General features: G+C 32.9%; 70 protein-coding genes and 1 tRNA gene (1 of these 71 only partly in view). 66 read left to right on the top strand and 5 right to left on the bottom strand.

What is annotated here, in order from left to right; translation table 11 throughout:
• From rpl3p to UIB65_RS01930, 61 genes are all read left to right on the top strand, one after another.
• On the top strand, positions 1–850 hold the 3' portion of the coding sequence (gene rpl3p, locus UIB65_RS02230; RefSeq protein ID WP_292740363.1) for a 50S ribosomal protein L3. 161 nt of this gene lie to the left of the window's left edge; the window shows 850 of its 1,011 coding nt (coding positions 162–1,011); its start codon lies off the left edge, out of view; it ends in the stop codon at positions 848–850.
• Positions 851–852: 2 nt separating this feature from the next.
• The gene (gene rpl4p / locus UIB65_RS02225; protein WP_330039504.1) at positions 853–1,617 is read left to right on the top strand and encodes a 50S ribosomal protein L4; all 765 of its coding nucleotides are present in this window, start codon (positions 853–855) and stop codon (positions 1,615–1,617) included.
• Positions 1,618–1,639: 22 nt separating this feature from the next.
• On the top strand, positions 1,640–1,900 hold the full coding sequence (locus UIB65_RS02220; RefSeq protein WP_330039503.1) for a 50S ribosomal protein L23: 261 nt from the start codon (positions 1,640–1,642) through the stop codon (positions 1,898–1,900).
• 12 nt (positions 1,901–1,912) lie between these two features.
• Positions 1,913–2,638, top strand: a complete 726-nt coding sequence (locus UIB65_RS02215) for a 50S ribosomal protein L2 (protein WP_116591338.1) — start codon at positions 1,913–1,915, stop codon at positions 2,636–2,638.
• Positions 2,639–2,653: 15 nt separating this feature from the next.
• Complete coding sequence (rpsS, locus tag UIB65_RS02210; protein ID WP_330039502.1) at positions 2,654–3,064, top strand: 30S ribosomal protein S19; 411 nt, start codon at positions 2,654–2,656, stop codon at positions 3,062–3,064.
• 12 nt (positions 3,065–3,076) lie between these two features.
• Positions 3,077–3,541, top strand: coding sequence for a 50S ribosomal protein L22 (locus tag UIB65_RS02205; protein WP_330039501.1), 465 nt, complete (start codon positions 3,077–3,079; stop codon positions 3,539–3,541).
• Positions 3,541–4,296 (top strand): 30S ribosomal protein S3, encoded by a 756-nt coding sequence (locus UIB65_RS02200; RefSeq protein ID WP_296895285.1) that lies wholly within the window; start codon positions 3,541–3,543, stop codon positions 4,294–4,296. The genes UIB65_RS02205 and UIB65_RS02200 overlap by 1 nt, the downstream gene beginning before the upstream one ends.
• A 35-nt stretch (positions 4,297–4,331) precedes the next feature.
• Positions 4,332–4,538, top strand: a complete 207-nt coding sequence (rpmC, locus tag UIB65_RS02195; protein ID WP_116591334.1) for a 50S ribosomal protein L29 — start codon at positions 4,332–4,334, stop codon at positions 4,536–4,538.
• Positions 4,539–4,877 carry a stress response translation initiation inhibitor YciH gene (gene yciH, locus UIB65_RS02190; RefSeq protein WP_292608534.1) on the top strand — a complete coding sequence of 113 codons (339 nt, stop codon included), beginning with the start codon at positions 4,539–4,541 and terminating at the stop codon, positions 4,875–4,877.
• Positions 4,878–4,961: 84 nt separating this feature from the next.
• Complete coding sequence (locus UIB65_RS02185) at positions 4,962–5,240, top strand: ribonuclease P protein subunit (RefSeq protein WP_330039500.1); 279 nt, start codon at positions 4,962–4,964, stop codon at positions 5,238–5,240.
• Positions 5,241–5,251: 11 nt separating this feature from the next.
• The gene (locus tag UIB65_RS02180) at positions 5,252–5,569 is read left to right on the top strand and encodes a 30S ribosomal protein S17 (protein WP_292608539.1); all 318 of its coding nucleotides are present in this window, start codon (positions 5,252–5,254) and stop codon (positions 5,567–5,569) included.
• 5 nt (positions 5,570–5,574) lie between these two features.
• Positions 5,575–5,973, top strand: a complete 399-nt coding sequence (locus tag UIB65_RS02175) for a 50S ribosomal protein L14 (RefSeq protein WP_292608541.1) — start codon at positions 5,575–5,577, stop codon at positions 5,971–5,973.
• A 9-nt stretch (positions 5,974–5,982) separates the two neighbouring features.
• Positions 5,983–6,333, top strand: a complete 351-nt coding sequence (gene rplX / locus UIB65_RS02170) for a 50S ribosomal protein L24 (RefSeq protein WP_330039499.1) — start codon at positions 5,983–5,985, stop codon at positions 6,331–6,333.
• Between the two features lies 1 nt (position 6,334).
• Entirely contained in the window at positions 6,335–7,063 is a 729-nt protein-coding gene (locus UIB65_RS02165) for a 30S ribosomal protein S4e (RefSeq protein WP_330039498.1), read from the top strand.
• Positions 7,060–7,572 (top strand): 50S ribosomal protein L5, encoded by a 513-nt coding sequence (locus UIB65_RS02160; RefSeq protein WP_330039497.1) that lies wholly within the window; start codon positions 7,060–7,062, stop codon positions 7,570–7,572. Before UIB65_RS02165 ends, UIB65_RS02160 begins: the two co-directional genes overlap by 4 nt.
• A gap of 9 nt (positions 7,573–7,581) precedes the next feature.
• Complete coding sequence (locus tag UIB65_RS02155; protein ID WP_069574686.1) at positions 7,582–7,725, top strand: 30S ribosomal protein S14; 144 nt, start codon at positions 7,582–7,584, stop codon at positions 7,723–7,725.
• 11 nt (positions 7,726–7,736) lie between these two features.
• Positions 7,737–8,129, top strand: coding sequence for a 30S ribosomal protein S8 (locus tag UIB65_RS02150; RefSeq protein ID WP_296895280.1), 393 nt, complete (start codon positions 7,737–7,739; stop codon positions 8,127–8,129).
• An 8-nt stretch (positions 8,130–8,137) separates the two neighbouring features.
• The gene (locus UIB65_RS02145; RefSeq protein WP_330039496.1) at positions 8,138–8,674 is read left to right on the top strand and encodes a 50S ribosomal protein L6; all 537 of its coding nucleotides are present in this window, start codon (positions 8,138–8,140) and stop codon (positions 8,672–8,674) included.
• A 14-nt stretch (positions 8,675–8,688) separates the two neighbouring features.
• Complete coding sequence (locus UIB65_RS02140; RefSeq protein ID WP_292740325.1) at positions 8,689–9,018, top strand: 50S ribosomal protein L32e; 330 nt, start codon at positions 8,689–8,691, stop codon at positions 9,016–9,018.
• Positions 9,019–9,148: 130 nt separating this feature from the next.
• Positions 9,149–9,604: a 50S ribosomal protein L19e gene (locus UIB65_RS02135; protein WP_330039495.1), complete on the top strand. Its 456-nt coding sequence runs from the start codon at positions 9,149–9,151 to the stop codon at positions 9,602–9,604.
• Between the two features lie 2 nt (positions 9,605–9,606).
• On the top strand, positions 9,607–10,188 hold the full coding sequence (locus tag UIB65_RS02130; protein ID WP_330039494.1) for a 50S ribosomal protein L18: 582 nt from the start codon (positions 9,607–9,609) through the stop codon (positions 10,186–10,188).
• A 2-nt stretch (positions 10,189–10,190) separates the two neighbouring features.
• Positions 10,191–10,832, top strand: coding sequence for a 30S ribosomal protein S5 (rpsE, locus tag UIB65_RS02125; protein WP_330039493.1), 642 nt, complete (start codon positions 10,191–10,193; stop codon positions 10,830–10,832).
• A 12-nt stretch (positions 10,833–10,844) separates the two neighbouring features.
• Positions 10,845–11,303, top strand: a complete 459-nt coding sequence (locus tag UIB65_RS02120) for a 50S ribosomal protein L30 (RefSeq protein ID WP_330039492.1) — start codon at positions 10,845–10,847, stop codon at positions 11,301–11,303.
• A 14-nt stretch (positions 11,304–11,317) separates the two neighbouring features.
• On the top strand, positions 11,318–11,755 hold the full coding sequence (locus UIB65_RS02115) for an uL15m family ribosomal protein (protein WP_330039491.1): 438 nt from the start codon (positions 11,318–11,320) through the stop codon (positions 11,753–11,755).
• A gap of 28 nt (positions 11,756–11,783) precedes the next feature.
• Positions 11,784–13,145 carry a preprotein translocase subunit SecY gene (gene secY / locus UIB65_RS02110; RefSeq protein ID WP_330039490.1) on the top strand — a complete coding sequence of 454 codons (1,362 nt, stop codon included), beginning with the start codon at positions 11,784–11,786 and terminating at the stop codon, positions 13,143–13,145.
• A gap of 40 nt (positions 13,146–13,185) precedes the next feature.
• Positions 13,186–13,746, top strand: coding sequence for an adenylate kinase (locus UIB65_RS02105; protein ID WP_330039489.1), 561 nt, complete (start codon positions 13,186–13,188; stop codon positions 13,744–13,746).
• Positions 13,747–13,756: 10 nt separating this feature from the next.
• Complete coding sequence (locus UIB65_RS02100; RefSeq protein ID WP_330039488.1) at positions 13,757–14,335, top strand: EMC3/TMCO1 family protein; 579 nt, start codon at positions 13,757–13,759, stop codon at positions 14,333–14,335.
• Positions 14,336–14,451: 116 nt separating this feature from the next.
• Positions 14,452–14,718 (top strand): 50S ribosomal protein L34e, encoded by a 267-nt coding sequence (locus UIB65_RS02095; RefSeq protein WP_330039487.1) that lies wholly within the window; start codon positions 14,452–14,454, stop codon positions 14,716–14,718.
• Positions 14,718–15,239, top strand: a complete 522-nt coding sequence (cmk, locus tag UIB65_RS02090) for a (d)CMP kinase (RefSeq protein WP_330039486.1) — start codon at positions 14,718–14,720, stop codon at positions 15,237–15,239. Before UIB65_RS02095 ends, cmk begins: the two co-directional genes overlap by 1 nt.
• Complete coding sequence (locus UIB65_RS02085) at positions 15,240–15,461, top strand: 50S ribosomal protein L14e (protein ID WP_296805178.1); 222 nt, start codon at positions 15,240–15,242, stop codon at positions 15,459–15,461. It begins immediately after the preceding gene.
• 67 nt (positions 15,462–15,528) lie between these two features.
• A complete protein-coding gene (locus UIB65_RS02080) occupies positions 15,529–16,494 on the top strand; it encodes an RNA-guided pseudouridylation complex pseudouridine synthase subunit Cbf5 (RefSeq protein ID WP_330039485.1) in 966 nt (321 codons plus the stop codon).
• Between the two features lie 148 nt (positions 16,495–16,642).
• Positions 16,643–19,003, top strand: coding sequence for a pectate lyase-like adhesive domain-containing protein (locus UIB65_RS02075; protein ID WP_330039484.1), 2,361 nt, complete (start codon positions 16,643–16,645; stop codon positions 19,001–19,003).
• A gap of 61 nt (positions 19,004–19,064) precedes the next feature.
• The gene (locus UIB65_RS02070) at positions 19,065–19,622 is read left to right on the top strand and encodes a LemA family protein (RefSeq protein WP_330039483.1); all 558 of its coding nucleotides are present in this window, start codon (positions 19,065–19,067) and stop codon (positions 19,620–19,622) included.
• A 13-nt stretch (positions 19,623–19,635) separates the two neighbouring features.
• Positions 19,636–21,426, top strand: a complete 1,791-nt coding sequence (locus UIB65_RS02065) for a DUF2207 domain-containing protein (RefSeq protein WP_330039482.1) — start codon at positions 19,636–19,638, stop codon at positions 21,424–21,426.
• Positions 21,427–21,458: 32 nt separating this feature from the next.
• Positions 21,459–23,234, top strand: a complete 1,776-nt coding sequence (locus UIB65_RS02060; RefSeq protein WP_330039481.1) for a DUF2207 domain-containing protein — start codon at positions 21,459–21,461, stop codon at positions 23,232–23,234.
• 156 nt (positions 23,235–23,390) lie between these two features.
• A tRNA-Ser gene (locus UIB65_RS02055) sits at positions 23,391–23,475 on the top strand.
• Between the two features lie 184 nt (positions 23,476–23,659).
• Positions 23,660–24,109, top strand: a complete 450-nt coding sequence (locus UIB65_RS02050; protein WP_296895354.1) for a 30S ribosomal protein S13 — start codon at positions 23,660–23,662, stop codon at positions 24,107–24,109.
• A gap of 60 nt (positions 24,110–24,169) precedes the next feature.
• Positions 24,170–24,709 carry a 30S ribosomal protein S4 gene (locus UIB65_RS02045; RefSeq protein WP_296895357.1) on the top strand — a complete coding sequence of 180 codons (540 nt, stop codon included), beginning with the start codon at positions 24,170–24,172 and terminating at the stop codon, positions 24,707–24,709.
• An 11-nt stretch (positions 24,710–24,720) separates the two neighbouring features.
• Positions 24,721–25,113 (top strand): 30S ribosomal protein S11, encoded by a 393-nt coding sequence (locus tag UIB65_RS02040; RefSeq protein ID WP_069574667.1) that lies wholly within the window; start codon positions 24,721–24,723, stop codon positions 25,111–25,113.
• 15 nt (positions 25,114–25,128) lie between these two features.
• The gene (locus UIB65_RS02035) at positions 25,129–25,962 is read left to right on the top strand and encodes a DNA-directed RNA polymerase subunit D (RefSeq protein ID WP_330039480.1); all 834 of its coding nucleotides are present in this window, start codon (positions 25,129–25,131) and stop codon (positions 25,960–25,962) included.
• Positions 25,962–26,327 carry a 50S ribosomal protein L18e gene (locus UIB65_RS02030; RefSeq protein WP_296895363.1) on the top strand — a complete coding sequence of 122 codons (366 nt, stop codon included), beginning with the start codon at positions 25,962–25,964 and terminating at the stop codon, positions 26,325–26,327. Before UIB65_RS02035 ends, UIB65_RS02030 begins: the two co-directional genes overlap by 1 nt.
• Positions 26,328–26,340: 13 nt before the next feature.
• Positions 26,341–26,763, top strand: a complete 423-nt coding sequence (locus UIB65_RS02025) for a 50S ribosomal protein L13 (RefSeq protein ID WP_330039479.1) — start codon at positions 26,341–26,343, stop codon at positions 26,761–26,763.
• Positions 26,764–26,781: 18 nt separating this feature from the next.
• The gene (locus UIB65_RS02020; protein ID WP_330039478.1) at positions 26,782–27,183 is read left to right on the top strand and encodes a 30S ribosomal protein S9; all 402 of its coding nucleotides are present in this window, start codon (positions 26,782–26,784) and stop codon (positions 27,181–27,183) included.
• 48 nt (positions 27,184–27,231) lie between these two features.
• Positions 27,232–27,402, top strand: coding sequence for a DNA-directed RNA polymerase subunit N (locus UIB65_RS02015; RefSeq protein ID WP_330039477.1), 171 nt, complete (start codon positions 27,232–27,234; stop codon positions 27,400–27,402).
• Between the two features lie 65 nt (positions 27,403–27,467).
• The gene (locus UIB65_RS02010) at positions 27,468–27,665 is read left to right on the top strand and encodes a DNA-directed RNA polymerase subunit K (RefSeq protein ID WP_292820668.1); all 198 of its coding nucleotides are present in this window, start codon (positions 27,468–27,470) and stop codon (positions 27,663–27,665) included.
• Between the two features lie 136 nt (positions 27,666–27,801).
• Entirely contained in the window at positions 27,802–29,046 is a 1,245-nt protein-coding gene (eno, locus tag UIB65_RS02005) for a phosphopyruvate hydratase (RefSeq protein WP_330039476.1), read from the top strand.
• 21 nt (positions 29,047–29,067) lie between these two features.
• A complete protein-coding gene (locus UIB65_RS02000; protein WP_330039475.1) occupies positions 29,068–29,262 on the top strand; it encodes a 4Fe-4S binding protein in 195 nt (64 codons plus the stop codon).
• A 14-nt stretch (positions 29,263–29,276) separates the two neighbouring features.
• Positions 29,277–29,879 (top strand): 30S ribosomal protein S2, encoded by a 603-nt coding sequence (gene rpsB, locus UIB65_RS01995; RefSeq protein ID WP_296895372.1) that lies wholly within the window; start codon positions 29,277–29,279, stop codon positions 29,877–29,879.
• 8 nt (positions 29,880–29,887) lie between these two features.
• Positions 29,888–30,736, top strand: a complete 849-nt coding sequence (gene amrB, locus UIB65_RS01990) for an AmmeMemoRadiSam system protein B (RefSeq protein ID WP_330039474.1) — start codon at positions 29,888–29,890, stop codon at positions 30,734–30,736.
• Positions 30,737–30,745: 9 nt separating this feature from the next.
• Positions 30,746–31,708 carry a mevalonate kinase gene (mvk, locus tag UIB65_RS01985; protein WP_330039473.1) on the top strand — a complete coding sequence of 321 codons (963 nt, stop codon included), beginning with the start codon at positions 30,746–30,748 and terminating at the stop codon, positions 31,706–31,708.
• A gap of 4 nt (positions 31,709–31,712) precedes the next feature.
• The gene (locus UIB65_RS01980) at positions 31,713–32,513 is read left to right on the top strand and encodes an isopentenyl phosphate kinase (RefSeq protein ID WP_330039472.1); all 801 of its coding nucleotides are present in this window, start codon (positions 31,713–31,715) and stop codon (positions 32,511–32,513) included.
• 3 nt (positions 32,514–32,516) lie between these two features.
• Entirely contained in the window at positions 32,517–33,563 is a 1,047-nt protein-coding gene (gene fni / locus UIB65_RS01975; protein WP_330039471.1) for a type 2 isopentenyl-diphosphate Delta-isomerase, read from the top strand.
• A 3-nt stretch (positions 33,564–33,566) separates the two neighbouring features.
• The gene (locus tag UIB65_RS01970) at positions 33,567–34,910 is read left to right on the top strand and encodes an RNase J family beta-CASP ribonuclease (RefSeq protein WP_330039470.1); all 1,344 of its coding nucleotides are present in this window, start codon (positions 33,567–33,569) and stop codon (positions 34,908–34,910) included.
• A gap of 14 nt (positions 34,911–34,924) precedes the next feature.
• Positions 34,925–35,905, top strand: a complete 981-nt coding sequence (idsA, locus tag UIB65_RS01965) for a short chain isoprenyl diphosphate synthase IdsA (RefSeq protein WP_330039469.1) — start codon at positions 34,925–34,927, stop codon at positions 35,903–35,905.
• A 552-nt stretch (positions 35,906–36,457) separates the two neighbouring features.
• On the top strand, positions 36,458–37,465 hold the full coding sequence (locus UIB65_RS01960) for a molybdopterin-dependent oxidoreductase (protein ID WP_330039468.1): 1,008 nt from the start codon (positions 36,458–36,460) through the stop codon (positions 37,463–37,465).
• A gap of 12 nt (positions 37,466–37,477) precedes the next feature.
• Positions 37,478–38,617 carry a Coenzyme F420 hydrogenase/dehydrogenase, beta subunit C-terminal domain gene (locus tag UIB65_RS01955; protein ID WP_330039467.1) on the top strand — a complete coding sequence of 380 codons (1,140 nt, stop codon included), beginning with the start codon at positions 37,478–37,480 and terminating at the stop codon, positions 38,615–38,617.
• Between the two features lie 9 nt (positions 38,618–38,626).
• Positions 38,627–39,031: a hydrogenase iron-sulfur subunit gene (locus tag UIB65_RS01950; RefSeq protein WP_330039466.1), complete on the top strand. Its 405-nt coding sequence runs from the start codon at positions 38,627–38,629 to the stop codon at positions 39,029–39,031.
• Between the two features lie 471 nt (positions 39,032–39,502).
• On the top strand, positions 39,503–40,324 hold the full coding sequence (locus UIB65_RS01945; RefSeq protein ID WP_330039465.1) for a nicotianamine synthase family protein: 822 nt from the start codon (positions 39,503–39,505) through the stop codon (positions 40,322–40,324).
• Positions 40,325–40,613: 289 nt separating this feature from the next.
• Positions 40,614–41,399 carry an ADP-ribosylglycohydrolase family protein gene (locus UIB65_RS01940; protein WP_330039464.1) on the top strand — a complete coding sequence of 262 codons (786 nt, stop codon included), beginning with the start codon at positions 40,614–40,616 and terminating at the stop codon, positions 41,397–41,399.
• Between the two features lie 112 nt (positions 41,400–41,511).
• Positions 41,512–42,945 carry a DUF6056 family protein gene (locus UIB65_RS01935; protein WP_330039463.1) on the top strand — a complete coding sequence of 478 codons (1,434 nt, stop codon included), beginning with the start codon at positions 41,512–41,514 and terminating at the stop codon, positions 42,943–42,945.
• A gap of 453 nt (positions 42,946–43,398) precedes the next feature.
• Positions 43,399–46,326, top strand: coding sequence for a peptidoglycan-binding protein (locus UIB65_RS01930; protein ID WP_330039462.1), 2,928 nt, complete (start codon positions 43,399–43,401; stop codon positions 46,324–46,326).
• Positions 46,327–46,835: 509 nt separating this feature from the next.
• Here the strand turns inward: UIB65_RS01930 and UIB65_RS01925 are convergent.
• Positions 46,836–47,624 (bottom strand): helix-turn-helix domain-containing protein, encoded by a 789-nt coding sequence (locus UIB65_RS01925; protein WP_330039461.1) that lies wholly within the window; start codon positions 47,622–47,624, stop codon positions 46,836–46,838.
• 120 nt (positions 47,625–47,744) lie between these two features.
• On the opposite strand from UIB65_RS01925, the gene hcp reads away from it, so the two are divergent.
• Genes hcp through UIB65_RS01910 form a run of 3 tightly spaced genes read left to right on the top strand, consistent with a single transcriptional unit; the run spans position 47,745 to position 49,549 of the window.
• Positions 47,745–49,052 (top strand): hydroxylamine reductase, encoded by a 1,308-nt coding sequence (hcp, locus tag UIB65_RS01920; protein WP_292882958.1) that lies wholly within the window; start codon positions 47,745–47,747, stop codon positions 49,050–49,052.
• Between the two features lie 3 nt (positions 49,053–49,055).
• Positions 49,056–49,385, top strand: a complete 330-nt coding sequence (locus UIB65_RS01915; RefSeq protein WP_330039460.1) for a cupin domain-containing protein — start codon at positions 49,056–49,058, stop codon at positions 49,383–49,385.
• A 47-nt stretch (positions 49,386–49,432) separates the two neighbouring features.
• Positions 49,433–49,549 (top strand): rubredoxin-like domain-containing protein, encoded by a 117-nt coding sequence (locus tag UIB65_RS01910; RefSeq protein WP_292609934.1) that lies wholly within the window; start codon positions 49,433–49,435, stop codon positions 49,547–49,549.
• Positions 49,550–49,555: 6 nt separating this feature from the next.
• On the opposite strand, the gene UIB65_RS01905 is transcribed toward UIB65_RS01910, so the two are convergent.
• From UIB65_RS01905 to UIB65_RS01895, 3 genes are read right to left on the bottom strand one after another with little or no spacing between them, the layout of a single operon-like run.
• The gene (locus tag UIB65_RS01905) at positions 49,556–50,371 is read right to left on the bottom strand and encodes a class I SAM-dependent methyltransferase (protein WP_330039459.1); all 816 of its coding nucleotides are present in this window, start codon (positions 50,369–50,371) and stop codon (positions 49,556–49,558) included.
• Between the two features lie 2 nt (positions 50,372–50,373).
• A complete protein-coding gene (locus tag UIB65_RS01900) occupies positions 50,374–51,381 on the bottom strand; it encodes an aldo/keto reductase (protein ID WP_330039458.1) in 1,008 nt (335 codons plus the stop codon).
• 1 nt (position 51,382) lies between these two features.
• Positions 51,383–52,387 carry a tetratricopeptide repeat protein gene (locus UIB65_RS01895; RefSeq protein ID WP_330039457.1) on the bottom strand — a complete coding sequence of 335 codons (1,005 nt, stop codon included), beginning with the start codon at positions 52,385–52,387 and terminating at the stop codon, positions 51,383–51,385.
• Positions 52,388–52,606: 219 nt separating this feature from the next.
• On the opposite strand from UIB65_RS01895, the gene UIB65_RS01890 reads away from it, so the two are divergent.
• Both UIB65_RS01890 and UIB65_RS01885 read left to right on the top strand, forming a co-directional pair.
• Positions 52,607–54,277, top strand: a complete 1,671-nt coding sequence (locus UIB65_RS01890) for a glutamate--tRNA ligase (RefSeq protein WP_330039456.1) — start codon at positions 52,607–52,609, stop codon at positions 54,275–54,277.
• Between the two features lie 8 nt (positions 54,278–54,285).
• Positions 54,286–54,753 carry a hypothetical protein gene (locus tag UIB65_RS01885; protein WP_330039455.1) on the top strand — a complete coding sequence of 156 codons (468 nt, stop codon included), beginning with the start codon at positions 54,286–54,288 and terminating at the stop codon, positions 54,751–54,753.
• A gap of 63 nt (positions 54,754–54,816) precedes the next feature.
• Here UIB65_RS01885 and UIB65_RS01880 read toward each other — a convergent pair whose 3' ends face one another.
• A complete protein-coding gene (locus UIB65_RS01880; RefSeq protein ID WP_330039454.1) occupies positions 54,817–56,520 on the bottom strand; it encodes a hypothetical protein in 1,704 nt (567 codons plus the stop codon).
• Between the last annotated feature and the right edge of the window lie 249 nt (positions 56,521–56,769).

Below are 56,769 nucleotides of genomic sequence, written 5' to 3'. Positions count from 1 at the left end.
TGACACTGATAAAAACTCTCCAACTAATGGTATGGAAGTTTTCACTCCAGTAACCGTATTGGAAGTACCTCCGGTCGTAGTAATGGGAATTAGAGCTTATGAAAAAACTTCTCGTGGTTTGAAAGTAATCACCGAAGTACTTGCAGATAATTTAGATCAAGAACTTTCTAGGAAAATATCTCTTCCTAAAGAATACAATAAATCTGAAGCTATTGCAAAAATACAAGGTGCATTAGAAAACACAGAAGAAATTAGAGTCTTAGTACACACAAATCCAAAAGTAACTAGCGTACCTAAGAAAAAACCTGACATATTTGAGTGTGGAATTGGAGGAGCAAATCCTGAAGAAAAATTAAATACTGCATTAGAATTATTAGGTAATGAAGTAAAAGCTAGCGAAATCTTCAATGAAGGAGAATTTGTTGATGCAATTGCAACTACAAAAGGAAAAGGATTCCAAGGTGTAGTAAAAAGATGGGGAATCAGAATTCAATATGGTAAAGCTGTTAGAGCAGGAAAAGGTAGACACGTAGGTTCTATTGGACCTTGGACTCCAAGAAGAACCATGTGGACTGTAGCTCAAGCAGGTCAAATGGGTTACCATAAAAGAACTGAATTCAATAAAAGAATTTTAAAAATCGCATCAGCTGATGAAGTTGACCAAATCAACCCAGATGGTGGATTTGTAAAATATGGCCTTGTCAAAAACGATTATGTTTTAGTAAAAGGTTCTCTTCCAGGACCTTCTAAAAGGTTAGTAATCTTAAGACAACCTATTAGACCTAATAATAAAGCTGAGGATATACCTCAAATTAACTACATAAGTACAAAATCTAAACAAGGGGTATAATCATGAAAGTTAATGTTTATTCTATTGATGGGGAAGTAAAAGAAGAAATGGAACTTCCAGCTATTTTTGATGAAGTATACAGACCAGATTTAATCAAAAGAGCTGTACTTTCAGCACAATCTGCTAGAGTACAACCATGGGGTAATGACCCAATGGCAGGTAAAAGAACTTCCGCAAAAGGATGGGGTTCAGGTAGAGGTACCGCAAGAGTACCAAGGATTAAAAATGGTTCAAAAGCAGCTTTCGTACCAATGGCTATTGGTGGTAGACAAGCACATCCTACCAGAGCTGAAAAAAATCATCATGAAAAAATCAACATAAAAGAAAGAAGATTTGCTATCAGATCTGCTGTTGCAGCAACCACTAATAAAGAAATTGTTGAAAACAGAGGTCACAAAGTTGCAGATTTAGAACAAGTACCTATTATTGTTGAAGATGATTTAGAATCTGTCAAAACCGCTAAACAATCTCGTGAAATTTTCGAAAAGATTGGCGTTTATGATGATGTGATTCGTGCTAAAGAAGGTAAAAGAATCAGAGCTGGTAGAGGTAAAACTAGAGGAAGAAAATACAAAAAAGTAAAAGGACCTCTTGTTGTCGTTGGTGAAGATAAAGGTATTTCCTTAGGTGCAAGAAACCACGCAGGTGTAGATGTTGTTGTGGTTGAAAACTTAAATGCCGAATTATTAGCACCAGGTACTCACCCAGGAAGACTCACTATTTACACCAAATCAGCTGTTGAAAAGTTAGGAGGTTTATTCCAATAATTTTGGATAAATAGGTGATATTATGGATTCATACTCAATTATTATTAAACCTCATGTTACTGAAAAAACCATGAACTTAATTGACTTAAACAATGAAATTACTTTTGTTGTTAATCGTAAAGCTAACAAAAGCCAAATCAAAAGAGCTTTTGAAGAGTTATACGAAGAAAAAGTTGCAAAAGTTAATACTCATATTAGTCCTAAAGGTGTAAAAGTAGCATATATCAAACTTGTTGAAGAAGAAATGGCAGAAGAACTCGCTGTCAGAATAGGAGTATTCTAAGGAGGAATTATAATGGGAAAACGATTAATTCATCAAAGAAGAGGTAGAGGAACTCCTGCACACCGTGTTGCTTCTCACCGTTTTAAAGATAAAATTAGATACAGATCTTACGATGCTTTAGAAAAAGAAGGCAGTATCAAAGGAAAAGTCATTGATATTGTACATGACCCAGCAAGAACAGCTCCTATTGCAGAAGTAAAATTCGAAAATGGTGAAAAGAAATTTATCTTAGCACCTGAAAGCATTCAAGTTGATGATGAAATTGAATGTGGTATTTCTGCACCTATCAAATTCGGTAATACTTTACCACTTGCTGAAATTCCTGAAGGAACTCCAATTTACGACATTGAAAACACACCTGGAGATGGTGGTCGTTTTGTAAGATCTTCTGGAACTTATGCTAATGTTGTTACTCATGATGCTAACCAAACTGTTGTTGAATTACCATCAGGGGAATTAAAATACTTAAATCCTAACTGCCGTGCTAGTATTGGTGTAGTAGCTGGTGGAGGAAGAAAAGATAAACCATTCCTTAAAGCTGGTAAAAAATGGCATGCTTACAAAGCTAAAGGTAAGAAATTCATGACTGTAAGAGGAGTAGCAATGAACGCTGTAGATCACCCTCACGGGGGAGGTAACAGACAACATCCTGGTCGTCCAACTACTGTTTCAAGACATGCACCACCAGGAAGAAAAGTTGGTTCAATTGCAGCTAAGAGAACAGGTTTAAAAAGATAGATAGAGGGTGTTTCATTGGCAAGAAAAGTATTTAAATATAAAGGTTATACTCTTGAAGAATTACAAGCTATGTCTTTAGAGGAAGTAATGGAATTATTCCCTGCAAGACAAAGAAGATCTTTAAAGAGAGGATTCTTACCAAGACAACAAATTGTTTTGGATAAAATGAGAAAATTAAATAAAGAAGGAACAAAAGATGGCCGTCCTGTTGTAATTAGGACCCATTGTAGAGACATGATTGTTATACCTGAAATGGTAGGAACCACTTTCGGTATTTATGATGGTCAAAATTTTGTAGAAGTTACTATTACACCAGAAATGATTGGACACTACTTTGGTGAATACGCACCAACTAGAAAAAGAGTTCAACACGGTGACCCTGGTATGGGTGCTACTAGATCATCCATGTTTGTACCACTTAAATAAGGAGATTAAAACATGGCTAACAAATATGCTTATAATAAAGAAGTTGACGAAGCAAAAACTGCACGTGCTATGGCAAAATCTCTTAAGATTTCTCCAAAACACAGTGTTGAGATTTGCAGTGCAATCAGAGGAATGGAAGTAGCTAAAGCTAAAGCTTACTTAGAAGATGTTATTGAAATGAAAAAAGCTGTTCCTTTCAAAAGACACAACAAAAAAGTTGGTCACAGAAAAGGACAAGAAGGTTGGCCTTCCGGTAGATACCCTGTTAAAGCTGCTGAACAAATTTTAAAAGTTTTAGAAAATGCAGAAGCTAATGCAGAGTACAAAGGTATGGACACCGAAAAATTATTCATTGAACACATTTCATCTCATAAAGGTGTTGTAATTCCTGGTTATATTCCAAGAGCATTCGGTAGAATGACTCCATTTAACACACCTACTACTCATATTCAAATTGTATTACAGGAGGCTAACTAATGATAGAAAAAGATTTCGTTTCAGAAGGCCTTAGAAGAACTAGGATTGACGAATACTTAGAAAAAGAACTTGAAAGAGCTGGATACGGTGGTATGGAAGTTCAAATCACTCCTTTAGGTACCATGGTTGTTGTTTATGCTGAAAGACCTGGTATGGTAATTGGTAGGGGTGGTAAAAACGTAAGAACTATCACTAACACTCTTAAAACTGAATTTGGGTTAGATAATCCTCAAATTGAAGTTAAAGAAGTTGAAGTTCCTGAACTTAACCCTAAAATCATGGCATACAAAATATCCAACATGTTACAAAGAGGAATGCACTTCAGAAGAGTTGCTTATTCCACTATTCGTAGAATTATGGGTGCAGGAGCTCAAGGTGTAGAAGTTACTATTTCTGGTAAAATCAGAGGTTCTAGATCTGCTGTAGCTAAATTTGTTGAAGGATACATTAAAAAATGTGGAGAACCTTCAATCAGATTAGTAGAAGAAGGTTTCGCTACTGCTCAATTAAAACCTGGAGTATTAGGTATTTATGTAAGAATTATGCCTCCAGAAACTGTATTGCCTGATTCTGTAGAAATTCTTCCTCCAAAAATGATCATCGAAGAAGATGGTGAAGTTATTGAAGAAGAAATCGATGTTGAAACTGAAGAAGTCATCGAAGAAGAAATTATTGAGGAAGTTGAAGATCTCGAAGAATTAGAAGAAGTTGTTGAAGAAGATTCTGCTGAAGAAGTAGAGGAAGATGATAGTTAAATATTTAAATTTAATTATCCAAAAGAGTTGGAACAATGGCGATTTTAAGAAGTAAAGAAATTTGGGACATGGAAGTTGATGAGATTCAAGATAAATTAGTTGAACTCAGAACTGAATTATCCAAAAATGTTTCTAAAAGTGCAGCTGCTGGGGTAGTCGAAAACCCTGGAAAAATTAGAGAATTAAAAAGAACAATTGCTCGTGTTCTTACAATATTGAATGAAAAACAAAAGGAGAATTAAATGTCAAAAATCTGTGATGTATGTGGGCTTCCTGAAGAACTTTGTGTTTGTGAAGAAATTGCACGTGAAGTTCAAACTCTAAAAGTTTTTACAGTTAGAAGAAGATTCGGAAAACTCATGACTATTATCGAAGGTATAGATGAACACGACATAGATATCAAAGAACTCACTAAAACCCTCAAAGCAAAATGTGCTTGTGGAGGTACTGCTAAAAATGGCCAAATAGAACTTCAAGGTGACCATAAAGTTAAGGTTAAAGAAGTTTTATCTGATATGGGTTTTTCATCTGATACTATCGAAATTCGTGAATCTAAGAAGAATAATAAGAAAAGGAGATAGTTCATCTATTCGACATGTTTTTCAATAAAATTTTGTAATTTTTCTGCATGATTTATTGTAAATATTTCATTAAGAGATGGGATTATGATTACTTCAAAAAATTTAGTTCACCATGAGTTCATCGGATTGAATGTTCAGGTAACTAATGAGAAGAACACCTCTCTTAAATTAATAGGAACAATAATTGATGAAACTAAAAATACCATTAAGATTGAGGATGTGAATAAATCAGAAAAGATTATTCCAAAAAAGGGTTCAATATTCGTGTTTGAACTTCCAAACGGGGAAAAAATAGAAATTAATGGTAAAATTTTATCAATTCGTCCTGAAGATAGAATTAAAAAAAGATTTAAAAAAATATAAATGGTGATAATATGGTTGGGCTTAATGTTCAAGAACCAGAAACTACATGTGATGATCCTAACTGCCCTTTCCACGGAACTTTACCTGTAAGAGGTCAAGTTTTAGAAGGTGTTGTTGTAAGTAATAAAGCGGAAAGGACTATTACTGTTGAACGTAGTTACTACAAATTCATTAGAAAATATGAAAGATATGAAAAAAGGAAATCCAAAATTAATGTTCACAAACCTGATTGTTTAAATGTTAATGTTGGAGATTCTGTAAAAGTTGCAGAATGCAGACCATTGAGTAAAACTAAACATTTTGTTTTAGTTGAAGTTAAAGGAGAGTAAATAATATGAAACCATTAACCTCAAATGTTTCTAAAGCATTACCAATCGGAGCAACTTTACAATGTGTTGATAATACTGGTGCACGTGAAATTGAAATTATTTCAGTAAAAGGATTCAAAGGTGTAAGAAGAAGACTTGATGTTGCTGGTGTTGGAGATTTAGTTGTTGCTTCAGTTAAAAAAGGAACTGCTGACATGAGAAGAGAAGTTGTTAATGCAGTTGTAGTTAGACAGAAAAAAGAATACAGACGTGCAGATGGTCTTCGTGTTAAATTTGAAGATAATGCAGCTGTAATCATTACTCCTGAAGGAATCCTAAAAGGTTCAGAAATTAGAGGTCCTGTTGCTAAAGAAGCAGCTGACAGATGGCCTAGTGTTGGTAGTGCAGCAAGTATTTTAGTATAAGGTGAAAAAATGTCAAAACAACCAAGAAAACAAAGAAAAGCTCTTTACAACGCTCCTGCTCATGCACGTGGAAAACATTTAAGCGCTGCTTTAAGTAAAGATTTAAGGGCACAATTAGGAAAAAGATCTTTACCTATTAGAACAGGAGACAAAGTTAGTGTTGTCCGTGGAGACTTTAAAGGACATGAAGGAGAAGTTCTCACTGTAGATTATAATTCTTACAAAGTAACTATTGAAGAAGTTACTTTATCAAAACCAGATGGAACTGCAACTTTCCTTCCAGTTGATCCATCTAACTTAGTAATTATTGAAGCAGATTTAAAAGACGATAGAAGAATTAAAAATAAAGGAGATAATTAAAATGGCTAAAATGGGATCTAGAAAACATCTTAAAAGATATAAAGCACCTAAATCTTGGCCTATTCATCCTAAAGAAGACACTTGGACTGTAAAACCTTCTGCAGGTTCTCATTCCATTGAAGATTCTATTCCATTAACATTAGTTATCAGAGATGTTTTAAAATTAGCTGATAACTCCAGAGAAGCAAAAAGAATTATTAACTCTGGTAATGTTTTAGTTGATGGAAGAGTTGTTAAAGATTACAAATTCCCAGTTGGTTTCATGGACATTATTGAAATTCCAAAAACTGGTGAATCTTACAGAGTTCTTTTAGATAGAAAAGGAAGATTACAATTAGATTTAATTGATGATAATAGTGCTAAATTATCTAAAATTGTTAATAAATCTACCATTAAAGGTGGAAAAACTCAATTAAACCTTCACGATGGTAAAAATATAATCATTGATGAAGATGCATACTCTGTTGGAGATGTAATTTGTTTAAATGTACCTGAACAAGAAATTGTTGAAGTATATCCTTTACAAGAAGGTGCTACTGTACTTGTTACTGGTGGTAAACACACCGGTGAGTTAGGTACTGTAACTGAAATTATTGAAAATAAATCTTCCAATCCAAATACTATTATTATCGAAAATAGTTCAAAAGATGATTTCTTAACTTTAAAAGATTATGCATTTGTTATTGGTACTGATGCACCAACAATATCTTTATTGGAGGTTAATAAATGAACCCAATGAATGAAGTACGTATCGAAAAAGCTACTGTCAGTATTGGTGTTGGTGAAGCAGGTGAAAAATTAGAACGTGCTATTACTTTATTAGAACAAATGTTCGATCAAAGTCCTGTAAAAACTTTTTCTAAAGTCACTAACCCTGAATGGGGTATTAGAAAAAAACAACCAATCGCATGTAAATTAACTTTACGTGGAGAAAAAGCTGATAAAGCTATTGACATGGTTTTAGAAGGTATTAGTAGGAATATTAAACCTACTCAATTTGATGCTCAAGGAAACCTTTCTTTTGGTATTAAAGAACATATTGATATTCCAGGTATGAGATATAATCCTGATATTGGTATCTTCGGTATGAATGTATCTGTTACTTTTGAAAAACCAGGTTACAGAATTGCAAGAAGAAAAATCAGACAAAAGAAAGTTACTCAAAAACATAGAATTTCCAAAGAAGAAACTATGAAATTTATGGAAGAAAACTTTAAAGTTAATTATGTAACTGAATAAGGTGATATTTTGCCAAGAAAATACGGAAAAGCTGCAAAAAAATGTAGTCGTTGTGGAGACCATTCTGCTATGATTAGTAGATATGGATTAAATTTATGTAGACAATGTTTTAGGGAAATAGCTCCTAAAATAGGGTTTAAAAAATATAATTAGAGGTTTTAATTATGAGTCTTATGGATCCTCTTGCTGATGCTTTAACTAACATTAGAAATAACGAATTACAAGTGAATGACTCTTGTGTTATTTCTCCTGCTTCCAAATTAATTGGACAAGTGTTAAGCACTATGCAAAAAGAGAATTATATTGGTAATTTTGAATATATTGATGATAACAGGGCAGGAAAATTCATAGTAGAATTAAAAGGTAACATTAACAAATGTGGTGTTATCAAACCTCGTCACGCTGTTAAAAAAGATGAATTTGAGAAATTTGAAAAAAGATATTTGCCAGCAAAAAACTTTGGTATTTTAATTGTCACTACTCCTCAAGGAATTATGACTCACAATGAGGCTAAAGAAAGAGGAATCGGTGGACGTTTGTTGGCTTACATGTATTAGGTGATAAAATGGTAGTAGCTGCAGCTATAAGGGAAACTATTGAAATCCCTGAAGGCGTTGAAGTTATAATTGAAAATAATGAGGTTTCTGTAAAAGGACCTAATGGAGAAGACTCCAGAAAATTTACTTATCCTAATGTAAGTATTAAAGAAGAAGATGATGTTGTTGTTTTAGAAACAGCATTTCCTAAAAAGAAAGATAAAGCAATGATTGGAACTACAAGAGCACACATTAATAATATGATTACAGGTGTTACTGATGGTTTCACATACCACATGAAAATTGTATTTGCTCACTTTCCAATGACTGTGAAAGTTCAAGGAGATACAGTTGTAATTGATAATTTCCTCGGGGAAAGACACCCAAGAACTGCTAAAATAGTAGGTTCTGCTAAAGTAGCAGTTAAAGGTGATGAGGTAACAATTACTGGTATTAATAAGGAACATGTTGGTCAAACTATGGCTAACTTAGAACAAGCAACTAAAATTAAAGGAAGAGATCCTAGAGTATTCCAAGACGGAATATACTTAACTAGCAAAGAATAAATTTGGTGATTTAAATGGCTAACAAAAGATTTAAAAGACAAGAATATGCTCGTTATAAAAAACTTGGAATCAAATGGAGACGCCCTAGAGGTAAAACCAGTAAAATGAGAAGATATGAAGCAGGTAAACCTGACATGCCAGCTATTGGTTACAGAACCCCTAGAGCTATTAGGGATTTACACCCTTCAGGATATAATGATGTTCTTGTTCACAATATGCAAGAATTAGAAGACTTAGACCCAGCAACTGATGCTGCAAGAATAAGTGCTTCTATTGGTAAAAGGAAAAAAGCTTTGATGTTAGAAAAAGCATCAGAACTCGGAATTAAAGTTTTAAATAAATAAATTATTCATATTTATAAGTTAAATCAATTCCGGGGTTTTATTTGAATTGATTTGACTATTTAAATTAAATAAGGGAATTTAGATTAATATCTAAATTTATCAGCTATGCTGAAAACGGAGGATTATATACATGAATCTTACAACTCAAAAAAGATTAGCTGCTAGTATACTCAAAGTAGGTCTTAATCGTGTATGGATTGATCCAGAAAGATTAGAAGAAGTATCTATGGCAATTACTAGGGAAGGAGTAAAGCAGTTAATTAATGATGGAGCTATTAAAGCAAAACCTCAAAAAGGTATTAGTAGCTACAGATCTAAAAAAATTAAAGAACAAAAAGCAAAAGGTAAAAGAAAAGGTAGAGGTAGTATAAAAGGAGCTAAAAAAGCACGTACTCCTAAGAAAAAAGCTTGGATGACTACTATTAGAGCTTTAAGAAAAGATCTTAAAGAAATGCGTGAAGAAGAAGTTATTGATGCTACTACCTATCGTAAATTATACAAAATGGCTAAGGGTGGCGCATTTAGAAGTAAATCTTACATGAGAAACTACGCCCGTGACCATGATTTAATTAAAGGAGAGGAATAAACATGGCACAAGGAACCAATTATAAAGTAGCATTCAGAAGAAGAAGAGAAGGAAAAACTGATTATGCAGCTAGATTAAAATTAGTTGATTATGACAAATCTCGTTTAGTTGTTAGAGTTTCCAATTCTCATGCAACTGTTCAAGTAATTAATTATGCTCCTGAAGGAGATATTACTGTAGCTTCCGCTGTAAGTAAACAATTAGCTAAATACGGTTATTTAGGAAGCACCGGAAATCTTTCTTCATTTTACTTAACTGCATACCTTTGTGCTAAAAGAGCATTAGCAAATGGTGTTGAAAGTGCAATTTTAGACATCGGTTTAAAATCACCAATCAAAGGATCTAAAGTATTTGCAGCTCTTAAAGGTGCTGTTGATGCTGGTTTAGACATTCCTTATGGAGATTTCATTTTCCCAGAAGATGAACGTATCCGTGGAGAACATGTTGCTAATTACGCTGAATCTTTAGATGATGATGAAGTTAATAAAAAATTCTCAAAGTATTTCGAAAGAGGTCTCAATCCTGTAGATTTACCTGAAAACTTTGATGAAACTATTAAGAATATTGATGAGGCAGAGGAATAACTATGAGTTTTAATATTGATGAATGGGAACCTAAAACTAAAATGGGTAAATTAGTTAAAGAAGGAACCATTACTGATATCGATGAAATTTTTGAAAAAGGTCTTCCAATCATGGAATTAGAAATAGTCGATGCCTTAATTCCAGATTTAGAAGAAGAAGTGATGGATGTTAACTTAGTTCAAAGGATGCATAAATCTGGTAGAAAAGTTAATTTCAGAGTAATTGTTGCTGTAGGTAACAAAGATGGATATGTTGGTTTAGGCCAAGGTAAAGCTAAAGAGGTTGGTCCTGCAATTAGAAAAGCTGTTGATAATGCTAAATACAACATTATTAAAGTAAGAAGAGGTTGTGGAGACTGGGGTTGTGTTTGTGGAAGAGAACACACCGTACCTTTCAAAGTTCAAGGTAAATCAAGTAGTGTAAGTGTTACATTAATGCCAGCTCCTGCAGGTGTAGGTTTAGTAGTTGGAGATGTTGGTAAAACTATTTTAAAACTTGCTGGTATCCATGATGTATGGTCTCAAACTTTTGGTCAAACTCAAACTACTGTTAACTTTGCAAATGCAGTATTCAATGCTTTAAAAGAATTAAGCAATGTTAAAGCTTCCGAAGAAGACCTCAAAAAAATGGGAGTTAACTACTAGATGGTGATTACTATGTTTTTAGTTATTAGAGTTAGAGGAACTACTGGTGTCATTCAAAATATTGCTGACACTTTAGATATGTTAAGACTTAACAGAATCAGCCATGCAGTATTAGTTGAAGAAAATCCTAGTTATGAAGGTATGCTTCAAAAAGCTAAGGATTACATTACTTGGGGAGAAATTGACGCTGAAACTTTAGCTAAAATTATTGCTAAAAGAGGTAGACTCCCTGGTAACAATAAAGTTACTGATGAGTATGTAGCAGAAAATTCTGATTATAAAAACATTGCAGAATTAGCTGAAGCTTTAATTAATTCTGAAGTTAAATTAGCTGATGTTGGTATTAAACCTGTATTCCGTTTACACCCTCCAAGAAAAGGATATGAAGATATTCGCTTATCTATTAACGAAGGTGGATCTTTAGGTTACAGGGGAGAAGAAATTAAAGATCTTGCAATAAGAATGCTTTAAATCAGGTGTATATTATGATTAGAACAAAACGTAAAATTAACAAACAAAGAGGTTCTAGATCCAACGGTGGAGGCTGTACTAAAAAACGTAGAGGTGCAGGTAACAAAGGTGGTAAAGGTAATGCAGGTATGGGTAAACAACACTGGACTTGGACTGTAATCCATGACCCTAACCACTTTGGTAAACACGGTTTTAAAAGACCTCAAAAAATGATTAATAAAATTAATGCTGTTAATTTAAGCTATTTAGAAGAACAAGCTGATAATTTAATTGAAAAAGGTGTAGCATCTAAAGATGGTGATGCGATTGTAATCGATGTTACTGATTTAGGATATGATAAAGTTTTAGCTAAAGGTAAAATCACTAAAACTTTCAAAATATCTGCACCTAAATTTTCAGCTTCTGCAATCGAAAAAATTGAAGAATTAGGAGGAGAAGCTATAGAATTATAGCTTTTTTCCTTTTTATAAGAGGAAGAAAATGTCATCACTAGAAGTATTGGAGCCTATATTTAAGTTCATTCCTGAAGTCAAATCCCCTGTTCATAGAGAAGACTTCAATGAAAAACTTAAATGGACCGCTCTTGTTTTAGTTATATATTTTATATTGACTCAAATTCCATTATATGGACTTAGTCCAGGTGCTATTGATAACTTAGCTCAATTGAGAGCTGTTATGGCTGGAAGTTTTGGTTCCATTCTTACTTTAGGTATTGGACCAATCGTTACAGCTTCTATTGTTTTACAATTGTTAGTTGGTTCAAATCTTTTAGATTTAGATTTGTCTTCTCATAAAGATAAATCTCAGTTCCAAGCTACACAAAAAGTTTTATCTATTGTTTTCACAGTATTTGAAGCTAGTGTATTGGTATTCACAGGTAACTTAGTGCCGATTGATGGTTCTTATACTTTCTTATTAATCTTGCAACTTGTTGTTGGTGCATTGGTTATTATTTATTTAGATGAAGTTGTTTCTAAATGGGGATTCGGTAGTGGTATTGGATTATTCATTGCTGCTGGTGTATGTCAAGCGGTTATTGTAGGTACTTTCAGCTTCTTACAAGGAACTGATGGTTTATTTACAGGTATACTTCCTAAATTTATTCAACTAGCTACTACTGGTGTTTATGATATAACAATCTTAATTCCATTGTTTGCAACTATCATTGTATTTTTAGTTGTTCTCTATGGTGAAGCTATGAGGGTTGAAATTCCTATTTCTCATGGTAGTGTAAGAGGACATGGAAGAATTAGAGGATCTGTCGGTAAATATCCATTAAAATTCGTTTACTCAAGTAACATGCCTGTAATTTTAACAAGTGCATTGCTTGTAAACGTAACCTTGTTTGCAAACCTTTTCCAAAAAATAGGATTCCCAATTTTTGGTCAAATTCAAGATGGTAAACCTGTTGATGGAATTGCATGGTTATTATCAACTCCAAAATGGTACATGTTTGTAACAGAACCAGTTCACATTATTGTCTATGCAATATTCTTCATTGCATGCTGTATGTTATTCTCATACCTTTGGGTTGAAATTAGTGGATTGAATGCTAAAAAGATTTCAGAACAACTTTATAATTCAGGTATTCAAATACCTGGTTTTAGAAGTAGTAAACGTCAATTATATAAAATATTGAAAAAGTATATTCCTGCACTTACCATTATCAGTGGTATATATGTAGGTCTTATTGCTTTCCTTGCAGATTTAACCGGTGCTTTAGGTGGAGGTACTGGTGTTTTACTTACTGTAGGTATTATTCATAAACTTTATGAAGAAATGGCAGAAGAACAACTTATGTCTGCAAATCCAATTCTTAGAAAAGTTTTAGGAGGAGACTAATTCTCCTAAACTTATTCATATTAATATGTGAGGGATTAAATTGAAATTAGTAGTATTAACAGGTATTCCAGGTTCTGGAAGTACAACATTGCTTAAAAAAGCACTTGAAGAAGTTGATTATGTGCACTTGAATTATGGTGACATAATGACTGAAATAGCAATTGAGAATAAAATTGTTGAAGATAGGGATTCTTTAAGAAAATTACCAGCTGAAACTCAAAAAGAAATTCAAGCTGAAGCTGCTAAAGAAATTAAAAGAAGATCTGAAAATGATAATGTTATTGTAGATACTCATTGTACTATTAACACTCCATCTGGATTTTTACCAGGTTTGCCAATTTGGGTTTTAGAACAATTACAACCAGATCGTTTTATTTTAATTGAAGCTAATCCTGATGAAATTATTTATAGAAGATTAAATGATGACACCCGTGTTAGAGATGTTCAAAAAGCAAAAGAAATTGATTTACACCAACAAATGAACAGAGCTACATCCATGGCTTACGCTACTTTAACTGGAGCTACTGTTAAAATTGTTGAAAATCATGATAATCATTTAAATTCTTCAGTTTCAAAATTAGTAGATGTATTAAATTTATAGGGGATTAATTATGGTTGATATATGGGGAATGATCTACGGAGTATTGAATGCAGTTTTCAATCCAATTCTCGCTATGGACCCGAATCCAGCCAATCCGGCTTTGACTGTTTTTATTGTTGCATTTATTGTTTCATTAATCACAACTATTGCGAATAAATACTTGGTAGACCAAGACGAAATGAACGACGTACAAGCAAAGATGAAAGAATTCCAGAGTGAACTTAGAGAAGCTCAAAAAAAAGGTGACGGTAAAAGGGTTGCTGAACTCCAAGCTCAACAGTCTGATATGATGCAAATGCAAAGTAAAATGATGACCAGTCAGTTCAAACCTATGATTGTAACTTTTGTTCCAATTATTTTAATATTTTTCTGGATGAGATCATCAGATATTCATAATTTGGTTATAATTTTACCTAAAACTGTTTATTGGGTAACTTTAACTCCTGTTTGGCATTTCTTAGGTCAATTCTTATATGGTGGTAAAGCAACTATTCCATATGGTATCGGTTGGTTGTTATGGTATATGATTTGTACTTTTGGAATGAGTCAAATAATAAGAAAATTCTTAGGATTCAAACAAGGGTTCTAAATCAACCTTTTAAACATACATTTATTAATGATGAAAAAGATATATTGTAGTATTCTATTTTGAATACGCTATTACACAATTATTAAATTTTATTAAATTAATTATTAGGTGATTAAATGCCTGCAAATAGGTTTAGATCAAGATCATATAAAAGAATTCATAAAAACACTCCTGGTGGAGAAAATGTTTTAAGATACAAAAAGAAAAAACCATCTAAGCATGTTTGTGCTGAATGTGGTGCAGTATTGCATGGAGTTCCTCGTGGACGTCCATATGAAATTGGAAAATTATCAAAAACAGCTAAAAGGCCTAACCGTCCATATGGTGGGTACTTATGCTCAAAATGTGCTCGTAAACTTTTCAAAAACGAGGCTAGAAAATAATGATAGTTACAATCGGTGGATTAGCTGGAACTGGAACAACTACGCTAGCGGAAGTGCTAAGTGAAAAGTTAGATGTTCCTTATATTTCTGCAGGTTTCATTTTTAGAGAAATGGCTGCTGAAAGGGGGATGTCTGTTCTTGAATTCAGTGAGTTTGCTGAAGGTAATGATGATATTGATAAAGAAATTGATAAAAGGCAAGCTGAAAAAGCTAAATCATCAGAAAATTTAATAATCGAAGGAAGATTATCTGCATATTTTGTTGATAATGCTGATTTAAGGATTTGGTTATTCACTCCTTTTGATGTTCGTTCAAAACGGATTGCTCAAAGGGAAGATAAATCTGTTGATGTGGCAAAAGACGAAATTATCATTCGTGAAAAAAGTGAAGCCTTAAGATATAAAGAAATCCATAATATTGATATCAGTAATATGGATATTTATGATATTATTATAAACACTGATAGCTTTAATCCTGAAAGCATATCAGAAATCATTACAACAACATTAAAGGTGATATAAATGGCATCAATCGAAGTAGGTAGAGTATGTGTTAAAATCGCTGGTAGAGAAGCTGGCGAAAAATGTGCAATTGTTGAAATTATCGATGAAAACTTTGTGGAAGTTGTTGGTGAAGCAGTTAAAAACAGAAGATGTAACATTGCTCACTTAGAACCAACTGAAGAGTCTATCGATGTTTCCGGTGACATTGACTCTATTAAAGCAGCTTTAGCTGACTTATAAATTCAAATGAATAATTATAATATTATTCATATCTTTTTTTATTTACTATTTTTTAAAGGTCTTTTTCATGAAGTTTAATATGGTTTCCAAATCTAAAAGCTTTACTTCTCCCGATTTTGGTTGCAAACCCGAAGAAAGGGATATTGAAGATTACATTTCTAAAGGAGTTATTAATTTAGATAAACCATCTGGTCCAACATCTCATGAAATTGATTCATGGATTAAACGCATTTTAAATTTAGAAAAATCAGGTCATGGTGGAACATTAGATCCTAAAGTAACTGGAATCCTGCCGGTTGGGTTAAATGATGCTACAAGAGCAATCCAATTGCTTTTAACTGCTCCGAAGGAATATGTTTGTTTACTCACATTCCATCAGGACGTTGATGAAGAAAAAATTCGAGAAGTATTTGCTGAATTTACTGGAAAGATTTTTCAGCTTCCGCCGGTCAAATCTGCCGTTAAACGTGAGATGAGAACACGTAATATTTACTATTCAACTATCTATGAAATTGAAGGAAGAGATGTTCTTTTCAGAATAGGCTGTGAAGCGGGAACTTATGTCAGAACTTACTGTCACAATATAGGTGAGGCATTGGGTGTTGGAGCCCATATGGCAGAACTTAGAAGAACACAGGTAGGTTCATTTACTGAAAAAAATAATTTGGTTACATTGCAGGATGTTACCGACGCTTATCACTTTTGGAAAGAGGATGGCGATGAATCTTTCTTGCGTGAAGCTATTATGCCGATGGAAAGGGCTGCAGATTACCTGCCGAAAATTATTATCAAAGATTCAGCAGTCGATGCAATTTGCCATGGTGCTGATTTAGCCAATGGAGGTATTGTCGAATTGGCTGATAATATTCAAAAAAATGATATTGTGGCTATCGAAACTCTTAAAGGTGAATTGGTTGCTGCAGGTAATTCAATATTGACTTCAAATGAGATTTTGGAAGCAGATTCAGGTTTCGCGGTTAATGTTAGTAAAGTATTCATGAAACCGGATACCTATCCGAGATTCTGGAAGTAAACTAACTTTTTTTCTTTTTTCCCTAAATTGTTAATAATTTTAGCATATATTATACTCCAAATCAATTTTATCCTTTTTTTCATAAATATTATATAAACTATAATACAAAAATACTAATCAACTAATTACAAATTTGGTGTTGAGAGCTTTGATATACAAAAAGAGTATAATTATCTTGATATTGCTTATTGCTTGCATTGCTGTTACTGATGTCAGTGCAGCTGATAATTTCACTGATGATAATTATACTGCCGATTCTGTCGAAACTCTTAAAATGGAAAATATTGATGATTCCATAGATGAAGAAAAGTTATCAAGTCCTTTCGGCACTTTTACTGAATTAAATCAAGTTATAGGCGATGGGTCTAAATGGACTATAAATTTGGATAAGGATTACTCCTTTGCTCCCGGCACTGATTCAAATTTTGTTAATGGAATTGTTATTAATCGTTCAATTACTATTAACGGTAATGGGCATACCATTAATGCGAATAATCAGGCCAGAATTTTTAATGTAACTAATTATGTTAATTTCAATAATATTGTCTTCAGAAATGCATATGCTGACAGTGGTGCGGCAATTACCGGGTCTAACTATGCAGTTTCAAATTGCAGATTCGTTTCTAATGATGCTTCCTCACATGGAGGGGCAATGTTGGGAGGATATGCTAAAAATTCAGTTTTTGAAGATAATTCTGCGGAGCGTTGGGGTGGTGCAGTTTATAGTTCCAATATAGATAATTGTACTTTTGTCCGTAATTCTGCAAAAGAAGGAGGGGCAATGTATAATTCTTATGCTACTTTCTCATCATTCATGTATAATTCTGCAACATCTTATGGGGGAGCAATGTTTTCAGGATCTGCTGATAATTCTGTTTTCATATCTAACACCGCTTCGAGTTATGGTGGTGCTGCATTTAATTCATACGTTGTAAAATGTAATTTTACAAGAAATTCAGCTGTTAATGGTGGTGCTTTGGGAGGTGAATCTTATTCTGCTGTGGATTCCCTTTTTGAATATAATTCTGCTACTGATGGAGGGGCCATGTTTGGAGGTACTGCCTCTTCTTGCACGTTCTTCCAGAATACTGCTGAAAATGGTGGGGCTAAATATGCTGGTTCTGCTGTAAATTGTCTTTTTAATGATAATCATGCTACCAAACAAGGGGGTGCCATAAAAGAGACATATGCAGTCAACAGTAATTTCACATATAATTCTGCTCCTCAAGGCGGAGCAATGGTTCTAAACTCTGCTGTTAACTCTTTATTCAGATTTAATACTGCGGACCTGGGTGGAGCAATGTATAACTCTTATTCGGATACATGCAAATTTTATAATAATTCTGCTAAAAATGGTGGGGCAATATATGAAGGCGGTGCTGATTCATCTGAATTCAGATATAATCATGCGGTTAATGGTGGTGCAGCAGCATTTTCTGATGTGTTTGCTTCAGTATTTGTTAGCAACTATGCAGATGAGTTGGGAGGAGCTAATTATCAATGTTCTGCTAGAAGATCTTTATTCTTAGAAAATGAAGCTAAATTTGGCGGTGCCATTGAAGAGGGTTCTGCTTCAGAATGTACCTTTAGAAAAAATATTGCTAAAATTTCAGGAGGAGCAAAATTCAAGGCTTATGTTGCAGATTCAGAATTTGATGGAAACTTGCCTAGTTTTTCTTTATATGCATCAGATTTCACAGGACTTGAAGGCTTTGGTGGTAATATAAATATTAAAATGTATGATTCTCCAAATTATCAGGTTACTGGTGTTAATACTACAATCAAAGTTTATAATTCTAAAAACATGTTAATAGGAACATATATTTCAGAAGTTGGATACAATTGGTTTATTGATTTTGTAGCTGGTAAATATAAGGCTCTAATTAGTGTTGATGACCCGGCTTATGAGATTGATCCTCTTAGATTAACAATCACTATACAAAAATCTTCATTTATTTATGCTGCCAATGTTGTTACAAATTATCAGGATGGTAAGGTATTGCTTGTAAACCTGCATGATTCTTCTGGCAATGCTATTAAATATGCTAAAGTTTCCGTTACTATCAATGGCGCTACCAAATCTTATGTAACTGATGATAATGGTCAGGCTATGGTTCCTACAAAATCTCTTGTTCCGGCTACTTATACTGTATCAATAAATTATGCTGGTGATACAACTTATATTAAAACTTCGACTACTGCTAAAATCACTGTTAAAAAAGTAAATCCTAAAATAGTTGCCGCTAAAAAAACATTTAAGGTTAAGGATAAAACTAAAAAATATACTGTTACCTTGAAAAATAACAAGAATGCTGTAATCAAATCACAAAAAGTTACAATTACTGTTGGTGGCAAAACTTATTCTGCTAAAACATCTTCAAAAGGTGTTGCAACATTTAAACTTACAAAGCTGACCAAAAAAGGAATTTTTAGTGCAGTGGTTAAATTTGCAGGCAATAAATATTATAATGCTGTTAAAACTACAGTTAAACTCACGGTTAAGAAATAGTATTCGATAATCCATAACATTTATTTTTTATAATGTCGAATAATATATTAGGTGATTTAAGATGAGTTTAATTTTTATAATAGTGCTTGTTGTAATTATTCTATTTATTTTAATTACAATTGTACATTTATACAATAATCTTGTAAATTTAAGGAATAGGGTTAAAAACAGCTATTCTCAAATCGATGTTCAACTTAAAAGAAGAAATGACTTAATACCTAACCTTGTTGAAACTGTTAAAGGTTATGCTGCTCATGAAAAAGGTGTTCTTGAAGAGGTTACAAAAGCAAGAGCAGGAGTTATGAATGCAAATGGTGTTGAAGAAGTTAGCGCTGCAGATAACCAATTGACTGGTGCATTGAAATCTTTATTTGCTGTTGCTGAAAGTTATCCTGATTTAAAGGCAAATACTAATTTCCAACAATTGCAAGCGGAATTATCCGATACTGAAGATAAAATTTCATATGCAAGGCAATTCTATAATGATGTTGTTTTAAAATACAATAATGCATGCCAAACATTTCCAAGCAATCTTTTTGCAAAAATGTTTAATTTTGAAGAAGCTGAATTCTTTGAAGCTCCTGCAAGTGACCGTGAAGTGCCTGAAGTTAAATTTTAATTAAGAGGTTCGTATGAATAATAAAAGAATATTTGGAATAATTTTTTTATTATTAATATTAATTTCAGCGGTTTCTCTTGTTTCAGCAGAGGACCACAGTTATTCTATTGAACATTCATGGATTGACTTAACTGTTGGAAGTAATGGTTTGCTTCATGTAAAGGAAACATTAGATTATTCTTTCGATGGTGAGTTTTCAGGAGTCTATAGGGATATTACCCTTCGGGATGGTCAAAATATTTCCCATATTAATGTAACTGCTGAAGGCGCATATCCTGTTTTAAAACAAGAAGACCAAAACGGCAACAAACATCTTGTGATATATCTATATTCCGATGCCGCCCACACTAATAAGATAAAAGATTGTAATGTTAAAGTTACTTTAAATTATGATTTTTCAGGTGTTGTAACATTGTACAATGATACTGGACTTCTCCAATATAATATGTGGGGTAAAAATTGGGACACTGGCGTTGGAGGTATTGATTTAAAAATTCATACTCCTGGAAATAAAAACAATGAAATCTACTTCACTCCTTCTGATTTAATAAAATCCAATAATACTGAGGGGGATGTGATTACAGCTACTACTGGCAGTGTTTCTGAGGATAAAGTATGTGGTTTTGTTCTTTTAATGCCGTTAGATGATTTTCACAATGCAAGTTATGCCAGACATTTGAATGAAAACGGTAAAGAGCAAGTGCTTAAAAGCATTCATGACAGTTTGAATGGTGAAAAATCCTGGAATTCCATATTGTCATTTTTAACTTTAATACCATTTTTAAGTCCAATTGGAGCAATAATTATATATTTAAGACATGGTAGGGAACCTAAAGTTGATTATGATGGTATATATGAACGGGAATTACCTACAGATGATTCTCCTGCTGTTGTAAATGCACTTGTTGATAATAAAAGCGATATTGGAAATCCGAATATGAAAGGATTTGAAGCGACAATTTTAAGTTTAATTGACCGAAAAGTACTTGATTTGCACTTTCGGGAGAACAGTGAAACCAATACTCATGATTTGTTTTTAACATTCAATTATGATTCAAAAGACCAATTGAGTGACAGTGAAACTATTGTATTTGATACTTTAGAAAACTTTGCTGAGGAAGGTACTTTGAATTTATCCACTTTCAATGACCAGTTGCAAAATAGTTTCAATGCAGGCTGGTTTGCGGACCAAATTAAAAATTGGCAAAGTTATGTTCTTTTTGAAATTGGTGATGATGGGGTTGAATCATACTTTAATGATACAGGTTCATCAGAAATGACTGGACTGGGTATTATTGGAATTGTTGTAGGTATTGCAATTGCAGCAATAGGATTTTTCTTTGGAGGATCCCATACATTTACCACTATTGTTGCAGGAATCGCTTTGGTGGTATTTTCAGTAATATTGCTGTTTATTCCTGAAAGTGTCTTTGGACAGTGGACAGAAAAAGGCAGAGTCTTCTATCTCAAATGGTCAAACTTTAAGAAGTTCTTAAAAGACAACAGTTTAATTAAAGAACACCCTCCCGAATCAATTGTTATTTGGAAGAAGTATTTGATTTATGGTACTGCTCTTGGAGTAGCTGACAAGGTTTATGATGCCATGAAGTTGCAAATGCCTAACGTTTATGAATATGATGACGGTATTTTCCTATATCACCACTATGGTGGATATTATATGATGCATAATGCATATTATATTGGTGACAATATGAGTGATCCTTCATCCGATTCATTTGATTTTGGTGGTTTCGATGACTTTGGTGGCGGAGGATTCGACGGTGGAGGTGGAGGAGCATTTTAGCTTCTCTCTTCTTTTAATTTTTTTTTGATATTATGGATGGAAATAAAGGATTCATCACAATACTAATTTTTTTGATATTATTTTTAGCTGTTTCTACTGTATCTGCTGATGATGATAAAAGTTATACCATTGACCAGGCTTTCATAGATTTGACTGTCGGAAGCAATGGATTGCTTCATGTTGATGAACAGTTTGATTATACTTTTAAAGGGTCTTTTAATGGTGTTTATAGGGATATTCCTTTAAAAAATGGTGAAAGCATTGATAATATTAAAGTATCTGCCGTTGGTGCTTATCCTGTTCTTAAGGAAAGTGATGATGGTGGACAAAAGCATCTGAAGATATTTTTATATTCTGATGCTGCACATACTAAAAATATTCGTGATTGTTCAGTATCCGTTTTCATTAGTTATGATATGAAAAACGTTGTAACATTATTTAATGATGTTGGTGCTCTTCAATATAAGATTTGGGGAGATGAATGGGATGTTGATGTAGGTGAGGTAATAACATCAATTACTCTTCCTGGCGGTAAAAACAATACTTACTATTTAAACCCTGATGAATACACAGTTAACAAAAATTCAAATGGAACCACCATTACTGCTGAAACCACTTCTATTCCTAAAGGTGAAATATATGAAGCGCTTGTTTTGATGCCGCTAAGCGATTTCAATAATGCATCTTATGCAAAACATATTAATGAGGATGGTAAGGATAAAATTCTTAAAAATTTAAATGACAGTATAAGCAGCAGGAATTTTTGGAATACTACATATCTGATTTTAGGGTTATTGTCCATATTGAGTCCAATTGGGGTCATTTTTACATATGTGAAATATGGTAGAGAACCTAAAGTTGATTATGATGGCATATATGAAAGGGAATTGCCTTCCAATGATTCTCCAGAGATAATTAATGCATTTATAGACAATAAGGATTCAATTGGTACTCCAAATAGGAAGGGATTTCAGGCATCTATTATGAATCTTATTGACAGGGGAACCCTCCGGATGAAGACACAGGAAAATGGCTCCGACAATAAGGATTTGTTTATAGATTTTAGCAATGTTGATAACAGTGATTTGTCTTTAAGTGAAAAAACTCTTATTAATGCTTTGTATCCTTTTGCCGAAAATGAAATTCTGAATTTATCTTCACTAAATGATAAATTGTCTTCAAAAGCCAATGCAAAAAGCTTCCAGGAGGATTACGGTACTTGGGCAGATCATGTTAAAAAAGAATGTAGTGATAAAAGATTGGAATACTTTGATGATAGAGGTTCTACACTAATTTCAGCCATTGGATTTTTAGGTCTTGCTTTTGGAGTTATTATAGCTATTTTAGGATTTATAACTGAACTTGGAAATGGTTATATCTCAGTTTTAGGTGGTGGATTTTTAATAGTATTTTCATTGGCGCTGATGTTTGTTCCTGAGGATATTTTTGGAAGATGGACAAAAGAAGGCAGGTTGTTCTATCTGAAATGGTCAAACTTTAGGAAATTTTTAAAGGATAACAGTTTAATTAAAGAGCATCCTCCGGAATCAATAGTCATCTGGAAAAAATACTTGATTTATGGTACTGCTCTTGGAGTAGCTGATAATGTTTTTAATTCCATGAAAATCCATGTGCCAAATATTTCAGATTATGATGATGGTATTTTCTTGTATCATTATTATGGTGGATATTATGTATTTAATCAGGCATTTAAGACAAGTGAGTCTGCAGCAAATCCTTCATCTGATTCAGGCGGATTTGGTGGCTTTGGCGGCGGCTCTGGAGGTGGTGGAGGTGGAGCATTCTAGTTCCATTTCTTCATTCCAAATTAATTTTTTTTTAATTTTAAAATTTTTAAAAAATACCATGTTTAAACAATACCTTTATATATGTTGAGGTAAATATATTATTTTATCTTGTTATTCTAGATAACTTGATGTGCAAGTATTTGCTAACTATTTTATGCCGAGATAGTCTAGCCTGGTAAGGCGCGAGACTGGAAATCTCGTGGGCATTCCGCCCTCCTGGGTTCAAATCCCAGTCTCGGCGTTTATTAGTTTTTAACTTAGTTTTTTTGTTTTATTGAAAATACTTGTTAAACTGATATTTTTGCACTCTTAGTTTATTTAAGCTAAGTTTTATATTGTTGAAAGAACTGTGTTTTGAGTAATTCAAAACATTCGAATCTATATTTTACGTCTCGTAGGTTCGCTCTATAAATGGAGGTTATTTAATGGAAGACGAATTCAAGCACTTAGTGCGTATTTCAAGAAAGGATGTAAATGGTAATAAAACCATTGAACAAGCTTTAACCGAAATTAAAGGTGTTGGAATATCTTTATCTAAAACTATGTGCCGTACTTTAGACTTAGATTTAGACTCTAAAATTGGATACATTGCTGACGAAGATGTTTTAAGAATTGAAGAAATTTTAGAAAATCCTCAGAAATTTGACATTCCATCATGGATGTTAAACAGAAGAGAAGATTATGAAACTGGTGATGACATTCACTTAATTGAATCTGACCTTGATATGACTTTAAGGGATGATTTAAACAGAATGAAAAAGACCAGAAGTTACAAAGGTAGAAGACACGAAGTTGGTTTACCTGTTAGAGGTCAAAGAACCAAATCTACTTTCAGGAAAAGTTCTTCAGTTGGTGTAAAACGTTCAAGAGGATAGGCAAGAGCTTTTTTTTGTAAATTAAAATATTTAAATTCAATTTTATAAGGAGATGTTTTAATGGGACAACCTAGAAAATCAAGGAAAAAGTATAATACACCACCACATCCTTGGAATGCGGAAAGAATTAAAAATGAAAATAAATTAATGACTAAATACGGTTTAAAAAATAAAAAAGAAATTTGGAAAGCTGATACTTTAGTCAGAAGATACAGTAGGGAAGCTAGGTATTTACTTGGTTTCGGTGCTGATCAAATGGTAAAAGAAAAATTAGAATTATTAGGACACTTAGCTAGAACCGGTGTTTTGCCAGAAGGTGCTGCTCTTGAAGATATTTTAGATTTAAATGTTGAAGATATCTTAAGAAGAAGATTACAAACTATTGTATATAAAAAAGGTTTAGCTCGTACTCCTAAAGAAGCAAGAATGTTTGTTGTACACGGTCACATAACTTTAAATGGTAAAAAAATCAATTCACCAAGTTATGTAGTATTAAAAGGTCAAGAAGATGAGATTGGATTCTATCGTTCTTCACCTGTAGCAAAACAAATTGAAGAGTACAACAATAATAAGGATAATAAAGCTAATACAGAAGAATAAAGGGTGTAATTATGGCAAAAGATGAAAAATGGGGTATAGCTAATATTTACTCATCATTCAATAACACTATTATTACTGTAACAGATATTACTGGTGCTGAGACTATTTCTCAATGGTCTGGTGGAAAAGTTGTACGTGCAGACAGACAACAAGCTTCACCTTTCGCAGCTATGGCTGCAGCAACTAGAATAGCTGATGATGCTAAAGAAAAAGGATTTGTAGGATTACATATTAAAGTAAGAGCTCCTGGTGGAAATGGACCTAGAAGTCCAGGACCTGGTGCACAAGCTACTATCCGTGCTTTAGCAAGAGCTGGAATTAAAATAGGTAAGATAGAAGATATCACTCCTATTCCTCACGATGGTACTGGAAGACCTGGTGGTAAAAGAGGAAGAAGAGTCTAAGTGGAAGGGTTTAATATGGAGATACAAATTAAAAGTCAAAGCGATGATGAAATTGTATTCATTGTTCGTGATGCAGAAGTACCGTTTATTAATACTATTAGAAGATGTGCAATGGTAAATGTGCCTAAAATAGCTATTGAAGATGTAAACATTATCAGAAACGATTCTGCAATGTTTAATGAGGTACTTGCTCATAGGCTTGGTTTAACTCCTTTAGTTTCTAATCTTGAAGCAATTGAAGGTTTGCCTTTACCAGAAGATGATGGTTGGGAATTAGATGAAGAAAATGAAACCTGGGCAGATAATCTTAAAAAAGGTGTTGTTTTCAAATTACATGAAGTAGGACCTAAAGTAGTTTATTCTAAGGATTTAATATCTTCAGACGAAACAATTAAACCAGTATACGATACTATTCCTTTAGTAAAACTTAAAAAAGATGAAGTCATTGATATTGAAGCAGTTGCAAAAGTAGGTTATGGAAAAGAACATGCTAAATGGATGCCAACTACAGTATGTGCATACAAACAATATCCTGAAATCACTTTTAATGAAGACAAAGAAGTTGATTATGACTGTGCTTTAGCATGTCCAAGAGGTGTTTTAAAATCTGATAGAAGATCAAAACATATCAAGATTTTAGACATTGAAAATTGTACTATGTGTAAAAGCTGTGTAAGGGCTTCTGCCAATGGTTATATTAATGTAGGGTATCGTGAAAATGATTTCATATTTAGAATCGAAACTGATGGATCAATGCCTCCTAAAGAAGTTTTATTAAAAGCTTGTGAAGTATTAGGTGAAAAAGCAGATAAGTTTATCAGATTTAGTGAAGAAGGAGGAAGTAAATAATGGTTAAGAAAATTATCAAAACTAATCCTAACCTTATTGAACTTATTAATAAACTTAATAAACAATCAAAAAGTGAAGATGCAGCTATTTGGAAAGATGTTGCAGATAAACTTTCAAGGTCTAACAGAAGAACCGCTGAAGTTAATTTGTCTGATATCGCAAGACACGCTGAAGCAGGTGAAACTATTTTAGTGCCTGGTAAAGTTTTATCTAACGGTGATTTAACAGAAAAAGTAGATGTAGTAGCATTAAAATTCTCAGCTAAAGCACAAGAAAAAATTGAAAGTGCTGGTGGAGAATGCATCTCAATTGATGAGATAATCGAATCAAATCCTAAAGGATCAAACATTAGGATCATGGAATAAATAGGGTGTTATTATGATTATTGATGGAGAAGGATGCGTTTTAGGAAGATTAGCTAGTATTACTAGTAAAAATCTTTTAGAAGGCGAAGAAGTAGTAATTCTTAATGCTGAAAAAATTATGTTAACTGGAAACAAGGATTGGGCTTATGCTAAATACAAACAAAGAGTTGACAGGGCAAGTATTTCTAACCCTCGTGACTTAGGTCCTAAATATCCTAGAAGACCAGATGATATATTTAGAAGAACTGTAAGAGGAATGTTACCTTTCAAAAAAGCAAAAGGTAAAACTGCATACAAAGGATTAAAAGCTTTTGTTGGTGTTCCTGCAGAATATGCAGATGCTGAACTCACTGCAGTTCCTGAAGCAGAATACAAAAACATTAAAAAAGGTATCGAATTAGGAGAAATCTCCAAACTTTTAGGAGCTACCTTTTAGATAAATGGATGTGTGATTATGGTTAAAGTTATTCATACAAGTGGAAAACGTAAAACAGCTATCGCAAGAGGTACTGTTCAAGAAGGAACCGGTAAAGTAAGAATTAATAAAGTTCCTTTAGAACTTTATTCTCCAGAGCTTGCTAACTTAAAATTACAAGAACCATTAACCTTAGCTGGAGATTTAGCTAATGAAGTGGATATTAATATCCGTGTTATTGGTGGAGGAGTAATGGGTCAAGCTGAAGCTGCACGTATGGTTATTGCTAAAGGACTTGTACAATGGTCTCAAGATATGGATTTAAAAGAAAAATTCATTCAATATGACAGAACCATGTTAGTAGGGGACCCAAGACGTTCAGAACCTAAAAAATATGGTGGTCCTGGAGCAAGAGCACGTAAACAAAAAAGTTACAGATAATTATTTCTGTAATTTTATATTTTATTTAAATTAAAAAAGATGATATAAATGATTCCTATTAGATGCTTAAGTTGCGGAAAACCTGTTTCAGCATACTTTGATGAATATAATAAAAGAGTTGCTGCAGGTGAAAAGTCAAAAGATGTTTTAGATGACTTAGGTTTAAACAGATATTGCTGTAGAAGAATGATAATCTCTCATGTGGAAACATGGGAATAAATTTTTCAATTCGTAGGGATATTTTTTAATTAAAAATATAATCTTGGTAAAATATATGCCTAAAAATGGAAGTAATATTCATGAATGTTGAAAAAAAATTAACAAGGTTTGAAAGAGCTAGAATTCTCGGAGCTAGAGCAATTCAAATTTCTATGGGAGCTAAACCTTTAGTGGATATTAAAGACTCCTTAGATCCAATTGATATAGCTTACGAAGAACTTAAAGCTGGAGTTTTACCATTAGATGTTATTAGAGATGAATAAATAGTTTTTTCTATTTATTCTCATAATTATTTAAAAAAAATAAAAAATACCAACATAACTCTATAAAGAAACTTACTGATTTTTTAAAGAGTATAGATTATATGGTAATAAATTAAAGGACACTGAGGTGTTTTTTTTGAATAGTATAATAGAAGATGTCCAAGTTCGTAAGATTTTGGACAGCAGAGGAAACCCTACTATAGAAGTAGATGTACTTACTTGGAATAGTTCCGGTAGAGCTGCTGCACCAAGTGGAGCAAGTACTGGTTCTAGAGAAGTAGTATCATTTCCTGATGGTGGTGTAGATACTGTTGTAAGTGAAATGGAAGATTTCATTGCTTCTGAACTTATAGGTATGGACGCTGAAGATATAGAAACTATTGATGAAGTATTGAAAGAAATCGATGGAACTGATAATTTATCAGCCATAGGTGGAAATACTACAGTAGCAATTTCTATGGCTGTGGCTAAAGCAGCGGCTTCCTCTTATAATATGCCATTATACAAGTACATTGGTGGAAATTTAGTTAATGAATTGCCATTCCCATTAGGCAATATGATGAATGGTGGAGCACATGCAGGCGTTAATGCACCTGACATCCAAGAATTTTTGGTTGTTCCTATTGGGGCTACTAATGTTGGAGATGCAATATTTGCAAATGCTTCCGTTCACAGAAAATTAAAAGAGTTAATTCAAATTAAAGACTCAAACTTCACTGGTGGAAAAGGAGATGAAGGTGGTTGGGTACCAAACATTACTAATGTTGATGCTTTAGAAATTCAAGTTAAAGCATGTGAAGAGGTTGGTGATGAATTAGGTATTGAAATTAGACCCTCTTTAGATATGGCTGCTTCCGAATTATGGGATGCTAATAAACAAAAATATGTTTATGCCCAAGATGGTATCGAAAGGGATACCGGAGATCAGATTGATTTCGTTAAAGATATTATTGAAACATATAATATGTTTTATGTAGAAGACCCATTTGATGAGTCAGATTTTGATGGTTTTGCTCAATTAACTGCAAAGGTTGGAAAGAAATGCCTTATTTGTGGTGATGATTTATTTGTAACCAACAAAGAATTATTGGCCAAGGGTATTGAAATGAATGCGGCCAATGCTATCATTATAAAACCAAATCAGATAGGATCTTTATCTGAAACTTATGCTACTGTAAAATTAGCTAAGGAGAATGGTATTGTACCTGTCGTATCTCATAGATCTGGTGAAACTACTGATGAGACTATTGCTCATTTGGCAGTTGGTTTTGGCGCTCCTATGATTAAAACCGGAGCAATCGGTGGTGAAAGGATAGCTAAATTAAATGAGCTAATTCGTATCGAAGAAGAATTTCCTAATCCAAAAATGGGGTCATTTTAAGTTAACGTTAGGAGATATTTTATGGCTAAAGTAACTATTGACTATGATAAATGTGAAGGTGCAGACTGTGCTGAATGTGCTGATGTTTGCCCTATGGAAGTTTTAGTTCTTAAAGGAGACAAAATTGAAATTGTTGACCCTGAAGAATGTAGTTATTGTGAAGTATGTATGGATGTATGTCCACAAGAATGTGTTAAAATTGAAGATGAAGATTAAACAGAGGTGTAATTATGGTAAATGATGAACTTTTAATAGACTTAGACAATTATTTAGCAGCAGGTTTACATATCGGAACCCAACAAAAAACTAGCGATATGGAAAAATATATATTCAGAGTAAGATCTGATGGTTTATACGTTTTAGATATTCAAAAAACTGATGAAAGAATCAGACAAATTGCAAAACTTTTAGCAAAATATGATCCAGAAGACATTTTAGTAGTAGCTACAAGACAATACGGTCAAGCTCCTGTTAAAAAATTCGGTGAATTAACTGGCGCTAAAACTATTCCTGGCAGATTCATTCCAGGTACTTTAACCAATCCAAATTATGCAAAATTCATTGAACCTAAAATTATTGTTGTCACTGACCCAAGGTCTGATGCACAAGCTGTTTTAGAATCAAAACAAAATGGTATTCCAGTAGTTGCATTATGTGATACTGAAAACTTACTCAGTTTTGTTGATATTGCTGTACCTGTAAACAACAAAGGTAGAAAAGCTATTGCATTAGTTTACTGGTTACTTGCAAGACAAATTTTAAGAGAAAGAGGAGACATTCCTGAAGACGGTGACCTAGATATTGATGCAACTGACTTCGAACTTAAATTCTAAGTGATATAATGTTAAGAAGACCTGCTGTTGCTGGATCATTTTATCCGGATAATCCTGAAGAGCTTAAAAAGCTAATTGAAAGTTGTTTTTTAGATGATGGTGGAGTTTCTGAAATTCCTAGTCTCAATACCTTTGAGGGTACTGATTATCCTATACATGTTATGGTTCCTCATGCAGGTTATCAATATTCTGGTGCAATAGCTGCTAAAGGCTATTGCAATATTGTTCAAAATGGTTTTCCTGAAGTTTTTATTATTTTGAGTCCTAACCATACTGGTTTCGGCAGTGAAATTTCTGTATTTAATGAAGGTGAATGGAGTACTCCACTTGGAAATGTTGAGGTAGATGGTGAATTTGCAGATGAAATAATTTCTTTTTCAGATATAGCTACTGCTGATTTCCATGCACACGTTCGTGAACACAGTATTGAAGTACAACTGCCGTTTTTACAATATTTTTCTAACGATTTCAAAATTGTTCCAATCACAATGGGTTCCCAGACTTTTATGGCATCAAATGATTTAGCAAAATCAATTTTTGAAGCGGGCAATAAACTGGGCAAATCTTATTGTGTTATTGCAAGTACTGATTTATCTCATTTTAATAATCAAGAAAAGGCTAATAAAGTTGATAATTTTGTTTTAGAGGATATTGCTGAAATGAATGAGTTTAAACTTTTTGAAGAAATTGTTCAATTCAATATCACTATGTGTGGTTATGGTCCTGTAATGGCCACAATTTCTCTTTCTAAAATGTCTGGTAAGAAAAGTTGTGAAATACTGGGTTATCGAACTAGTGGTGATGTCACTGGTGATTATAGCTCTGTTGTAGGTTATGCTTCAGGTATTTTTAAATAAGGTGTATTTATGATAGCTAAAGCTTCTGCTCCTGCTAAAACAATTTTATTTGGGGAGCATTCTGTAGTTTATGATGAACCTGCTATAGCGGGTGCTGTAAATAAAAGAGCATATATAACAATTAGAGAATCCAATACGGATACATCTACTTTTAAAGCTCCTGATATCGGATTTGAAGCTAAATTATTAACCCGTCATAAAAAATATATTTTAACAAAAGGAAAACCAGGTATTATTAGATACATTTTAGAAGCTCTTTACAAAGCACACGACCACTCTCCAATTGAGATTACATTATCATCAAATGTTCCTATTGGTTCCGGTTTGGGATCTTCTGCTGCAGTTACTGTGGCTACTCTTGCTGCTTTATACAGATATCACAATATTCGTTTTAATAAAAAATCTCTTGCACATGATGCGCACATGGTTGAACAGGCTGTTCAGGGTGTTGCCAGTCCTTTAGATACTTTGGTTTCTACTTATGGTGGACTTGTTTACTTATCTCGAAATAAGAAAGTTGAGCATTTTAATGTTAATTTCAATGTTCCATTTGTTGTCGGGTATACAACTAAACATGGTAATACTGGTAAAATGGTTAAAGATGTTAAAAACTTAAAAAATAGAAATCCAAAAATAATTAATCCGGTCATTACTGCTATGGGAAATTTAACTAATTATGCTAAACAGGCCATTTTAAAAGAGGACTTTAATAAAGTGGGAGAATTGATGAATATTAACCATGGATTTTTAGATGTTTTAGGGGTTAATACTTTAGAATTATCTCGTATGGTTTATAATGCAAGAGAAGCAGGAGCTATTGGTTCTAAAACTACTGGTGCTGGTGGAGGGGGCAGTATTATTGCACTTTGTCCGGGTAAAGTTGAACAAGTTGCCAATGCTATTGCTCGTGATGATAATATATTAAAAATCAGATTTACTCGAAAAGGAGTTTCTTCAAGGGTTTATAAGTGATTTTATGATAATTTTAAAGATTGGTGGAAGCATATTGACTAATAAGGATTCAGCTGAAAGTGAAGTTGATACCGTTAGTCTTAAAAGAATTGCATCCGAGATTAAATCTTCTTTGGATAAATCCTCTAAAGAATTGATTATTGTCCATGGTGCTGGGTCTTTTGGACATCCGCCAGCTAAAAAATATAAGATTGGTGAAGCGTTTGAATTATCAGAATATCCTCAAAAGAGGATAGGATTCTGTGAAACTCAAAATGCTGTTAAAAAATTAAACATGTATATTTGTGAAGCTTTCATTGAGGAAGGATTACCTGTAGTTGCAATTCCGGCTTCTAGTTTTATGACAGCTACTAATAAAAGAATCACTGATGGTAATCTTGATAGCTTTAAAAAATATTTACAAAAAGGTTTTATTCCAGTTATTTATGGGGATGTTGTCTTAGATGATGAATTGGAAATTTGTGTTATTTCCGGAGACCAGCTTATCCAGTATTTGGCAAAAAATTTAAATCCGGATATGGTTGTCTTGGGAACTGATGTTGATGGAGTATATAATAAAAATCCAAAAACTCATGATGATGCAATATTTTTCGATAGATTTTCATCTTTAGATGATTTGGATACTTTTGAAGGAACAACAAATGTTGATGTAACTGGTGGTATGGTTGGAAAAATTAAAGAACTTTTATATTTAGCAGATTTAGGAATCGAATCTAAAATAATAAATGCCGAAGTTGAAAATAATATTTTCAAAGTTTTGGAAAATGAAGAAGTAAAAGGAACTATAATTTCAAGGGGAAATTAGTACATGATTTCAGATAGAAAATTAGAGCATTTATTAATTTGTGAAAATTATGATGTTGAGTTTAAAAATAAAACTACTGGATTTGAGGATATTGAATTAATCCACAATGTTTTGCCTGAAATTGATAAAAATGAAATTGATTTATCAACTTCTGCTTTTGGTAAAAAATTAAATTCTCCTTTATTCATTACAGCTATTACAGGAGGCCATCCTGCTGCAAAAAACATTAATAAACAGTTAGCTATTGCAGCTGAAAATAATGGTATTGCATTAGGTGTTGGATCTCAAAGAGCAGCTTGTGAACATTCTGAACTTGAAGATACTTACACTGTTGTTCGTGAAAATGCTCCAGATTGTTTACTTGTAGGAAATATTGGTGCTCCTCAATTAAATTTGGCTGAAAAGGCAGTTGAAATTTTAGATGCTGATATTTTAGCTATTCATCTCAATCCACTTCAGGAATCCATTCAACCGGAAGGTGATTTGGATGCTAGAGGATATCTTGATTTGATTAATCAAATTACTCAATCTGTTGATATTCCGGTTGTAGCTAAAGAAACTGGATGTGGAATATCCGCAGAATCAGCAAAAACTTTGGTCAATGCAGGTGTTGATTATATTGACATTGAAGGTGCCGGCGGAACAAGCTGGGCGGCTGTTGAAACATATCGTGCTGACGACAGATATTTAGGTGAAATATTTTGGGATTGGGGAATTCCAACTGCAATAAGTACAGCTGAAGTCACTAATGCAGTAGATGTTCCTGTTATTTCATCAGGGGGTATCCGTTCAGGTCTTGAAGCAGCTAAAGCTATTGCTTTGGGAGCTGATGCAGTTGGTATGGCATTGCCATTTTTAAAAAATTCATCTTCTCAAGATCAATTAAATAAATTCATTGAAAGGTTCAACGATTCTCTAAGGATTGCTATGTTTTTAGTTGGAGCTAATAACATTGAAGAATTGAAACAATCTAAGTTAGTTATTCGCGGAAAAACAAGGGAGTGGCTTACTGAAAGAGGTATTAACACAAAAAATTATTCAAGGAGATAAAACATGAGCGTAGAAGTTATCGCTATTGGGGGATATCAGGAAGTCGGAAAAAACATGACTGCTGTCAAGATAGGTGAAGATGTTATAATATTTGATATGGGTATACATCTTGACAGGATTAGTATGCACGAAGATACAGACATCGACAGGATGCATAGTTTAGACTTAATTGAAAGAGGAGTTATTCCTGATGATACTTTAATGAAGGATGTTGATGGTAAAGTAAAAGGAATTATATTTTCCCACGGACATTTGGACCATATTGGTGCTGTAGCTAAATTGGCTCACAGATATGATGCTCCATTAATTGGAACTCCATATACTGCAGCATTGATTGAAAAACAAATTAAAGGGGAACGTAAATTTAAAGTAACTAATCCTATTAGGCCATTAAATCCTGGAAGTAAATTAAAACTTTCTAAAGATATTACTTTGGAATTTGTTCAATCAACACACAGTATTCCTCAAGCTGTATTTCCAGTATTACATACTCCAGAAGGAGTTATCGTTTATGCATTGGATTTTAAATTTGATAATCATCAAAAAGTATCTCCACCACCTGATTATAAAAGATTAAGAGAATTAGGTAGGAAAGGAGTGCTAGCTTTAATCGTAGAAACTACCAATGCAAAAAATTATGGGGAAGTAAAAACCCATTCAGAAAGAATTGCGAGAAATATTCTTGAAGATGTTATGAGAGGACCTTTAAATGAAAAGACAGGTATGATTGTTACCACATTTTCTTCTCATGTAGAACGTGTTCAAGCTATTGCAGATATTGCCAAGAAAAGTCACAGAGAAATATTTTTCCTTGGAAGGTCAATGGAGCGTTTCTGTGGCATTGCACAAAAATTGGGAATTTTAAAATTGCCTAAAAATGCAAGTATCTATGGTTCTCCAAAAGCTGTTAATAAAGCATTAATGAGGGCTGATGAGGACAGAGCAAATTATTTACTTGTTACTACAGGTCACCAGGGTGAACCTGATGCATTGCTTCCTAGAATTGCAAATAGCAGAACTCCATTCAATATTAAAAAGGGAGATAATATTATTATTTCAGCACCGATTATTCCAAATCCAACAAATGCTGCAAATAGGCATATTATGGAAAGAAGGTTAAAATTAAAAGGTGCAAGAATTTATCCTAATGCTCACGTTTCTGGACACGCTGGAAGAGAAGATCATCGTGAATTTTTACGTATGCTTAAACCACAACATATTATTCCAGCACACGGGGACTTATCCATGCTTGCGGCTTACGCAGAGCTTGCTGAAGAAGAAGGCTATAGAATAGGTTATGATATTCATATCTTAAGAAATGCTCAAGCACAAGTTTTCAAAAGTTAAAAGAGGGAATTAAAATGAGTGATGTAAAAGAGGTACTTGGAAGTTATTCAACTGACATTACAAAAACTATTGAAGAAGAATTATCTACAATTACTCCAGATAATCTAGGAGAGGCTTCAGTTTACTTAACTAGAGCTGGAGGTAAAATGCTTAGACCAGCTTTAACTTTAATTACAGCAGAAGCTGTTGGCGGCGATAAAAAATTTGCATTAAAATCAGCTGCAGCAATTGAACTTATTCATACCTTTTCATTAATCCATGATGATATCATGGATCAGGATGATATGAGGAGAGGAATGCCTTCTGTTCATAAGGTTTGGGGTGATGATGTAGCGATTTTAGCTGGAGACACATTATTCTCAAAAGCATTTGAGATTATTGTTGGAACTGAAGGAACCAGCTCTAATCAAAATAACAAATCATTAGCTACTGTTGCAGATGCATGTGTGAAAATCTGTGAAGGTCAAGCATTGGATATGGGATTTGAAGAAAGATTTGACGTTACTGAAGAAGAGTACATGGAAATGATTTTCAAAAAAACAGGCGCTTTGATTGCAGCTGCTACAAAAGTTGGTGCAGTTATGGGCGGTGCTTCACAGGAAGTCATTGATGCGATGTATGAATATGGTAGATTAATAGGTCTTGCTTTCCAGATTCAAGATGATTATCTTGATTTGGCTAGTGATGAAGAAACATTGGGTAAACCAATTGGTTCTGACATCGGCAAAGGTAAGATGACTATCATTGCAATTAAAGGTTTGGCTGCTGACGATTCTGGAAAGTTGCTTGAAATCTTAAAAAATGAGAATAATTCTCAAGATGAGATAGATGAAGCAATTGAAATTTTAACAAATTGTGGTGCCATTGAATATGCTCGCAATTTGGCTCAAGAATCTGTTGTGAAAGCTAAGGAAGTACTTGAAATATTGCCTGATTCTTCATCTAAACAGGTACTTGCAGACATTGCAGATTTCGTACTTGAGAGAAGTGCATAATTTCTCTCATTTTTTAACTTTTTTTTTTAAATTTTCAGATTATTGTAAAAAATTGATGATATTTTTGATTTTTTTCAATAGTATTAATTTTCCATTTTTAAATAATATTTGTAATAATTAATCATGATTATTAAGTTTTTGCTTTTTTTTGATTATTGCCTTTATTTTCATTAATAATGAGTTATATTTTGATTATATTTTATTTAATGTATTAATTTATTATTTCTTATTTATTAAAATTTAAATAAGTCTTTATTTCTATTTTAATTGATTTATATCCTTTAGATATTATGAAAAGATTTATATACTATATTAATAAATCTATTATTGGATTATTTGATTAACAAATTTTAATTGAATAATTTTGAATAATTGTATTAGTAAAATGGTTAAAGAAGTAATGGAAAATTTTATTCGTATACATTTGAACAAATTTTGATTATAATGTTTATATTTTATTCGTATGTGTATGAACAAAATTTTGACTTTGAATTATAATATTTTGTTCGGGGGTTTCTAATACTTTTTAACTGATTTTTTTGGTGATATGTTATGTTGGAGATTAAGCACACATTATGCCCTTCATGTAGTGTAGGTTGCGGTATTAATGTTGTTTTAAATGATGGAGAAATTGTGGGGACTTTTCCTTATAAAAGACATCCTGTAAATGCAGGTAAAAATTGTTTGAATGGAAGAAATTCCATTGATTGTTATAAAAACAAATTTGAAGATGTTGATGTGGACAGTTTAATTGATGATGTTTCAAAGGAATTAAACTCCGCTTCTGATGTCACCGTAATTTGTTCTGGTAACAGTAGTGTAGATGAAATTGAAGCAATAAAAGGATTTGCTGAATCTAAAGGATATAATATTGGATTTTATGCAGATAATTTAAAAAATTATGATGAAGTTGCTTCTTATGAAGATGTTGAAAATGCAGAAAAGGTTTTTGTAATCGGTGATTTGTTATACGAAAATCCGTTGATTGGAAGAAGAATTGTCCATGCAAAACAAAATGGAGCTAAAATTTTCGCATTTGTAAATGCTGATGCTTCAGTAACTTTCAATATTGCAGATGAATGCTTCAGTGATTCTGTAGCTGAATTCTTGGATGCTGTCAAAGATAATGTGGATGATTCCTCAGTATTGGTATTCAATCAAATTGACACAGCCGATGATTTGGATAAAATTGATTCCCTTGGCTGCAAATTGTTGCCAGTATTCAGTAAATCTAATTCTAAAGGTGCTTTAAGTTTATTAGAACCTAAATCTAAAGATGAAATGTTTGAATTGTTGGATAATACTAAAGTTCTTTTGGTATTCGACGATGACATTGCTGATGAATTGGAATATGATTTTGGAAGAATATCAAAAATTATTAGTTTTGCTCCTTGTGCAAACAAAACAACTGAAATTTCAGACATTGTCGTTCCGATTAAAACATGGCTCGAAAAAGATGGATCATTTGTAAATGCAATGGGTGAAACCCAAACTTTCAATGCTGCAATTGAATCAGATGTTTTAAGTGAAATTGACGTAATTGAAAAATTAAATGGTTAAGCGGGTGATTATATGAGTTATGTTTTAGCAAAATCTCAAAATGAAGATATTCATAAAGCAGGTGAATGTGGTGGAGCTGTAACCAGTATCCTAAAATATTTGCTTGATGAAGAAATTGTCGATGGAGTTTTAGCGATAAGCCCTTGTGATGACGTTTATGATGGAATACCAACTTTTGTAACTAATTCAGAAGATTTGATGAAAACCGCTGGTTCCTATCACTGTGCTCCTACAATGATTGGTGACCTTGTTCAAAAATACTTGTTTGATAAAAAAGTTGCAGTAACAGCAAAACCTTGTGATATGCGAGCTATCGAAGAGCTCATTACAAGACATAAAATAAATAAAGACAATATTTATGTCATTGGTTTAAACTGTGGTGGAACTGTTCCGCCTGTCGCAGGTAGAAAAATGATTGACTTGTTCTATGAAGCAGACCCTGACGATGTTGTAAGTGAAGAAATTGATAAGGGACAGTTCATTATTGAACTTGCAGACGGTTCTGAAGAAGCTGTAAAAATCCATGATCTTGAAAATGAAGGATACGGACGTCGTACCAACTGTCAAAGATGTGATGTGAAAATCCCAAGAAAAGCAAACATTGCTTGTGGAAACTGGGGAGCAGAAGATGGTTGGACATTTATTGAAATCAATGATGAAAAAGGCCAAGAAATGATTGACGGTGCTAAAAAAGCAGGAATTTTAGAAACTAAAAATCCAGCTGACCCAGCTGTCGAAGGCAGGAAAAAGGTTGAAGGCATCATGATTAAAATGGCTAATAAAATCCAAGATAAAATGTATCCGACAGTTAATGAAATGGATGACTGGAACCGTTGTATTAGCTGTTATGCTTGTCGTGATGTTTGTCCAATCTGCTGGTGTTATGAAAACTGCGAATTGAATAAACCATACTTCAAAGATGAACAGACAGTTCCTCCAACACCAATTGCATTCCAGGGTGTAAGATTATCTCACATGAGTTTCAGCTGTGTTGATTGCGGACAATGCGATGACGTATGTCCAATGGACATTCCTGTTTCATTAATCTTTGACAAATTGCAGAAAAAATACTACAATAGAACTGGCTATGTAGCTGGAGTTTCAGATGATGTAAAACCTCCATTATACAGTCCAGAAAAAACCGAATTATGAGGTGATTAGATGGCAGACGATTTAAAAATAGTAGGTTTATTATGTAACTGGTGTTGTTATGGTGGAGCAGATACAGCGGGAACCGCACGTATGCAATATCCATCAAATGTCAGAATTATTCGTGTAATGTGTTCTGGAAGAATCAACCCTTCAATGATTTTCAAAGCATTCCAGGAAGGAGCAGACGGAGTATTTGTAGGAGGATGCCATATTGGAGACTGCCACTATGACGCAGGAAACTACAAATGGTCAAGAAGATCAAAAATCGTTGAAGACATTCTAGAAGAATTCGGAATTGAAAAAGAAAGATTCCGCCATGAATGGATTTCAGCATCAGAAGGTGAAAAATTCCAAACAACTATGGAAGAATTCCATAAAACACTTTCAAAGTTAGGTCCGTTAGAATTGGAATAGGATTAAAATAATCGATTATGTATGTGAGTAATAGCTAAAGCAATAGCTATTCACTCCCCATTTTTTAATTGTTTTTCTAAGATTAGTGAGCAATTACTGATCTTAGAAAAATAGTTAAAATAGAAACATTTTTGATTATTTTTCACATTGATTATCTTGTATTGATACAAATTCATCATTAGCCAAGTAATATTGGTTGTTAGCATAACCAATCAATTTTACTTTATTTTCTCCATATCAATATGAAATAATTAATAAAAAGAGATTTATATATTATATATGGGTTTCTTTAACTGTCTACAATAGCTATTAAGGTATTCTCTTTTTTTAATGCTCTTAATAGCTTTTTTTATTTTTTTTCCTTTTAAAGTATTACCATTTTGCCTAAATTTTCAAATTCGTATTACTTTAATTAAATTTATATTTATATAATACATAATGTGAAATGAAAGCATTATGGAGTTTTTTTAAATGAGCTGTTATAAATATTGGGGTAAACTTGAAGAAATTGCCAATAGATTGTCTAATTATGGTGATTTGGATAAATATGGTGATTCTGCATTGGATGATGTGAATATCGATGAAATCATTGAGGTATTGGATGATGTGGAAATCATTGCTCATGATAAGACAATTGATTTTGATTCAGCAAAACATATTCTTGATGATGAAAAAATGAATAGGGCATTGAATTTGATTAGAAAATTTTATGTTTATGTGGGCGCAAGACTTGAAACAGAAAATGCATTAAAGATATTGGAATCAGATAATCCTACAGAAACTTTAGATTCATTCCATTTTTACGATAGATACATTGGTTTGATAGAAAATGAAAGTCAACTGGCTAAATTTAATGATGAAAAAACATTTGTATTTTTAGGATCAGGTCCTTTGCCATTGACACTGATAATGTTCAATAGGGTATTTGGCTGCAGATGTATTGGAATAGAACAACAGGAATCTGTTGCTGAATTATCTAAAAAAGTTTTAAAAAGACTGGACTTGGATAATGACATTGAAATTGTTGTGGGAGATGAAACAACAATTGAAAACTTGGATTATGATATTTTGATGGTTGCAGCTTTGGCTGAGCCAAAAGATAGGGTATTTGCAAATATTTGGGAATATGTTGATGAAAATACTCCGGTTATTTATAGGACATACACTGGTATGAGGGCAATTCTATACTCTCCTGTTTTGGATAAGGATACTCGAGGTTTCCATAAGGAAGTAATGATTTTACCTACTGGAAATACAAACAATACCTCTGTTTTAATTAGAAAAATCACATAATAATTAATATTTTTGATTCCATGGATTTCATGGAATCAATTTTTTTTTAAAGCGAAAAAATTTTTGAAATTTCTATTTTTTTTAAAGCAACAATGAATTTATTTTTAAGGAGTGAGTCCTATTTGATAGAAATTTCCGTGTTTCGTGATAATGTCGACAATTATCATGGTTATTTATCATTTGTATTTTATTTAACTTTTATCTTTAATTTTAAGACAATATTTTAGTTTTAAATCAATTTTTCAATATTGCACAAAGTATTTTAGCATGTTGGCTTAGATAATATCATATGAATGCAGTTATTGGTGCAATTTGTGGAGATATTATTGGATCTGTTTATGAGTTTAATTCAATTAAGACTAAGAATTTCGAATTATTTAGTGAAAACTCAATATTTACTGATGATACTGTAATGACGCTGGCTATTGCCAATTGGTTAATTAAAGATAAAAATTCTTCTGAAGTTTTAATTAATGAGTTGCAATATTTTGGAAACGCATATCCCAATGCGGGATATGGCGGAATGTTTCTCGATTGGCTGGGACAGGTTAATCCAAAACCTTATGCCAGTTGGGCCAATGGTTCTGCAATGAGGGTTTCTGCCTGTGCATGTGTTGGTAAAACTTTGGGTGAAGTCCAGGATTTAGCTTTCAAGTCTTCAGCAGTTACTCACAATCATCCTGAAGGTATCAAAGGCGCTTTGGCCACTGCAGATGCAATTTTTCTTGCAAGAAATGGTGCATCCAAGGATGAAATTAGAAGTCATGTTGAAAATGAATATGGGTATGATTTGAACCGCACAGTTGATGAGATAAGGCCTGATTACACATTTGATGTTTCATGTGCAGGCAGCGTTCCTGAGTCCATAATTTGCTTTTTGGATGCTGATGATTTTGAAGACACGATAAGAAATGCAGTTTCATTGGGTGGTGATGCAGACACTCAAGCAGCAATATCTGGAAGTATTGCAGGAGCTTACTGGGAGGTTCCAGAATACATTTCCGATGAGGCTATTGGCTATTTGGATGATATGTTACTGGATGTTTTAAATGAATTTTGCGATGTTTACGGTTGATTTTTAGATATTCAACATCACTTTTTTTACTATGATGTTTTCCATTTTTCATTTTTAAAAATTTTGTTCAAACATATGTGTTATATACTTTGACCAACTTAAATATGTACATATGAATTATAATATCAAAAAATATTTTCCGTTTGTCCTTTTTGTAGGTGCAATGTTGATTTTACATGCAATCATGGGATTCAATGGGGATGACATTAAATATGCAAAAGTCTTGACCAATCAAAGTCTGGTTGATTATATTAATTACAGATATTATAATTGGTCCAGCAGACTAATAATAGATGGTCTTTTGGTAATTTTAACCCATATCGACATGATTATTTGGAAAATATTAGATGTTATAATTTACACTTTTGGAGTTTACTACATTATCAAATTGGTGAATAAAAAATATTCAAAAAAGATGGCTTATTTTGGAATTCTATTGTTTTTGATGTATCCGTTTTATGAAATGGCAAGTGCGGGTTGGATTTCAACAACTCTTAACTATTCATGGTGTTTTGCATTTGGAATAATTTCATTCATACCATTGATATATGAGGTTCAAGGCGAAAAGGTGAACCGATACATGTATGTCATTTCATTTTTGGCTCTTCTATTCGCCACAAATCAGGAGCAAAGCGGGGCATTGATTTTTGCATTTAACTTATTGTATCTGCTGAACTCTTTAATCAACAAAAAACCTATTAATAAATTCAACGTTCTTGCAACAGTAATATCTGCAGGGGCACTGATTTTTGTGTTTACATGTCCTGGAAATACCATAAGGTTTGCACATGAAGTCGCTTACTGGTATCCGGAATTCGCTAATTTCACAATCCTTGATAAGTCGTATTTGGGTTTGGTTACAACATTCGGCAGTCTGATTGAGCAAAAGATATTATTCCCAATGTTCTACATTATATTAAGTGTCTTTGTATTAATCCGCTCTGAAAATAAGTACTTAAAATACTTCTGCTACTTCAATATTATTTTGGTGGTGTTCATAACTGTATTCAATACATTTATCGATATTTCCATTTTGGAGACTTCCTTGAAATCTCTTGGAAACGTTCCGGGTGTCATCAAAAATTCACCTCTGATGGCAATTCCTCATATGTTTGAGCAAATTGTCAACGCAACTCCATATCTGACAGAAACTTTAAAGCTATTTACCTATGAAGGTCTTCCAAAGCTTAGCATAAATTCAATCAGTATTGTGGTGCTTTGTCTGTATCTGCTAATCAGCAGTTGCATAATGCTTGTAAAGGCATTTCCTAAAAACCTGCTTCCGTTTTTCATATTCCTTGGAGGATTCGTATCAAGATTTATTGTTGGATTTTCACCTGTAGTATTTCCTTCAGGCGCAAGAGTTACAATATTTTTATATGTTGCATTGATCACATTAATCCTGATGCTGCTTAAAAAGCTTTATGATAATAATGCAATTCCTTCTAGAACACAGGTTATTTTGGAGAATTCCTTCCTGATAATTGCATTTTTAAATTATGTGATTGTTTTTGCAATTTCATTTATGAAATATGGAATTTTTTAAGGTTTTTTTCTTATTTCTGCTTTTAATTTTTTTAATTGATTCATAAACCTTTTTCATAGTTTTTTGCAACATCTTCGGTCAAAAAACATCCAAGTCAAAAAAATAATGATCTCACCAATCCTTATTTTTCTTTTTTTTTGAATATGTAAAATATATTAATATGATTTCAATAAACCCTTGATTGTAAGCGATTTTAGCCTCCTAACTTTTATGGTGGAGTAGAATTCGATTTTACACTGATTTATTTCAAGAATCTGCAGAAGGAAATCATACAGTAACAGTCAATTATTTGAGAGATGAGAAATATCCGGCAAAAATCAATTATGGACAATATTATATAAATTCGAATTTCCCAATCAATATGGCTCTTCCAAATGTTTGTTTTTGCTGACCTAAATAATTAATAATATGTTGTGGCATACATATTAACCGTATAACTTGTGGGGGTAATAAATGTACTACAAAAATAAGTTCTTTATCCTAGGTCTACTATTAGTTGTAGTTTTATTGGCGATTTCGGGGGCAAGTGCAGCTGAAAATACGACTGATATTGCAACAGTGGATTTGGATATGTCAGCAAATGAAATACAAACCTATTCAAATGATGATATCGTAAAACTAGTAAATGACAGAGAAATAATCGGCGAAACTGATAATGGAACATTTAATGATTTACAAACAAAAATCGATGCTGTTGGCGTTGGTGGTGTAGTAAATCTTGAAAATAATTATGCTTATGACGATTCATTTTCAAATAATGGAATAATCATAAAAAATCCAATAACTATTAATGGTAACGGATTTACAATAAATGGTATGGGGCAATCCCGGATATTCAATATAACTTCTTTGAATAATGTTATTTTAAATAATATTACATTTATGAACGGACATTCAAACATTGGTGGAGCAATAATATTCGACGGAGATGTTTCAGGCATTGTGATTGATAACTGTAAATTTATAAATAACACTGCTGCACAGAATGGTGGTGCAATATATGCCAATGGCACATTTATGAACAACACTATCAAAAATGCTGAATTTGCATCAAATATTGCCACTAAAAATGGTGGTGCAATTTATGTTTTAAGCAATTCTGGCGAAAATTTGTTTGAAAACATAACCTTTTCCAGTAATAGGGCAAATGGAGCAGATGGCGGTGCAATCAATTTTCACGCACAATTATCAAAAACAACTTTCAATAATCTCACATTTTTAAACAATCATGCAGCAAATGGTGGTGGAGCTATAAACACTGATCATAATGTAAATGACAATAATTCATATGCAAATTCCACTTTCATTAACAACAGTGCTAAAAACGGTGGAGCATTTAACGGTTATGGATATTCTAATTATAACTCCTTTGAAACATGTGTTTTTATCAATAACTCCGTTACTAATCATGGTGGTGCCATATACTATTCCAGAAATATAGAGCGAAATACATTAAACAATTGTGTATTTATCAACAACTCTGCTAAAGCGAATGGAGGGGCAATATACAGTTATAGAAATTCCAATTACAACAAATACAATAATACTGTATTTATAGGTAATGTTGCTACCAATAATGGTGGTGCAATATACAATAGAGGCTATTCAGATTCGGAAACCTATAACAATTGTGTTTTCATCAATAATTCTGCACTTTCTGTTGATGGGGGATGCATAAATGTTTATGCGAATTTGGCAGGTGTTGTTTTTGACAATGTCGTATTTATAAATAATAGTGCTGCCGGCAATGGTGGTGCAATAAATGTAGATGATGATGCAAAATATGTTATTTTCTTTGAAACTGTTTTTATAAACAACACTGCTGGTAAAAATGGTGGTGCATTATCTTTTGATAATTCAAAAAGGAATATGTTAGAAGATACACTTTTCCTTCAAAATCAGGCAGACATTGGGGGCAGCGCAATTCACATTTCAAAAAATATGTTGGAAGATAAGGTCATTAAATCTTATTTCATCAATAACAATGCTTATGGTGCTGTAATCGATGTTAATGGCACAATCAATTCCAATTTCGAAGCAATATTTATTAATAATACTGGAAATACAGTAATAAAGTTGAATTTCGCAAATTATACAAATATAAGCAATGGTCTTTTCTTAGGCAATAATGTTGAATCAACAATTGCAATCAATTCCTCAAATAATACAAACGTGAATAACAATGTTTTTTTAAATAATGAAAGTGCATATGAAATCATGGCTGGTAAAGGACTTAATGCCAATTATAATTGGTTTGGAAATAATGCAACCAATTATGATATACAGCCTAATATAATGGATGATGTGGATTATGATACATGGCTGTTTTTAAACGCAACAGCAAGTCCTAATAATATCAATGTTTTTGATACATCAAATGTCGTATTCCTATTGTTTAATTATAATTCAACATCAGGCGAGATATATGAACATTTTCTTTTGGATTCTGTTGAGTTGACAATTACTGCAACAAATGGGCAGGTTAATAATACTATTGTCTCTTTGGGAGAAACTATTGGATATGATTCAACCACCAGTGGAATTGCTAGTGTAACTGCTACGTTGGGTGATGCCAAACATACAATTGACATCAGGGTTAAAAAGCTTTCTACTAAATTAACAGCAAAAACTGTTACTGCGGTGTATAATGTTAACAAAAATCTTGTAATTACTTTAAAAGATAGTAAAGGCAATCCTATTAGTGATGTTAAAATATCTGTCAATTTAGGTAAATCAAGGACAGTTAAAACCAATAGTAAAGGTCAGGCTAAAGTATCAACCAAAGGTTTAGTTCCTAAAAAATACACTGCAAAAATAACCTTCAACGGAAACACCAACTATGCTAAATCAACAAAATCAGTTAAAGTAACTGTTAAAAAGGCAACTCCTAAAATAACTGCTAAGGCAAAAACCTTCAAGACAACCACTAAAACCAAGAAATATGCAATTGTCTTGAAAAACAATGTCAATAAGCCAATAAGCAAAGCAACAGTGTATCTGAAAGTTGCTGGTAAGACCTATAAGGCCACTACAAACAGCAAAGGCAAGGCTACCTTCAAAATAACCAAACTCAACAAGAAGGGAACATACAAGGCTGCCATAACCTATAAAGGAAACAAGTACTACAACAAAGCGACCAAAAAGGTAACTATTAAGGTCAAGTCTGTGTGGAAAACTGTTTCAAAAGGAAGCAAAGCTAAGGCTACTGTTAAAAAGATTCAAAAGGCTTTGAAAAAGAACGGATACTATACCCAATACCCAGTTGACGGTATTTATCAGCAAAAAACTGTCAATGCTGTTAAACAGTTCCAAAAAGCCAAAGGTCTTAAGGTAACTGGTAAAGTGGATGAAAAGACTGCTATAAAGCTTAAATTAATTTAAAATTTAAAAATGGGATGTAATATTCTTGCATCTCATACACTTTTTTTTAACTTTTGAGGATGTTGCACAAAATTTTTAGTTGAATTTTGTGTTCTGATTTTTCATATCTTTTTCTTATTTAGCTGTTTTTGTATTTATTTCGTAGTATATTCTTTTTGGTTGTGTCCAATGTATATAGTTTGAATTCTGTATTTGTGTTTTTTTTTATCCCTGTTGTTGTTAATTCATGGAGTTTTATGTTTTGTTTTATACTAACCCTATCCGCTCCAAAAGTAACAAAAGGGTATAAGAAAAATGGGGCATTTAAAGTAACTGTAAAAGACAAAAAGACTAAAAAACCAGTGAAAGGAGCTAAACTTAAATTAATGTCTATACTAGTAAAAAATATAAAACTTATTGATTAACCAAAAATTAATATGTTATGGATATTGATTTGTTGAGATATTAAATATTATTTCTGTTTGAGTAATTTGCATTTTAGATGTTAAAAATATAAAAATATTGATGGTTTATTGAATTATTTTGTTTTTTTGTTTTCTTTTGATTTTTTCTAATTGGTTCATAAACCTTTCGTCATAGTTTCTTGCAACGTCTTCGTATTTGTTCCAGATTCCGATTGCAGTTTCGGGAATTACTTCACGCTTGTCTTCACTAAACTTGGTGTATGTGTGCATCATCTCTTTTGAATCTGAAATCAGCACTTTTACAAAGGGAATATCAGCTTTTTGAATGTTGATTCCAGCATCTTTAAACATTTTAATAATGTCAATTTCCTCATTGTTGATGTAACATGTCGGTGAAGCTAGGATATTCACTTTCAAGCCACGTCTTTTCTTAAATGCCTTAATTAGTGCTTCACCTTCGCCTTCAAAGAGAAATCCAATCCTCATATTGACGGAAGATTTTGCTCTTTTTATGATTTCCATTTCCTGGTTGATGATTTTTTCAACGCTGTATATTCTCCATATTGGGGCTTGAACTTGACTCATTCCGTTTTCATATATGTTGGTTAGTCGTGTTATTGTATCATCAATTTGTGAGTCAATTTTTTCTTTTTCACGGCTCAGCACTTCAACTGGAGATTTAACATTATATGTCAGTGGTCTTCCATCTTCAACATCAATGAAATTCTTCTTGATTAATCCCTTCAATACATCATATATTTTACTGCGAGGAATGCCTGATTTTTCAGCCACTTCGCTTGCTGTCGATGAAATTAATGAGGTGAGTGTTAAATATGCTTGAGCTTCATACATTGTAAGTCCTAATCCTTTTAAAACAGATATATTCTCATCCATAATTTTATTATTTTTTTCATGATATATATTTATTACTACTTTTTACCCTTGAATAGTGACAAAATGTTTATATACATTCTTTTTGTAATTTATAATTAACAAAAAAATGAGGTTATTATTATGGCAGACGGATTAGATATGTTTTGTTATCAATGTTCCCAGACCGCTAAAGGTACTGGTTGTACAGTAAGTGGAGTTTGTGGTAAAAAACCAACAGTTGCAAGACTTCAGGATAATTTGATATTTACAATGAAAGGAATTAGTGCATACAACTACAATGCAAATGTTTTAGGCGCATATGATAAAGAAATTGATGCATTTTTAACCAAAGGATTATACACAACATTAACTAATGTCAACTTTGATGTAAATGATCTTGTGGCACTTGCATTAGAAGCAGGCGAAAAAAGCGTAGCTGTAATGAGATTATTAAAAGACGCTCACATCGCTGCTTATGGTGAACCACAACCTGTAGAAGTTAAAGTGGGTGCACAGGAAGGACCTGCAATTATTGTAACCGGTCACGACCTAAAAGCACTTGAAGAATTATTGAAACAGGTGGAAGGAACCGACATTAAAGTTTATACTCACTCTGAAATGTTGCCTGCTCACGGATACCCAGGACTCAACAAATATGAAAATTTGGCTGGTCAATTAGGCGGAGCATGGCATGATCAAAGAACAGTCTTTAAAAAATACAATGCAGCTATTGTTGGAACCAGTAACTGTGTATTGCCTGCACTTGATGCATACAAAGAAAGAATGTTCACCATGGATGTAGCAAAACTTGAAGGAGTAAAAACCATTGATGATTATGACTTTTCAGAAGTAATTGAATGTGCAAAATCTTTAGGATCTTTAGAACCTGAAGAATTAACCACTATCACTACCGGTTGGAGTGCAGGAGCTATTGTGGAACATGCTGATGCAATCAAAAAATTAGTTGAAGAAGGTAAAATCAGAAGATTCTTTGTAGTGGGCGGATGTGACAAAGCAGCAAAACACAATGATTACTACAGGGAATTCGTACAAAACTTGCCGGAAGATACTGTTATCTTAACTTTAGCATGTGGTAAATACAAATTCAATGACCTTGATTTAGGAGACATTGAAGGAATTCCAAGACTCTTGGATGTGGGTCAATGTAACGATACTATTGTTGCTGTTGATGTTGCACTTGCATTATGCGAGTTATTCGACATGGAATTAAACGAATTACCTTTAACAATTGTACTCAGTTGGATGGAACAAAAAGCTGCGGCAGTTCTTTGGGCATTGTTATACTTAGGAAAAACCGATATGTGGATTGGACCTGTACTTCCTGCATGGTGTAATGATGACATTCTCAATGTATTGGTTGGAAATTACAACTTGACTCCAACATCCGGAGATGCAATTGCAGATATTAAAACAATTATGGGGGAATAACTTATGAGCGAAGATATTAAAGCGAAAGCTTTAAATATCCAATGCCTATTGGATTATCAAGCTGATAGTGTAGTGAGCCGTGAAGTAATCAAGAAAGAGTTAGGTACAGTAACATTCTTTGCCTTTGATCAAGGTCAGGGTTTGTCTGAACATTCAGCTCCTTTTGATGCGATGGTTCAAATAATTGATGGTGAAGCTGAAATTACAATTTCTGGTGTAAAACATAATGTTGAGGCAGGTGAAATCATTATCATGCCTGCTAATGAGCCACATGCACTTCAGGCTGTAAACAGTCCTTTTAAAATGATTTTAATCATGATAAAAAGTGAGTAAATTCATTTTATTATTTTTTATTTTTTTAAAATTTGATAGGTGATAGAATGGCATGGCGATGTAAAGTTTGTGATTATGTGTATGAGGGCGATGAATTGCCTGAGGATTACGTTTGCCCATTATGTGATGTGGGTCCAGAATATTTTGAAGAAATTAATGAATAATTTCTTTTAACTTTTTTTCCACCAAATCATTATCCAGTCAGCCTTATCCTTGACATTATAGTATTTTTTGGTATCTTCATTATAAGTAAGGATTCTTTCCAGATATTTCTTTAATAATTCTTTTTCATCGTCTGAGTATAAATCAAGTCTGAACTTACCGTTGTCCATAGCTTCTTCAATGCTGTCATATTCACGGTAGTTATTCAAGTCAAATCTTTCGATATTTGCATAGATGCCCATATTGAAAAGTATGTTGAAAAAATAGTTGTAATCCGGAAAATCTTCTGTTTTCTTGCCTATTTCTGCATCGAAATCTTTTTCGATTTTTTTATTTTCGGGCCCAAAAATGGTTATGAAAACATATTTATTTGCAATTTCATTGAGTTGTGTTAAGACTTCTTTAATTGGGATAATTCCATTTAATGACCTTGAACAGACAACAACATCCATGTCTCCAATTTCATCATATTCAATTTCTTCAATCGGTTTTAGTATTGTTTCAATATTTTCAATGTCATTGTCCTTTGCTCTTTTTTCCAAATATTCGAGCATTTTCGGTGATGAATCGATTCCAGTTACTTTTTTTACTTTTTTAGCTAAAGGTATGGTTATTGACCCTTCACCACATCCCACATCCAATACTCTGTCATTTTCATCAAGTTTTAACATATCGAATAATGCGATTTGATAGTCCTCTTTTCTGGTTCTTTTGAAGAAACCGGGTGCTGCCTTATCCCAGTCCTTATCTATTTTGTTTTCTAATTTTTCAGCCCAAAATTCTTCCCATTTCAGGTCGTTGGGATTTTCAATGCACTGCTTCATATTCACACCTTGGTTTTTCCGGATAGGATATTTTTGTAGTCTTCATAGTTTTCCTTAAGCAGTCTTGGAATATCTAATTCATAAGGGCAGTTGTCAACGCAGCTGTAACATTCAATGCAATTTTCGGTTCCTGCCATTTTTTCCTGCCATTCTTCGGTTAAATGTGGTTCGGTTGGAAATCTTCTAACCCAAAGGGACATTCTTGCACAGATACTTATTTCAATCCCTTCTGGGCAAGGCATACAATAGCCGCATCCTCTGCAGAAATCTTCTCCCAATTCTTTTTTGTCGTTTGCGATTTCTGCCAGTAATTTTTCATCTAAAACTGTGTTTTTATCATATGATAAAAATTCATCCAGTTCCGAAATTTTTTGAATTCCCCAAATCGGCAAAACATTATCGAATTGATTTAAAAATGCAAAACTTGCTTTGGAATTGTTGATCAATCCTCCACCCATAGCTTTCATGGCTATAAAACCGACATCTAATTTTTTACATTTTTCAACAAGATCCAATTCCTCTTTTCCACTTAAATATGAGAATGGATATTGCAAAGTTTCATAAAGGCCTGTTTCTATTGCTTTATGGGCATGTGTAATTTTATGGGTTGTAATTCCTATGTGATGTATCTTTCCATCTTCTTTTGCCTGCATCATTGCTTTAAACAATTCATCTTTTTCTTTTGGAACAAAGGAAATGTTGTGGAACTGGTATAAGTCTAGGTAATCTGTTTTTAAACTTTTAAGAGAAGTCTCCAAGTCACTCCAAAATACTTCTGGAGTTTCAGCTCCAGTTTTGCTTGCAATGTAAATGTTTTCACGAACATCTTCCAATGCTATGCCCATTTTTTCTTCACTGTCTGTGTAAAAATGAGCTGTGTCATAAAAGTTTATTCCGTTTTCATATGCCTTTTGAAGAATTTCTGTCGATTCATCAATGTTGCATCTTTGAATCGGCAATGCTCCAAATCCGTTTTTATTTACTTCTAAATTAGTTTTTCCAAGTCTCATTTTAATAACCAAATATTTTCAATATTGCATATAGTATTATAATCACGATTAATGCATAGATAGCATATTTTGATGATATGAATTTAGTTTTTTTGAATTCCTTGTCTTCAATATCGTCGTGTCTCATTAACTCATCTTTTTTAAATGAACATTTTTGATAAATTGATTCCAGGTCTTTTGGAAGACGACCGTGTTCATTTAACATGTTGATTGTTTTGTTAAGATGTTTGACAGCTTCCTGATTGTCTCCAAGTTTTATGCAACAAAATGCTGCCTTATAATTAAAATTAGTTATAAGCTCTAAATCATCGCCGGCTTCTCTTTCATATTGAATGCATTGATTGAAGTCATGCAGTGCCTCATCATATCTTCCAAGTTCATATAATGCATCCGCTTTTGCATTAAATGCAAGCAATGTGTGTTCATCACTTAAAGATTTTTCCAGATACTCCATGGCCTCTTCGTTTTCACCGTTTTTTTGAAGCATCTGGCCTTTGTATAGGTCCAGTTTTTTATCTGTGCCGTATTGTGTTTCATATTTGTTAAGTTCAGTTAATGCAGTTTTATATTCTTTTGCCTGAATTAACAGTTCGATTTTACTCATTTTAACTTCTTTTTTTGAAATTCTAGGCTTTTCAATTTTGGAATACGTATTATATTTTTCGTAGGCTTTATCAACATACTCCAATGCTTCGTCAATTTTTCCTTTATTAAAAAGGGACATTGATTTATCACATAACACATTAATTGATTTTGGCTGTTTTTGAAGGTATTCGTCAAAATATTTTTCACCATAATCATTGTTATCATGGTTCGGGTCATAGTACTGGAAATACATTCCCTTTTCTTCTAGTGCAGGCAGGTATTCCTTTTCGATTAACATATCTAGAATACTTAAGTAGGAATCAATATCATCTTTTCCATGCCTTTTTCTGGCTATTTTTATAGCATCTTTATAATTTCCTTCCTCAATTAGTTGTTTCGCTTCTTGGATGGCATCACTCATTATATCGACCTAAGTTTTTTATCTAACTCCTATTTTTTATAACAACTCTCAATATTATTTAAGATTTTATTTATATTTAATTATTTCAATGTTTAATTGTCTATTTTCTAAAAAAACATTAACTATTTTTATATTGAATATCAAAGTATAATTGTTAAATAACAATTAGGTGAAACTATTTGTTGCTTATTTTTTTAATTGATTAAATGTGATGATTAAATGAATGATTTAGAAGAGATTGTTTATAAACATGCTTTATTGAATGCAGCTAAACATAAGGGAAGTGCAAATCCCGGTGCTGTGATGGGTTCAATAATGTCAAATGAACCTGAACTCAGAAGCAAAGCAAAGGAAATTGGTCCGCTGGCAGGTAAAATTGTAGCAAAAGTAAATTCATTATCTCCTGAAGAACAAAGTTCTGAAATGGAAAAATATGGTGTTGAAGTAGAAGATAAAAAACCTAAAGCTAAAGAAGTAGGTCTCCAAGAACTTCCTGGAACTCATGAGAATATTGTTTTGCGTTTTGCTCCAAATCCAAGTGGTCCATTACATATTGGCCATTCAAGGGCGGCTGTTCCAAATGCTGAATATGTTAAAAGACATAATGGGAAATTAATTTTAAGGGTGGAAGACACAGACCCTAAAAGGGTATTTGAACCTGCTTATGAAATGATACCTGAAGATTTGGAATGGCTAGGTATCAAACCTGATGAAATCGTTTATCAATCCGATAGATTTGAAATTTATTATGATTATGCTCGCCAACTGATTGAAAAAGGTGCAGCTTATATGTGCACATGCGATGGGGCAACATTCAAAGAGCTTAAGGATAACTGTCAGGCTTGCCCTTGCAGGGACAATAGTGTTGAAGAAAATCTTGAATTGTGGGAAAAATTCGATACTATGAAAGCCGGCGATGCAGTGCTTAGAGTTAAAACAGATATTGCTCATAAAAATCCTGCAATTCGTGATTGGGTTGCCATGAGGTTGGTTGATGAAACTCACCCACGTTTAGGCAATAACTTTAGAATTTATCCGATGATGAATTTCTCTGTTGCTGTTGATGACCATTTGATGGGCATGACTCATGTTTTGAGAGGCAAGGACCATTTGGCCAACAGCGAAAAACAGAAATATCTATATGATCATATGGGATGGGATTTGCCGGAATTCATCCATTATGGGAGGCTTAAAATGGAAGATATTGCTCTTAGTACATCTAAAGCAATGGCAGGTATTGAAGATGGAACCTATTCCGGATGGGATGATCCAAGATTGGGTACATTAAGAGCTATTGCAAGAAGAGGAATAGATCCAAGAACAATTTATAATCTCATAACTGAAATTGGTGTTAAAATGGCGGATTCCGCTATCAGCTGGAAAAAGATTTATGGTTTGAACCGTAACTTCTTAGAACCTGTCGCAAATAGATATTTCTTCTGTGAAGAACCTCAATTGATTGTTGTTGACAATTATGATGGTGGTAAAGTGGATATTGAAAGGCCATTGCATGCAGACCATTTGGACAGGGGAAACAGGATATTGCCGTTCGACGGAAAAGCTTATTTGGCAAAACGTGATATTTCAGATGGAATATTTAGGCTAATGGATGCCGTTAATGTTGATATTAAGGGTGATAATATATCTTATCATTCTACCTCTTTTGAAGATGCAAGAAGCGTTAAGGCTAGAATTATTCAGTGGGTGCCAGTCGATGACAATGTTAATGTTAAAATTGTTATGGATGATGCATCAACTAAAACAGGTCTTGGTGAAGGTGCACTTAAAGATTTAGAAGTTGGAGATGTTGTGCAATTCGAAAGAGTTGGTTTTGCACGTCTTGATGAAATCAAAGATGATGAATTGGTATTTTATTATGCACATAAATAGGTGATAAAATGACAATGTTTTCAAATGGCTTTTCAAGATTGACAATGCCTGAGGATTTTGAACCTGTTGCAACTAAAGATGAATTTAACGATATGTACTTGGTGAATACAAAAATCCCAATGTCTATAAAATTTTCAACTACTCCTACCCTGGTTGGACTTCCTGCTATAAAAGAGGATATTGAAAAAAATATTGAAAATAATGGGAAGATAAAGTTAATAGCTTCTGATTTTCTACCTATAAATGATGATATCTACTATATGATTGTATCTTCTTTTTCCGATGGTGAAAATGAGATTCGTCGTAATGAATTTTTATATGTGGAAGATAATAATCTATATATTTTTGAATACACCTATCCTTATGCTGACCGAGAATTAGATGACTTTTATTTAAATGTTATTCGTTCTTTTAAAATAATAGTTCCGAAATATATAGTTGAAAATGGAAGTTATAAGTTAAATAAAGAAGAATAATTATTTTTCTTTATCTCTTTTTTTTTTAAAATAGTTTTGTGGTGTTTTTTGTAAAAAAGATATTCAGTATATCTTTTTTACGTCGGATGGTTTAATAACAATGTTTTTTCTTCTGTATCTTACAGAAATATCCTCACCATTAATTGCATAAACCTGACTGGAATAGGTTTCGCCCTGATGATTGAATATGATTTCATCACCTTTCTTAAGAACAACTTCGTTATTGTTTAATTTTATTTTTATATTGTCTCTTGAAGGTTTTTCTTTAATGGTATTTGTTACTGGTTTCATAGGTTCTGGAGATTTAGGAGCAGTTTCAGTCACATTGAATACATTACGTGTGTTTTCGTGTCTTAATGTCTCTTCATAGTCTCCTCTGTGATATTCTTCATAGGTTGCTTCATAATCCGCATGGGTTTCATTAATGATTGGCGCATAATCGTCTTCATATTCATGGACGTTTCTGATAAAGTCTTCTTCAATTTGTTCATCAGTATGTTCAACAATATTTTCTTCTTCAACTTCAGGTTTGAGTTTTTCTTTTACATCCTGGAATATTTTAGAACCTTTAATTGTATTTGTGATTTTTGCTAAATCTTTTCTGTAGTCCAAATCATTTTCATATTCATCCAATACATTTTTGTCATTTGCAGAGGTTGCTAATTTATTATCTTCCTTGACTTTTGTTGGAGTTTTGAGAATTGGTTCTTTAATAACGTCTTCAGTTTTTTCATCTTTGTCCTTTTCATTAAGTAAAACATCAGTAATGTCTTTACTTTCAGAAATGCTTTGAACCTCTTCTTTATTGTCTTGGGCAGCAGTACTTATTGCTTCTTCAATATCTTGTGATGTGACTGTTGGAGTTTCGATTTTTGCTTCTTCTTTTGGTGTGTCATCAATAACTTCATCGGTTTTGATTTCTTGTGGTTCTTCACTTTCGGTTGGAGTTTCACTTACAATGTCTTGTATGCTTTCTTGTGGTTTTTCACTTTCGGTTGGAGTTTCACTTACAATGTCTTGTATGCTTTCTTGTGGTTCTTCATTTTCTGTTGGAGTTTCATTTATTATGTCTTGGATAGTTTCTTCGGGAAGTTCATCAATGATTTCTTCGATATTTTTTTCATTTTTCTGTTGTCTGATACTTTCTTTAAGTTCAACCAATTCAGGATCTTCCTCTTCATTTTTATGTGCTTCTTTTTCTCTTTCGTTGTCTTTTCTTTTTGATTCTTTAATCAGTTCATCAATTGTGAATAAATCTTTCAATTCGTGTTTTTCATTTTTAGGGGCGTTATTTTGATTCATAATATCCATCTGACTTTGCTTCATTGGTTCTTGGAATTTTTCAACAGTATTTCCATAATCAACAAGTACTTGATTTTGTGATTCATATTCAATATTTTTATAAGTATTATTGTCTGATTCATAAATCATAGGTTCTTCATAAACAACGGGCTCTTCATATTTAACAGGTTCCTCATATTTAACAGGTTCCTCAGGCACGTCTGTAAATAAAGAAGTTTTATTTTCAGATTTGGTAGGGTTGGATTGATTAAGTTTAGTTGGATGAGTGGATTTTGATTTATCATTGTCTCTGGATAAAATGCTTTGCCCTGCAGAAAATACTTTATTTAGTCCTCCTGCATCTTCAAGTATTGATCCTTCGTCTTTCTCTAGTTCTTCTCCTCTATAGTGTAATTTAACTAGTATAATTGCAATAATGGCTATTATGGCAATTGTTATCCAAATTAATATAGTTATTCCATTCATATTTCCAACTTCATTATCAATTTTATAGTATACTATATTTATGTAAAATAGTTAATTTAAATATTTTCATATTGGGGCTAGGATATGTGTAATTGTTTTGAAAAATTTTCATATCTGTCATTAATTAAGACTCTTTCAAAAACTTTGTTGATTTAAAATTTTTTGATGAAAATTAGTTGTGAATTTTTAATTTTATCTAAAAATAGTTAAATTTAATAAATAGGTGGAGTAAAAGTTTTTATCATGCCT

It is taken from the genome of Methanobrevibacter sp. (assembly GCF_036307625.1).
Taxonomy (GTDB): domain Archaea; phylum Methanobacteriota; class Methanobacteria; order Methanobacteriales; family Methanobacteriaceae; genus Methanocatella.
The sequence above is the reverse complement of the archived record's forward strand: the minus strand, read 5'-3'. Positions and strand labels throughout refer to the sequence as shown.

Bases quoted from the DNA above. Each gene is read 5' to 3' on its own strand.
- UIB65_RS01955 (WP_330039467.1), top strand. From the start codon at position 37,478: ATGAGTTATGTTTTAGCAAAATCTCAAAATGAAGATATTCATAAAGCA.
- UIB65_RS02165 (WP_330039498.1), top strand. From the start codon at position 6,335: ATGGCTAAAATGGGATCTAGAAAACATCTTAAAAGATATAAAGCACCT.
- UIB65_RS01880 (WP_330039454.1), bottom strand. From the start codon at position 56,520: ATGAATGGAATAACTATATTAATTTGGATAACAATTGCCATAATAGCC.
- UIB65_RS01935 (WP_330039463.1), top strand. From the start codon at position 41,512: ATGAATTATAATATCAAAAAATATTTTCCGTTTGTCCTTTTTGTAGGT.
- UIB65_RS01930 (WP_330039462.1), top strand. From the start codon at position 43,399: ATGTACTACAAAAATAAGTTCTTTATCCTAGGTCTACTATTAGTTGTA.
- UIB65_RS01945 (WP_330039465.1), top strand. From the start codon at position 39,503: ATGAGCTGTTATAAATATTGGGGTAAACTTGAAGAAATTGCCAATAGA.
- UIB65_RS02035 (WP_330039480.1), top strand. From the start codon at position 25,129: ATGGAGATACAAATTAAAAGTCAAAGCGATGATGAAATTGTATTCATT.
- UIB65_RS01940 (WP_330039464.1), top strand. From the start codon at position 40,614: ATGAATGCAGTTATTGGTGCAATTTGTGGAGATATTATTGGATCTGTT.
- UIB65_RS02000 (WP_330039475.1), top strand. From the start codon at position 29,068: ATGGCTAAAGTAACTATTGACTATGATAAATGTGAAGGTGCAGACTGT.
- UIB65_RS02220 (WP_330039503.1), top strand. From the start codon at position 1,640: ATGGATTCATACTCAATTATTATTAAACCTCATGTTACTGAAAAAACC.
- rpl4p (WP_330039504.1), top strand. From the start codon at position 853: ATGAAAGTTAATGTTTATTCTATTGATGGGGAAGTAAAAGAAGAAATG.
- fni (WP_330039471.1), top strand. From the start codon at position 32,517: ATGATTTCAGATAGAAAATTAGAGCATTTATTAATTTGTGAAAATTAT.
- UIB65_RS02080 (WP_330039485.1), top strand. From the start codon at position 15,529: ATGAAGTTTAATATGGTTTCCAAATCTAAAAGCTTTACTTCTCCCGAT.
- UIB65_RS01900 (WP_330039458.1), bottom strand. From the start codon at position 51,381: ATGAGACTTGGAAAAACTAATTTAGAAGTAAATAAAAACGGATTTGGA.
- amrB (WP_330039474.1), top strand. From the start codon at position 29,888: ATGTTAAGAAGACCTGCTGTTGCTGGATCATTTTATCCGGATAATCCT.
- UIB65_RS02100 (WP_330039488.1), top strand. From the start codon at position 13,757: ATGGTTGATATATGGGGAATGATCTACGGAGTATTGAATGCAGTTTTC.
- rplX (WP_330039499.1), top strand. From the start codon at position 5,983: ATGTCAAAACAACCAAGAAAACAAAGAAAAGCTCTTTACAACGCTCCT.
- UIB65_RS01915 (WP_330039460.1), top strand. From the start codon at position 49,056: ATGAGCGAAGATATTAAAGCGAAAGCTTTAAATATCCAATGCCTATTG.
- UIB65_RS02060 (WP_330039481.1), top strand. From the start codon at position 21,459: ATGGATGGAAATAAAGGATTCATCACAATACTAATTTTTTTGATATTA.
- secY (WP_330039490.1), top strand. From the start codon at position 11,784: ATGTCATCACTAGAAGTATTGGAGCCTATATTTAAGTTCATTCCTGAA.
- UIB65_RS02180 (WP_292608539.1), top strand. From the start codon at position 5,252: ATGGTTGGGCTTAATGTTCAAGAACCAGAAACTACATGTGATGATCCT.
- UIB65_RS01925 (WP_330039461.1), bottom strand. From the start codon at position 47,624: ATGGATGAGAATATATCTGTTTTAAAAGGATTAGGACTTACAATGTAT.
- UIB65_RS02030 (WP_296895363.1), top strand. From the start codon at position 25,962: ATGGTTAAGAAAATTATCAAAACTAATCCTAACCTTATTGAACTTATT.
- rpmC (WP_116591334.1), top strand. From the start codon at position 4,332: ATGGCGATTTTAAGAAGTAAAGAAATTTGGGACATGGAAGTTGATGAG.
- UIB65_RS01890 (WP_330039456.1), top strand. From the start codon at position 52,607: ATGAATGATTTAGAAGAGATTGTTTATAAACATGCTTTATTGAATGCA.
- UIB65_RS02020 (WP_330039478.1), top strand. From the start codon at position 26,782: ATGGTTAAAGTTATTCATACAAGTGGAAAACGTAAAACAGCTATCGCA.
- UIB65_RS02065 (WP_330039482.1), top strand. From the start codon at position 19,636: ATGAATAATAAAAGAATATTTGGAATAATTTTTTTATTATTAATATTA.
- UIB65_RS02025 (WP_330039479.1), top strand. From the start codon at position 26,341: ATGATTATTGATGGAGAAGGATGCGTTTTAGGAAGATTAGCTAGTATT.
- UIB65_RS02040 (WP_069574667.1), top strand. From the start codon at position 24,721: ATGGCAAAAGATGAAAAATGGGGTATAGCTAATATTTACTCATCATTC.
- UIB65_RS02150 (WP_296895280.1), top strand. From the start codon at position 7,737: ATGAGTCTTATGGATCCTCTTGCTGATGCTTTAACTAACATTAGAAAT.
- UIB65_RS01895 (WP_330039457.1), bottom strand. From the start codon at position 52,387: ATGAGTGATGCCATCCAAGAAGCGAAACAACTAATTGAGGAAGGAAAT.
- UIB65_RS01910 (WP_292609934.1), top strand. From the start codon at position 49,433: ATGGCATGGCGATGTAAAGTTTGTGATTATGTGTATGAGGGCGATGAA.
- UIB65_RS02050 (WP_296895354.1), top strand. From the start codon at position 23,660: ATGGAAGACGAATTCAAGCACTTAGTGCGTATTTCAAGAAAGGATGTA.
- UIB65_RS01885 (WP_330039455.1), top strand. From the start codon at position 54,286: ATGACAATGTTTTCAAATGGCTTTTCAAGATTGACAATGCCTGAGGAT.
- UIB65_RS02095 (WP_330039487.1), top strand. From the start codon at position 14,452: ATGCCTGCAAATAGGTTTAGATCAAGATCATATAAAAGAATTCATAAA.
- UIB65_RS02140 (WP_292740325.1), top strand. From the start codon at position 8,689: ATGGCTAACAAAAGATTTAAAAGACAAGAATATGCTCGTTATAAAAAA.
- UIB65_RS02115 (WP_330039491.1), top strand. From the start codon at position 11,318: ATGATTAGAACAAAACGTAAAATTAACAAACAAAGAGGTTCTAGATCC.
- UIB65_RS02175 (WP_292608541.1), top strand. From the start codon at position 5,575: ATGAAACCATTAACCTCAAATGTTTCTAAAGCATTACCAATCGGAGCA.
- UIB65_RS01950 (WP_330039466.1), top strand. From the start codon at position 38,627: ATGGCAGACGATTTAAAAATAGTAGGTTTATTATGTAACTGGTGTTGT.
- UIB65_RS02205 (WP_330039501.1), top strand. From the start codon at position 3,077: ATGGCTAACAAATATGCTTATAATAAAGAAGTTGACGAAGCAAAAACT.
- UIB65_RS02070 (WP_330039483.1), top strand. From the start codon at position 19,065: ATGAGTTTAATTTTTATAATAGTGCTTGTTGTAATTATTCTATTTATT.
- yciH (WP_292608534.1), top strand. From the start codon at position 4,539: ATGTCAAAAATCTGTGATGTATGTGGGCTTCCTGAAGAACTTTGTGTT.
- mvk (WP_330039473.1), top strand. From the start codon at position 30,746: ATGATAGCTAAAGCTTCTGCTCCTGCTAAAACAATTTTATTTGGGGAG.
- UIB65_RS02215 (WP_116591338.1), top strand. From the start codon at position 1,913: ATGGGAAAACGATTAATTCATCAAAGAAGAGGTAGAGGAACTCCTGCA.
- UIB65_RS01905 (WP_330039459.1), bottom strand. From the start codon at position 50,371: ATGAAGCAGTGCATTGAAAATCCCAACGACCTGAAATGGGAAGAATTT.
- UIB65_RS01980 (WP_330039472.1), top strand. From the start codon at position 31,713: ATGATAATTTTAAAGATTGGTGGAAGCATATTGACTAATAAGGATTCA.
- UIB65_RS02085 (WP_296805178.1), top strand. From the start codon at position 15,240: ATGGCATCAATCGAAGTAGGTAGAGTATGTGTTAAAATCGCTGGTAGA.
- rpsB (WP_296895372.1), top strand. From the start codon at position 29,277: ATGGTAAATGATGAACTTTTAATAGACTTAGACAATTATTTAGCAGCA.
- UIB65_RS02130 (WP_330039494.1), top strand. From the start codon at position 9,607: ATGGCACAAGGAACCAATTATAAAGTAGCATTCAGAAGAAGAAGAGAA.
- UIB65_RS02145 (WP_330039496.1), top strand. From the start codon at position 8,138: ATGGTAGTAGCTGCAGCTATAAGGGAAACTATTGAAATCCCTGAAGGC.
- UIB65_RS02135 (WP_330039495.1), top strand. From the start codon at position 9,149: ATGAATCTTACAACTCAAAAAAGATTAGCTGCTAGTATACTCAAAGTA.
- UIB65_RS02200 (WP_296895285.1), top strand. From the start codon at position 3,541: ATGATAGAAAAAGATTTCGTTTCAGAAGGCCTTAGAAGAACTAGGATT.
- idsA (WP_330039469.1), top strand. From the start codon at position 34,925: ATGAGTGATGTAAAAGAGGTACTTGGAAGTTATTCAACTGACATTACA.
- UIB65_RS02160 (WP_330039497.1), top strand. From the start codon at position 7,060: ATGAACCCAATGAATGAAGTACGTATCGAAAAAGCTACTGTCAGTATT.
- UIB65_RS02015 (WP_330039477.1), top strand. From the start codon at position 27,232: ATGATTCCTATTAGATGCTTAAGTTGCGGAAAACCTGTTTCAGCATAC.
- UIB65_RS01960 (WP_330039468.1), top strand. From the start codon at position 36,458: ATGTTGGAGATTAAGCACACATTATGCCCTTCATGTAGTGTAGGTTGC.
- UIB65_RS02185 (WP_330039500.1), top strand. From the start codon at position 4,962: ATGATTACTTCAAAAAATTTAGTTCACCATGAGTTCATCGGATTGAAT.
- hcp (WP_292882958.1), top strand. From the start codon at position 47,745: ATGGCAGACGGATTAGATATGTTTTGTTATCAATGTTCCCAGACCGCT.
- rpsE (WP_330039493.1), top strand. From the start codon at position 10,191: ATGAGTTTTAATATTGATGAATGGGAACCTAAAACTAAAATGGGTAAA.
- UIB65_RS01970 (WP_330039470.1), top strand. From the start codon at position 33,567: ATGAGCGTAGAAGTTATCGCTATTGGGGGATATCAGGAAGTCGGAAAA.
- UIB65_RS02045 (WP_296895357.1), top strand. From the start codon at position 24,170: ATGGGACAACCTAGAAAATCAAGGAAAAAGTATAATACACCACCACAT.
- UIB65_RS02120 (WP_330039492.1), top strand. From the start codon at position 10,845: ATGTTTTTAGTTATTAGAGTTAGAGGAACTACTGGTGTCATTCAAAAT.
- UIB65_RS02010 (WP_292820668.1), top strand. From the start codon at position 27,468: ATGGAAGTAATATTCATGAATGTTGAAAAAAAATTAACAAGGTTTGAA.
- cmk (WP_330039486.1), top strand. From the start codon at position 14,718: ATGATAGTTACAATCGGTGGATTAGCTGGAACTGGAACAACTACGCTA.